At 68.8% G+C, this 43,728-nt stretch carries 36 protein-coding genes and 1 pseudogene; 25 read left to right on the top strand and 12 right to left on the bottom strand.

The features are described from left to right. The 11 genes from HMPREF2883_RS07260 to HMPREF2883_RS07210 all read left to right on the top strand — a co-directional run. Positions 1–498: LGFP repeat-containing protein (locus HMPREF2883_RS07260; protein ID WP_371080527.1), on the top strand; the 498-nt coding region annotated here is incomplete at its 5' end. A 123-nt stretch (positions 499–621) separates the two neighbouring features. Further along, positions 622–2,679, top strand: a complete 2,058-nt coding sequence (locus HMPREF2883_RS07255) for a rhamnan synthesis F family protein (protein WP_070660336.1) — start codon at positions 622–624, stop codon at positions 2,677–2,679. 99 nt (positions 2,680–2,778) lie between these two features. Beyond that, the gene (locus tag HMPREF2883_RS07250; RefSeq protein WP_256277378.1) at positions 2,779–3,834 is read left to right on the top strand and encodes a glycosyltransferase family 2 protein; all 1,056 of its coding nucleotides are present in this window, start codon (positions 2,779–2,781) and stop codon (positions 3,832–3,834) included. Further along, entirely contained in the window at positions 3,831–4,295 is a 465-nt protein-coding gene (locus HMPREF2883_RS07245; RefSeq protein WP_070660331.1) for a GtrA family protein, read from the top strand. The genes HMPREF2883_RS07250 and HMPREF2883_RS07245 overlap by 4 nt, the downstream gene beginning before the upstream one ends. Further along, positions 4,285–6,348, top strand: a complete 2,064-nt coding sequence (locus tag HMPREF2883_RS07240) for a glycosyltransferase family protein (RefSeq protein ID WP_070660328.1) — start codon at positions 4,285–4,287, stop codon at positions 6,346–6,348. Before HMPREF2883_RS07245 ends, HMPREF2883_RS07240 begins: the two co-directional genes overlap by 11 nt. Before the next feature lie 35 nt (positions 6,349–6,383). Then, positions 6,384–7,226, top strand: a complete 843-nt coding sequence (locus HMPREF2883_RS07235) for an NAD-dependent epimerase/dehydratase family protein (RefSeq protein ID WP_070660325.1) — start codon at positions 6,384–6,386, stop codon at positions 7,224–7,226. Between the two features lie 76 nt (positions 7,227–7,302). Then, the gene (locus tag HMPREF2883_RS07230; protein ID WP_070660322.1) at positions 7,303–9,183 is read left to right on the top strand and encodes a rhamnan synthesis F family protein; all 1,881 of its coding nucleotides are present in this window, start codon (positions 7,303–7,305) and stop codon (positions 9,181–9,183) included. Then, entirely contained in the window at positions 9,180–10,277 is a 1,098-nt protein-coding gene (locus HMPREF2883_RS07225; RefSeq protein WP_070660319.1) for an acyltransferase family protein, read from the top strand. Before HMPREF2883_RS07230 ends, HMPREF2883_RS07225 begins: the two co-directional genes overlap by 4 nt. A 165-nt stretch (positions 10,278–10,442) precedes the next feature. Next, complete coding sequence (locus HMPREF2883_RS07220; RefSeq protein ID WP_070660316.1) at positions 10,443–11,537, top strand: NAD-dependent epimerase/dehydratase family protein; 1,095 nt, start codon at positions 10,443–10,445, stop codon at positions 11,535–11,537. Between the two features lie 4 nt (positions 11,538–11,541). Beyond that, positions 11,542–12,408, top strand: coding sequence for an ABC transporter permease (locus HMPREF2883_RS07215; RefSeq protein WP_070660313.1), 867 nt, complete (start codon positions 11,542–11,544; stop codon positions 12,406–12,408). 4 nt (positions 12,409–12,412) lie between these two features. Then, the gene (locus HMPREF2883_RS07210; protein WP_081384517.1) at positions 12,413–13,711 is read left to right on the top strand and encodes an ABC transporter ATP-binding protein; all 1,299 of its coding nucleotides are present in this window, start codon (positions 12,413–12,415) and stop codon (positions 13,709–13,711) included. A gap of 28 nt (positions 13,712–13,739) precedes the next feature. On the opposite strand, the gene HMPREF2883_RS07205 is transcribed toward HMPREF2883_RS07210, so the two are convergent. From HMPREF2883_RS07205 to HMPREF2883_RS07195, 3 genes are all read right to left on the bottom strand, one after another. Continuing rightward, positions 13,740–14,852: a glycosyltransferase family 2 protein gene (locus HMPREF2883_RS07205; RefSeq protein WP_070660307.1), complete on the bottom strand. Its 1,113-nt coding sequence runs from the start codon at positions 14,850–14,852 to the stop codon at positions 13,740–13,742. Between the two features lie 134 nt (positions 14,853–14,986). Beyond that, on the bottom strand, positions 14,987–15,985 hold the full coding sequence (locus HMPREF2883_RS07200; protein ID WP_070660302.1) for a glycosyltransferase family 2 protein: 999 nt from the start codon (positions 15,983–15,985) through the stop codon (positions 14,987–14,989). Beyond that, positions 15,982–17,094: a glycosyltransferase family 4 protein gene (locus HMPREF2883_RS07195; RefSeq protein ID WP_070660405.1), complete on the bottom strand. Its 1,113-nt coding sequence runs from the start codon at positions 17,092–17,094 to the stop codon at positions 15,982–15,984. Before HMPREF2883_RS07195 ends, HMPREF2883_RS07200 begins: the two co-directional genes overlap by 4 nt. A 167-nt stretch (positions 17,095–17,261) precedes the next feature. Here HMPREF2883_RS07195 and HMPREF2883_RS07190 point away from each other — a divergent pair, with 167 nt between their 5' ends. From HMPREF2883_RS07190 to HMPREF2883_RS07180, 3 genes are all read left to right on the top strand, one after another. Beyond that, the gene (locus HMPREF2883_RS07190) at positions 17,262–18,383 is read left to right on the top strand and encodes a glycosyltransferase family 4 protein (RefSeq protein WP_070660299.1); all 1,122 of its coding nucleotides are present in this window, start codon (positions 17,262–17,264) and stop codon (positions 18,381–18,383) included. A 158-nt stretch (positions 18,384–18,541) separates the two neighbouring features. Further along, complete coding sequence (locus HMPREF2883_RS07185) at positions 18,542–19,459, top strand: SDR family oxidoreductase (RefSeq protein ID WP_371080520.1); 918 nt, start codon at positions 18,542–18,544, stop codon at positions 19,457–19,459. A gap of 100 nt (positions 19,460–19,559) precedes the next feature. Then, positions 19,560–21,089, top strand: coding sequence for a DUF2142 domain-containing protein (locus HMPREF2883_RS07180; RefSeq protein WP_256277376.1), 1,530 nt, complete (start codon positions 19,560–19,562; stop codon positions 21,087–21,089). Between the two features lie 82 nt (positions 21,090–21,171). Here HMPREF2883_RS07180 and rfbA read toward each other — a convergent pair whose 3' ends face one another. After that, the gene (rfbA, locus tag HMPREF2883_RS07175) at positions 21,172–22,044 is read right to left on the bottom strand and encodes a glucose-1-phosphate thymidylyltransferase RfbA (RefSeq protein ID WP_070660399.1); all 873 of its coding nucleotides are present in this window, start codon (positions 22,042–22,044) and stop codon (positions 21,172–21,174) included. A 204-nt stretch (positions 22,045–22,248) separates the two neighbouring features. Between rfbA and HMPREF2883_RS07170 the strand changes: the two genes are divergently transcribed. Further along, the gene (locus HMPREF2883_RS07170) at positions 22,249–22,830 is read left to right on the top strand and encodes a dTDP-4-dehydrorhamnose 3,5-epimerase family protein (RefSeq protein WP_070660293.1); all 582 of its coding nucleotides are present in this window, start codon (positions 22,249–22,251) and stop codon (positions 22,828–22,830) included. Positions 22,831–22,862: 32 nt separating this feature from the next. After that, entirely contained in the window at positions 22,863–24,053 is a 1,191-nt protein-coding gene (manA, locus tag HMPREF2883_RS07165; protein ID WP_070660290.1) for a mannose-6-phosphate isomerase, class I, read from the top strand. Positions 24,054–24,073: 20 nt separating this feature from the next. Here manA and HMPREF2883_RS07160 read toward each other — a convergent pair whose 3' ends face one another. Further along, the gene (locus tag HMPREF2883_RS07160) at positions 24,074–24,889 is read right to left on the bottom strand and encodes a TIGR03089 family protein (protein WP_070660287.1); all 816 of its coding nucleotides are present in this window, start codon (positions 24,887–24,889) and stop codon (positions 24,074–24,076) included. Between the two features lie 328 nt (positions 24,890–25,217). On the opposite strand from HMPREF2883_RS07160, the gene HMPREF2883_RS07155 reads away from it, so the two are divergent. The 3 genes from HMPREF2883_RS07155 to HMPREF2883_RS07145 are packed head-to-tail and all read left to right on the top strand — an operon-like array spanning position 25,218 to position 31,443. After that, positions 25,218–25,538, top strand: a complete 321-nt coding sequence (locus HMPREF2883_RS07155; RefSeq protein ID WP_003787027.1) for a WhiB family transcriptional regulator — start codon at positions 25,218–25,220, stop codon at positions 25,536–25,538. Continuing rightward, positions 25,535–29,566: a glycosyltransferase family 2 protein gene (locus HMPREF2883_RS07150; protein WP_070660284.1), complete on the top strand. Its 4,032-nt coding sequence runs from the start codon at positions 25,535–25,537 to the stop codon at positions 29,564–29,566. Before HMPREF2883_RS07155 ends, HMPREF2883_RS07150 begins: the two co-directional genes overlap by 4 nt. Next, complete coding sequence (locus HMPREF2883_RS07145; protein ID WP_070660281.1) at positions 29,563–31,443, top strand: DUF5719 family protein; 1,881 nt, start codon at positions 29,563–29,565, stop codon at positions 31,441–31,443. Before HMPREF2883_RS07150 ends, HMPREF2883_RS07145 begins: the two co-directional genes overlap by 4 nt. Positions 31,444–31,546: 103 nt before the next feature. On the opposite strand, the gene HMPREF2883_RS14760 is transcribed toward HMPREF2883_RS07145, so the two are convergent. After that, positions 31,547–32,023: a metallopeptidase family protein gene (locus HMPREF2883_RS14760; protein WP_075370834.1), complete on the bottom strand. Its 477-nt coding sequence runs from the start codon at positions 32,021–32,023 to the stop codon at positions 31,547–31,549. A gap of 60 nt (positions 32,024–32,083) precedes the next feature. On the opposite strand from HMPREF2883_RS14760, the gene HMPREF2883_RS07135 reads away from it, so the two are divergent. Together HMPREF2883_RS07135 and HMPREF2883_RS07130 are read left to right on the top strand one after the other, a co-directional pair. Further along, positions 32,084–32,518: a DUF3499 domain-containing protein gene (locus HMPREF2883_RS07135; protein WP_070660278.1), complete on the top strand. Its 435-nt coding sequence runs from the start codon at positions 32,084–32,086 to the stop codon at positions 32,516–32,518. Next, positions 32,515–32,757: a Trm112 family protein gene (locus HMPREF2883_RS07130; RefSeq protein WP_070660275.1), complete on the top strand. Its 243-nt coding sequence runs from the start codon at positions 32,515–32,517 to the stop codon at positions 32,755–32,757. Before HMPREF2883_RS07135 ends, HMPREF2883_RS07130 begins: the two co-directional genes overlap by 4 nt. A 58-nt stretch (positions 32,758–32,815) precedes the next feature. On the opposite strand, the gene HMPREF2883_RS07125 is transcribed toward HMPREF2883_RS07130, so the two are convergent. After that, positions 32,816–33,697, bottom strand: coding sequence for an RDD family protein (locus HMPREF2883_RS07125; protein ID WP_070660272.1), 882 nt, complete (start codon positions 33,695–33,697; stop codon positions 32,816–32,818). Between the two features lie 14 nt (positions 33,698–33,711). On the opposite strand from HMPREF2883_RS07125, the gene HMPREF2883_RS07120 reads away from it, so the two are divergent. Further along, entirely contained in the window at positions 33,712–34,707 is a 996-nt protein-coding gene (locus HMPREF2883_RS07120; RefSeq protein ID WP_070660269.1) for a stage II sporulation protein M, read from the top strand. 23 nt (positions 34,708–34,730) lie between these two features. On the opposite strand, the gene HMPREF2883_RS07115 is transcribed toward HMPREF2883_RS07120, so the two are convergent. The 5 genes from HMPREF2883_RS07115 to HMPREF2883_RS07095 all read right to left on the bottom strand — a co-directional run bounded on the left by HMPREF2883_RS07115 (position 34,731) and on the right by HMPREF2883_RS07095 (position 40,407). Then, the gene (locus tag HMPREF2883_RS07115; RefSeq protein WP_070660265.1) at positions 34,731–36,023 is read right to left on the bottom strand and encodes a DUF58 domain-containing protein; all 1,293 of its coding nucleotides are present in this window, start codon (positions 36,021–36,023) and stop codon (positions 34,731–34,733) included. 62 nt (positions 36,024–36,085) lie between these two features. After that, positions 36,086–37,189, bottom strand: coding sequence for an AAA family ATPase (locus HMPREF2883_RS07110; RefSeq protein ID WP_070660261.1), 1,104 nt, complete (start codon positions 37,187–37,189; stop codon positions 36,086–36,088). Beyond that, positions 37,186–38,397 (bottom strand): DUF4350 domain-containing protein, encoded by a 1,212-nt coding sequence (locus HMPREF2883_RS07105; RefSeq protein WP_070660254.1) that lies wholly within the window; start codon positions 38,395–38,397, stop codon positions 37,186–37,188. The genes HMPREF2883_RS07110 and HMPREF2883_RS07105 overlap by 4 nt, the downstream gene beginning before the upstream one ends. Continuing rightward, entirely contained in the window at positions 38,394–39,080 is a 687-nt protein-coding gene (locus HMPREF2883_RS07100; RefSeq protein ID WP_070660252.1) for a DUF4129 domain-containing protein, read from the bottom strand. The genes HMPREF2883_RS07105 and HMPREF2883_RS07100 overlap by 4 nt, the downstream gene beginning before the upstream one ends. Positions 39,081–39,087: 7 nt before the next feature. Continuing rightward, complete coding sequence (locus HMPREF2883_RS07095; RefSeq protein ID WP_070660249.1) at positions 39,088–40,407, bottom strand: DUF7847 domain-containing protein; 1,320 nt, start codon at positions 40,405–40,407, stop codon at positions 39,088–39,090. A gap of 268 nt (positions 40,408–40,675) precedes the next feature. On the opposite strand from HMPREF2883_RS07095, the gene mtrA reads away from it, so the two are divergent. The 3 genes and pseudogenes from mtrA to HMPREF2883_RS07080 all read left to right on the top strand — a co-directional run. Next, positions 40,676–41,356: an MtrAB system response regulator MtrA gene (mtrA, locus tag HMPREF2883_RS07090; protein ID WP_070660245.1), complete on the top strand. Its 681-nt coding sequence runs from the start codon at positions 40,676–40,678 to the stop codon at positions 41,354–41,356. A gap of 34 nt (positions 41,357–41,390) precedes the next feature. Then, a complete protein-coding gene (gene mtrB, locus HMPREF2883_RS07085; RefSeq protein WP_070660242.1) occupies positions 41,391–43,274 on the top strand; it encodes an MtrAB system histidine kinase MtrB in 1,884 nt (627 codons plus the stop codon). Continuing rightward, positions 43,271–43,728 (top strand): annotated as a pseudogene (locus tag HMPREF2883_RS07080) (spore gernimation protein); the annotation flags it as partial. The gene mtrB and the pseudogene HMPREF2883_RS07080, both read left to right, overlap by 4 nt.

The following is a 43,728-nucleotide window of genomic DNA, read 5'->3' as shown; positions in this document are numbered from 1 at the left end:
GGCCGGGTCAGCTTCATCCACGGCTCGATCCTCAGCGCCTGGGCGGCCTCGGGCTGGGAGCGCTCCTGGCTGGGGCTTCCCACCTCCAACGAGACCGCCTCCACCAAGGGTGGGGTGTTCCAGCGCTTCGAGCGCGGGGTGGGGTACTGGAGCCCGGCGACCGGTGCGCAGTTCGTGGGTGAGCCGGTGCTCAGTGCCTGGGGAGCCTACGGCTATCAGACCGGATCCATGGGCTACCCGCGCAGCGGTGGCGTGGTAGGGGTCGGTGGCAGCCGTCACCAGATCTTCGAAGGCGGCATCGCCTACTGGCGCCCCGGGGGCCGGGTCAGCTTCATCCACGGCTCGATCCTCAACGCCTGGGCGGCCTCGGGCTGGGAGCACTCGAAGGTGGGGCTGCCCACCGGGCGCGCAGTCCGCCAGGCCGACGGCACCATGACCCAGACCTTCGAGAGAGGCGGCATCTCCGTGGCGCCCAACGGGAAAGTGGCCATCCGCTGACATCCCGCACCGGGAGAGCGGCGAGGCGGCCAGGAGTGCATGACACAGCTCATGAGACACTGGCTGCCTCGCCGCTTCCTTACCAGCCGCCTTCATCGACCACCTGCCGGGAAGGACCTCCACATGAACCGAGGACTCGTCTACTTCCACTTCGATCCTCATCATCAGGTCCGCGACTACGTCCTGGCCGCGCTCAGCTCCCTGCGGCCCCACGCCGACCACGTCCTGCTGGTCTCCAACTCACCCATCGGCGACGCCGACCGCGCCCGACTGGAGACCTGCTGCGATGAGATCCTCCAGCGCCCCAATGAGGGGCTCGACGTCGGCGCCTACCGGGCCGGCCTGGAGCACCTGGGCTGGGAGCGGCTCGCCGACTTCGACGAGCTCATCCTGACCAACCACACCTACTACGCGCCGCTGCACCCCTGGGAGGAGGTCCTCACCCGCGCCGCAGGCTGGGAGGGCATCTCCTTCTGGGGCATGACCGAGCACGCCGCCATGCGCCCCCACCCCTTCCTGGCCAGGCGTGAGCTGCCCCGCCACCTCCAGTCCCACTGGATCGCGGTGCGCCGCGGGCTCCTGACGGCCCCGGACTTCCGTGAGTACTGGGAACGGATGCCGGCGGTCTCCTCCTACCGCGACTCCATCCAGTGGCACGAGTCGCGCTTTACCGGCCACTTCGCCGAGCTCGGCCACACCTGGCAGGTCGCCTTCCCCGTGGACCGCTACCGCTCGGCCAACCCGGCCATTGAGGAGGCCCCGGCGCTGCTGGTCGACGGCTGCCCCCTGCTCAAGCGCCGCGCCCTCTTCCACGACCCGCTCCACCAGGACCGCCAGGCCGTCGTCGGTGGGGAGCTGCTGGAGGCCGCCGTCGAGGCCGGCTACAGCGAGGACCTCATCCTGTCCGACGTCGTCCACACCGCGACCGCCCGCGACCTCATCGTCAACGCCGGCCTCACCGAGGTTGTGACCGGGTGCGTCCCCGGGGCCGTGGGAGCCGGTGTGCAGACGAGCTCGCCTGCGCAGCGGTCCTCGGGCTGCGTCGTCGTCCACATTCCAGCCGGGAGGGAGGCGGTGGAGCGCGCCGAGGCCGACGGGATTTCCCGCCGCCTGGCGAGCCTGCCGGCGCACTGGCGGGTCGTGGTCACCTCGCCCGAACCGCTGGATGCCGCCGACCTGGAGCGGGTCACCGGCCGCCGTCCCACACAGGAGGACACAGAGGAGGACTCGGCGCACGGGGAAGGGGACGTGTCTTTGCGCGTGGTGCGCGACCTCGACCCGCGGGGCACGATCGCTTTCCTCACCCAGTGCGACGACCTCTGGGATCCCGGCCGGGGCGCCGGTGGCGACGAGGGTGGTGATGACGGTGGCGACGGTGACGCCCTGGTCCTGCGGATCACCGTGGGGCCCGAGCCCGGCCCCAAGACGAGGGCCGACGACGTCGCCCACCGACAGGCGCTCGACTGCCTGCTGGACTCGCCGGGGTACACGGCCGGCCTCATCGACCTCTTCGCGCAGCACCCCGGCCTCGGCGTGGCCGTGCCCGCCGCCGGCCACATCGGGCAGGCCCACGCAGGACCGACATGGGACGGGCTGGCCGGTGCCGCCAAGGCGCTGTCCCGGCGGCTCGGCCTGACCGTGGAGCTTGATCCGCTCGCCCCCGTGGCTCCGCCCGGTGCGATGTTCATGGCCCGCCCCGCAGCGCTGCGCACCCTGAGTGAGGGAGCCAAGGAGCTTGTGCGGCTCACCGAGCAGGCCGCCGTCGGACCCGAGCAGTCGGCCGAGCGCCTCAAACGCGCCCGCGCCGCCGAGGTGCTCGAGCTGCTGACCGTCTACGCGGCCATGTCCAGCGGCTTCCACCCCCGCGAGGTACTCACCGCGGCCTGGGCCGGGCGCCTCTACGGGGCCCTGGCCTACAAGCATCGGGTCGTTACCGCCGACCTTCCGGACCACACCGATGAGCAGGTCAGGTTCCTCCAGGCCCGGTTCGGTCCCCGGGCCGGAGTCGGTGCCCGGGTGCGCACCTACGTCGACGTCCACCACCCCGACATGGGCAGTGCTCTCAAACCCGCCTACCGCTATCTGACCGGTGGGGCCTCAGACCTGGCGCGCGCTGCGACGAGTGCCGGCAGGCGTCTACGCGACGTCGGCCGTCCTCGGGGGGAAGACAAAGGGGATTGAGCGAGGTGTTAACATACCGTGAGGTGCTTCCCGCACCTCCTGCCGGCATGGTCGGGTATGCCCCTGTTGGAGCCCTTGCCGGAGCCCCAGCCTCGATCAATGAGTCACGTGAGGACCTTTGGCCTGTCCATGAAGAAGATCAGCGTCGTCATCCCCAGTTACAATGAGGAAAAAAGCGTCAGGTTGATGTATGACCGACTGAACTCGGTATTTCGCACGCATCTTCCCCAGTACGACTACGAGATCATCTTCGTCGATGACTACTCGACGGACGGCACCCGCGGCGCGATCCGTGCTCTGGCGGCTGAGGACAAGCGGGTGAAGGCCGTCTTCAACGCCCGTAACTTCGGTTTTCACCGGAATGTCTTCTCGGCGCTCACTTACGGCTCGGGGGACGCGACCTTCATGCTCTTCGGCGACCTCCAGGACCCTCCGGAGAACCTCCCGGAGTTCGTGGCCCGCTGGGAGGCGGGGGCCAAGGTCGTCATCGGGCAGAGGCGATCCTCTGACGAGGGCTTCATCATGACGGGATGCCGTCACCTCTACTACAAGCTCATTGATTGGTTCGCCGACACCCCTCAGATCGCGCGCTTCACCGGATACGGGCTCTATGACGTCGAGTTCATCGATGTTCTGCGGCAGATAGGCGATATTCAGCCCTATTTCAAGACGGTGGTCGCTGAGTACGGGATCGGGCTCGAGATCGTCCAGTACGATCAGGCCCAGTCCTCCCGGGGGAAGTCGAACTTCAACTTCCTGCGCAACTACGACTTCGCCATGCAGGGAATCACCAGCTCCACCAAGCTGCTGATGCGCATGGCCACCTTCGTGGCCACCTTCGTCGGCATCATCTGCCTGGGCCTGGCCATCTTCGTCCTGGTCAAGAAGCTCATCGACTGGAATGCCTATCCGGTGGGTGAGGCCTCCCGCACGGTGGGCCTGTTCTTCCTCGGCTCCATTCAGCTGTTCTTCATCGGAATCCTGGGCGAGTACATTCTCAGCATCAACGGGCGCATTGTCAGCAAGCCTCGCGTGGTCATCGGTGAGCGCCTCAACTTCGGACCCTCCGAGGGGCCGTCGGGCTTCGGGGGCGGCCCGTCGTCGTCGCAGGCGGATCCCTCCACGCAGGAACGTCCCGGCGGGAACGCCTCTTGAACGCCCTCCAGGAGAAGCTGCGCCCCATCCTCCTGCAGTTCGGGCGCTTCCTCGTCGTCGGCGGCATCTCCTTCAGTGTTGACTTTGGCCTGTTCACCGTGCTGTACGGGCTGGGCGTGCCCCACCTCATCGCCAGTGCGACGTCCTTCTCCACCTCGGTGGTGCTCAACTACATCCTCTCCAGGCGCTACGTCTTCGAGGCCCAGGAGAATGTCAGTGTCCTCAAGGAGTTCACGCTGTACGTTCTGCTCAACGTCGTCGCACTGGGCCTGAACACACTCATCCTCTATGTATGCGCCGACCTTGCCGGCATGAGCCCCTTCCTGGGGAAGATCCTCGCCACGGCAATCGTGCTCATCTACAACTTCATCTCCCGCAAAGCCCTCCTGGAGCGTCTTGGCACCTCCGGCGGGGCGGCTGTCCACCACCCCGATAAACAGGCAGGCTCTCGTGTCCGGTAAGTCCGCGAAGAACAGTACGGATCAGGTCAAGAACAACACCGCTGAGACAGTCGATCAGGACCTCGCGCAAGAGATCCGCGCCCAGGACGAGGACGGGCGGCCGACAGGCGCGTCAGAGGAGCCGGAGGCCGTCCCGGCCGCAGGCGTGGCCTCACGGATTCGCACGTTCATCGATGCCAGGAGCGATCAAGGACGCCGGGCGGTCGAGCGCGTGGTGGACAGCCGCCTCGGCTCCTGGTGGAGCAGTACCGAGGGGCCCGGCCTCGTGGACTGGGCACTGCTGGGCGTCATCCTGCTCGGCGCCTACGCCTTCTTCCTCTACGGGGACGTGCGAGCCACCTTCGAGCACTCCTTCAACTTCCTGGACTCGGTGCTCCAAGGGCGGGTGGGAGACTTTTACCAGATCGCGATCGAGCACACCTCGACCGGTCACCCCGCGGTCTACGACATTCCGCTCTACCTGCTCTTCGGGCTATGGAACCTGCCGACCTACATCATCTACCGGATCACCGGCTTCCACTACCTGCTGTCGACGCCGGCGCAGCTGTGGCTCAAGACCCTGATGGTGCTGGCCGCGCTCATCGCCGCCAAGGTACTGGTGGACATTGCGCGGGATCTGGGAGTCAGCCGGCAGCGCAGCAAGTGGGTCGCCTTCTTCTTCCTGTCCTCGATGACGCTGTTCGTCCCGGTCTTCGTCATCGTCCAGTACGACATCATCATGATCGTCTTCATCCTGCTGGGGCTGCGCGCCTACCTGCGCGGCCGGCTGGGCAGGTTCCTGCTGTGGTTCGCGATCGCCAATACCTTCAAGCTCTTCGCCATCTTCATCTTCGTGCCGCTGCTGCTGCTGCGGGAGAAGCGGCTGCGCGTGGTGGCCCTTCAGTTCGGCGCCGGCCTGCTCGGCCTGGTGGCCTGCCGGGCCATCTACCACGGCAACGTGGCCTACAAGGCGTCCACCGGTGGATTCATGAGCAGCATGCTCCAAAGGCTCACCGCCGTCGGGATACCGTGGATGGGCAGTACGATCCCGGTCTTCGTGGTGTTCATGGTCGGGATCGTCGTCTTCGCCTACCTGCGCCGCCCTCAGGGGACGAAGGCTCTGGCGGCCGACGCGGTCTACATCTGCATGGCCATCTACCTCGTCTTCGCCACGGTGGTCCCGCTCAACCCCTACTGGGCCGTCATGGTCTCGCCCTTCGCGGTGCTCATCATCTTCCTCAACCCGCGTCACGTGCTGCTCAACACCCTCCTCGAGACGGGTGTGGGAACCGCCTTGTTCCTCCTGTACGCCTTCAACGGCTACTCCATGTACAACCGGTCGATCTTCGATCAGCTGCTCCTGCCTCACCTGATCGCCCCGGTGGCGCAGCCCCGGTACGAGACTCCCGCGCAGTTCCTCGAGACCGTGGGAATCAGCCGGCAGGGCTCCTTCATCGTCGGCTTCATGATCGCCTGCGCCCTGGCGATCCTCATCATCAACTTTCCCCGTCAGAAGATGGTGGAGGACCTGGGCCAGGGGGAGCGCATTCCGCGCTCGGCGGCTTGGGTGCGTCTCCTCATGCCGGCAGGCTTCAGCGCGCTTGTCATGATTCCCTACTTCGTGCCCGCCATTCCGGTGGTGTACTCGGCATCCACTGACGCCCCTCAGGCGGGGAGCGTCAACATTCTCCAGGACGGGGCCAGGGTCGCCGAGACGATCACCCTGCCGTCGACCGTGGAGGTCAGATCCATCAATATCGCCTTCCTGGCCGAAGAGGTGCAGTGGCTCGACTCCTCGGTGGTCAACGTCGAGGTCACGGACGCCTCCGGCCACCAGGTCTTCAGGACCGAGGCCCCGGCGAACTCCCTTCACGCCGGCCTGCACGAGTTCCCGGTCAAGGGACTGGTCCTGCACGGTGGCGAGAAGTACACCGTGACGATCACCAGTAAGATGACCGAGGGCGGCAATGCCCGTGTCATGATCAACCCTGCAGTGGACCAGTTCCCGACCACGGAGAACGGAACGACCGTCCACGGTGACCTTCTCATGACCATCGCCGGCAGAACCAAGTGATTGCTCCGCAACCGCACCTGTTAGGATGCACAACCATGGCAAAGACAGTTCTCGTCACTGGAGCCGGCGGCTACATCGGTCGCCACGTCGTCACCGCGCTCCTGGAGCGCGGCCTGGACGTCAAGGCCCTCGACCTACGACTCGACGGTGTCGACGAGCGGGCGCAGAAGGTCTCCCTGGACCTCTTCTCCGGGGATGCCGACATCTACGACCAGATGGGACGCCCCGACGTCGTCCTGCACATGGCCTGGCGTGACGGATTCAAGCACGCCTCCTGGGCCCACATGGATGACCTGGCCAAGCACGCCCACCTCATCGAGAACCTCTACGCGGGAGGCCTCAAGCACCTCGCCGTCATGGGGACGATGCATGAGGTCGGCTACTGGGAGGGTGCTATCGACGAGACCTCTCCGTGCAACCCCGCCTCGCTCTACGGCATCGCCAAGAACGCGCTGCGGGAGACCACCTTCCTGTCGGCCAAGGCGCACGGTGCCGTCGCCCAGTGGATCCGCGCCTACTACATCGTGGGGGACGACAAGTTCGGCAACTCGATCTTCTCCAAGCTCCTGGCCGCCGCCGAGGAGGGTCGCACCACCTTCCCCTTCACCACGGGTAAGAACCGCTACGACTTCATCTCCGTGGACGAGCTGGCCAGGCAGATCGCAGCGATCGTGGACCAGACCGAGGTCACCGGCGTCATCAACGCCTGCACCGGCGAGCCCGTGAGCCTGGCCGAGCGCGTCGAGGCCTACATCCGCGACAACGGCCTGGACATCACCCTGGAGTACGGGGTCTTCCCGGATCGGCCCTACGACTCGCCGGGAGTGTGGGGCGATCCGACCAAGATCCGCCGTATCCTCGCTTCAAGCGCGAGCTGAGGCACCCTGAGCAGCCGCATCCCCACCCTTTTCCTGCCGCGGCAAGCGGCCCGAATCACTGCCCAGAAGGGACATCATGGCAACGCTTGGCGAGAACCCGAAGCGACTCGGAATCTTCTTCTTCTTCGATGCTCAAGGGGTTGTGGACTCCTACGTGGAGACCCTCCTCGCCGACATGGTCAAGAACCTCTCCGAGCTGGTCATTGTCGTCAACGGCGAGCTGACCGCCAAGAGCTACGCCAAGCTGACTGCCTTCACGGACAACATCATCCTGAGGGAGAACAAGGGTCTGGACGCCTGGGCCTACAAGACGGCCCTGGAGAGCTACGGCTGGGACAGACTCGTCGAGTTCGACGAGGTCGTCTTGTTCAACGCCACCATCATGGGGCCGGTGTACCCCTTCGAGGAGATGTTCTCCGAGATGGCCGGCCGGGACATCGACTTCTGGGGCATCACCTGGTTCCACAAGGTTCCCTATGACCCCTTCGGGCATGCCGCCGAGGGGTATCTTCCGCGCCACCTCCAGTCCCACTTCCACGCCTACCGGCGTTCCCTGGTCTCCTCCAAGGCCTTCCAGGACTACTGGGACAACCTTCCTCAGATGAACTCCTACGAGGACTCGGTGGGACTCCACGAGGCTCCTTTCACCCAGCGCTTCGAGCGGCTCGGCTTCACCTCCGACGTCTACGTCAACACCGAGGACCTGGAGGGGTACACCTTCTCCCCGGTGCTCTTCGCCCCCAAGCGACTCATTGAGGACAAGCGCTGCCCCATCTTCAAGCGCCGCTCCTTCTTTCACGACTACCAGGACCTGGTTCGCCAGTCCGTGGGCAACACCTCCCTCGACCTCTACGAGTACCTGCGCGACCACACCGACTTCGACACGAACCTCATCTGGGACAACGCCCTGCGCACGATGAACATGGAGGATCTGGTCAAGAACCTCCAGCTCACCTATGTCCTGCCTACGCAGGCGGTGATCCGCGAGCCCAAGCCGCAGAAGGTCGCCCTCATCGCGCACCTGTACTACATGGACCTCCTGGAGCCCACGCTGGCCTACGTCACGTCCATGCCCGAGGGGACGGACCTCATCCTCACCGTCGGATCCCAGGAGAAGGCGGAACTGGTGGAGGAGGCCTGCAAGGATCTTCCCTACAACGTAACCGTGCGTCTCATCGAGAACCGGGGTCGGGACGTCAGCGCGCTCCTGGTGGGCTGCAAGGACATCATTAACGACTACGACCTGGTCTGCTTCACCCATGACAAGAAGGTCACCCAGGTCAAGCCCTACTCGGTTGGGGACGGGTTCGCGATCAAGTGCTTCGAGAACCTGCTGGCCACGCGCGACTTCGTCACGAATGTCATCGCCACCTTCGATGCCGAGCCGCGTCTGGGGCTTCTCGCGCCCACCCCTCCCAATCACGGTGACTACTTCCCACTCTTCTCCATGGGGTGGGGTCCCAACTTCGAGCGCACCAAGACCCTCCTGGAGAAGGAGCTGAACCTGAACGTCCCGATCGATGAGAGCAAGTCGCCCATCGCCCCGTTGGGCACCATGTTCTGGTTCCGTCCGGCCGCCCTCAAACCTCTGTTCGACCACGACTGGACGTGGGAGGAATTCCCGCCTGAGCCGAACAATATTGACGGAACCATCCTCCACGCCATCGAGCGCGCCTACGGCTACGTCGCTCAGGCCTCCGGCTACTTCTGCGGCTGGCTCTTCTCGGACTCCTTCGCCCGCATTGAGATCACCAGCCTGTCGCACTACGTCCAGGACTTCACTCACGCAGTTGCCGAGAACGGCATTCTCGGCTACGAGGATGACATGGTGAGCAACCTCCGCAAGCGGGGCGCTGAACGCAAACGGATCAAGAAGCAGGTCGCGCGCTGGGTCCCGGCCCCCCTGCACAGGCCGCTTGTGAGAGCGTACCGGCGGGCCCGGAGGATCGGGAGGTGACAGTGGCGGATACGGCGATATCGAGCCGGCGGACGGCCGGGAGACCCAGGGTTTTCTACCTGGACCTCATCCGGGCGCTGGCCGCTGTGCTCATCGTCCTCACCCACTTCAACTATCACCTGCGTGAGCACGGAGGCGGCTACGTCCTGACCTTCCAGCCCTTCGGCGTGTACGTGGGTGCCCTGGGCGTCTCCCTGTTCCTCATCATCTCCGGTGCCGCCCTGACGTTCACCTACCGAAGGCCCATCAACCTCAAACGCTTCTACTGGAAGCGATTCCTCAACATCTACCCGATGTTCTGGACCGCCTGGTTGCTGGGGACTCTCTACTACTTCCTCATCTTCAACGGGCGGCCGCCCAACGCCGCTCCGGCGAAGTCCTTCATCTTCACACTTCTGGGAGTCGACGGCCTCGCCGCAGCCTTCGGCTGGCCCACGATGTATCTGCTGGGTGAGTGGTTCCTCGGTTTCATCCTCCTGTACTACCTCGTCTTCCCGCTGCTGCTGTGGGCCATCGACCGCTATCCGATCGTCACGGGCGCTGCCATCCTGGCGGCTTACGCCGCCACCGTGATCGTTATGCAGCGCTACTTCGCGGGCTACCCCTCGGCGATGATCCTCACGACCAGGCTCCCCGAGCTGGCCTTCGGCAGCTACTTCGTCCTCTACGTCCGTCGGGTCCACGGGGCCACCGTCATCCCGGCAGCAGCGGTCCTGGCTGTCTGCGCGATGCTCCCCAAGCAGATCCCCGAGGACGTGGGCACCACCATCGTGGGCATCTCGGTCTTCCTCATCCTCGCGGTCGCAGGCCGCTACGTGGCGATCCAGCCGGTTCGCGCCCTCGTCGGCCTGATCGCCAGGTACTCCTACCCGATCTTCCTCGTCCACCACGTGGTGATCCTGCTGGTCCTGCAGAAGGTTGACGTCTACGGCTTCTACCCCATCCAGCGCTACATACTCCTGGCGGCCGAGTTCGTCCTCATCTTCGCCCTGTCGGTGGCGTTGGAGAAGGTCACCGCTATTGTCGTCGACTTCGTCACCACAGCCTTCAAGGGCATGAGCTGGCGCCCCGAGGTGTCCGAGGTTGAGCACTGAAAGCCGTCGGCGGCCGCTGAGAGTGACGTGCAACCAGTCGGCGTGTCGAAGGCAACGGCATCTGCCGGCACGATCGGCTCTGCCAGCGCCGAGAATAGTGATGTGGTCGAGGAGCACCCTGCGCGTGCGCCGTCGGCCCGAATCGACTACCCAAGGGAGACCCTCGTGACCCGTACCTGCCTTGTCACAGGTGGTGCCGGATTCATCGGCTGCGCGATCTCGCGCGATCTGGCGGACGCCTTCGACCGCGTCGTGGCCCTGGACAACATGCACCCGCAGATCCACCCCTCCCAGGCTCGGCCCGCCGAGCTCGACGAGCGTGTGGAGCTGCGCCGGCTGGACGTGTCCCTCGCTGAAGACTGGGACGCGGTCCTGGCTGAGGCCGCACCGGATGTCATCGTCCACCTGGCCGCGGAGACCGGCACCGGCCAGTCGCTCACCGAGGCCTCCCGACACGCGAATGTCAACGTCGTCGGCACCACCCAGATGCTCGACGCCCTCGTGCGCCACGAGATCCGCCCCGACAAGATCGTCCTGGCCTCCTCCCGGGCCGTCTACGGAGAAGGGAAGTGGGTGGATGCGGAAGGGCACTTCTCCTACCCCGGGCAGCGCACCCACACGATGCTTGAGGGCGGTCAATGGGACTTCGCCGGACTGACCCCCTCGGTCCAGTCCTCCACCGAGGTCAAGGCCTCCCCGGCCAATGTTTACGCCGCGACCAAGTTCTGTCAGGAGAACCTTGTGACCTCCTGGTGCGGCTCCTTCGGTGTCACCCCGGTGCTCTACCGGCTTCAGAACGTCTACGGCCCCGGCCAGTCCCTCATCAACCCCTACACCGGCATCGTCTCCCTCTTCGCCCGCCTGGCCAAGCAGGGGCAGTCCATCCCGGTCTACGAGGACGGTCAGATCGTGCGGGACTTCGTCTTCATCGACGACGTCGCCTCCGCCATCGTGGCCGGCGTCCTGCACTCGCCGGCCGCCGTCAAGCCCTACGACATCGGCCTGGGGGAGCGGACCACCATCATGCAGGTCGCTCAGGTCATCGCCGAGCACTATGGAGCGCCCGCCCCGCACGTCACCGGCCAGTTCCGTGACGGCGACGTGCGCGCCGCCTGGGCCGACACCACGCGCGCCCGCCAGGCGCTGGACTGGGAGCCCCGGGTCGGTGTCACCGAGGGCATCAACCGGCTGTGCGACTGGATCGACGCCCAGGAGGAGGCGGGTCCATCTACGCCCACCGGCACGGCGACGGCGGTGTGAGCCTATGCAGCTGTCTCGACTGCTCCGCTCGGAGGACGCCCGCCAGACACTGGACCTCACCCTTCGGCTGACTCAGCGCTCGGTCTCCTCGGAGTTCAAGGGCACCACCCTGGGGCGACTGTGGTCCTTCATCAACCCCCTGGCCACCATCGCCATCTTCGCCCTCATCTTCGGTGTCGTCTTCCGTGGGGGAGTGCAGGAGGGCCGCAACTCCGGGATCGACTCCTTCGCCCTGTGGATCGGCATCGGGGTGCTCAGCTGGACCTTCTTCTCCAACGGCATCATGGCCTCCATGAACGCCCTCGTGAACAACTCGGGGCTCCTCACCAAGGTCTACTTCCCCCGCCAGGTCCTCATCTACTCCGCGGTGCTCTCTCTGGCCGTGGACTTCGCCTTCGAGCTGCTCGTGCTGATCATCATCGCCATGTTGATGGGCGGTCCCGGGGTCCTCCTCATGATTCCGGCGCTGTTCGTCGTCACCGTGCTGGCGGGCATGTTCGCCGTCGGACTGGGCCTCATGCTGTCCATCGCCACCGTCTATTTCCGGGACCTGGGCCACCTGTGGCAGATCTTCAACCAGATCTGGATGTACGCCTCCGGCGTCGTCTTCCCGCTGAACATGCTCGACAGCGTCCAGAACCGCCTGTTCGACGCCGGCTGGCAGATCAACGGCGCACCGATCCCCATCACGACGATCGCTCGACTCAACCCGGCCGAGACCTACCTCGAGGCCTTCCGATCCTGCCTGTACGATTTTGCCCTGCCGTCGCTACCGGTCTTCCTGGCCTGCCTGGGGTGGGCGGTCGTCATGCTCTCACTGGGCCTGGCCTTCTTCCGCCGGCACTCGGCGAGCATCGTTGAGGAGCTCTGATCAGATGGCTGCAACAACCGGATCGTCCGCATCATCAACGTCGTCGGCGCAGAGCTCCTCAGCAGCATCCTCGGCCGTGCCGGCCGTGCGCATCGAGGACGTCTCCAAGCGCTTCAGGATCTACCACCACCGCAACCAGTCCCTTAAAGGCGCTATTCTGCAGCGCAGCCGTGGCGTCTACGAGGACTTCTGGGCGCTCAAGGACATCACCTTCGACATCCCCGAGGGCAAGACCTTCGGGCTCATGGGGCACAACGGATCGGGCAAGTCCACCTTGCTCAAGTGCATCGCCAAGATCCTGTCTCCCGACTCGGGCTCCATCACCGCCCGGGGGCGCATGGCCGCCATGCTGGAGGTCGGCTCGGGCTTCCACCCCGAGCTCTCCGGGCGGGAGAACATCTTCCTCAACGGCGCCATCCTGGGGATGAGCCGAAAGGAGATCGAGGCCAAGTTCGATGACATCGTCGACTTCTCCGGGGTGGGTGAGTTCATCGATCAGCCGGTGAAGAACTACTCCTCGGGCATGTACGTGCGCCTGGGCTTCTCCGTGTCCATTCACGTCGAGCCGGAGATCCTCCTGGTCGACGAGGTCCTGGCCGTCGGTGACATGGAGTTCCAGGAACGGTGCATGGACAAGTTCGCCGAGTTCCGCGAAGACGGCCGCACCGTCGTCGTCGTCTCCCACGGCCTGGAGCAGATGCGCACCTTCTGCGACGAGGTCGCCTGGCTCGACCACGGTCGGCTCAAGGAGGTCGGCCCGGCCCCCGAGGTGATCGACAAGTACTCCGATGTCACCCACGGAGCCAAGAAGGTCAAGGAAGGACAAGGCGTCCGCTTCGGCAGTGGCGAGGCCCAGATCAGCCGCATCGAGCTGCTTGACCGCAGGGGCCGGCCAGTGGGTTCCATGCGTACCGGGGACGAGGCCACCATTCGCCTTCACTACCGCTGCGAGGAGACGATTGAGAAGCCCATCTTCGGCTGCTCCATCGACACCCGTGAGGGCATCTTCGCCTGGGGACTTCACGGCCTCGACGACGACTTCCAGCCCGAGAGGATCGAGCCGGGCGAGGGGACCGTGGACGTCTCCATTCCCGCGATGATGCTGCGGCCGGGTGCCTACCTCATCTCCGCCTCCATCTCCCCCTGGCAGCTCTCCAGCGTCATCGACGCCTACCAGAAGGCCACCTCCTTCGACATCGTCCCGGGGCCACGCATGGAGTCCGGGGGGCTGGTGGCTCTGGGGGCACACTTCGAGCGAATCACCCCGCCGCGCCCCATGGTGAAGCACACGAGGAACAGCTGAGGCTCGGCAGGGCGGGCAGGGCCTCAGCTCAGCCTCGCCGAATCCTCTTGATGTGCTGAGCCACGGTGCGGAAGAAGGGCTTGACCGAGGCCTCAACGCGATCGATCTTCGCACTGATGTCGTAGGTCTGATACAGGACCTGTTGCGTCGTGCTGCGCAACTCGTCGCGCAACTCGTCGCGCAGCTCGCCGCGCAGCTGGTCGATGCCCGAACCCAGGTTGTGCACGGCCCCCTTGAGGTGCTCGATCTCCTTGTCCTGATGCTCCAGTCTCTCCCAGAGACGGCGGTAGTACTCCGCGGAGACCAGCAGGAGACCCAGGTTCTCAGAGCCCGCCAGCACGCCCTGTCGAGCGGAGACCGTGGCCTCGGCGCCCTCCAGGGACAGGCGGGCATAGCGGTCCCGGATGGCGAGGTTGTCGGTGCGGTGATGGACGGCGTCGACGACGACGGAGTTGCCCATCGTCCCGTCGGTGGAGTCGCGATGGTGCCAGTGGGCCAGCGGCTCCCCGTTGATGAAGCCCACCGGGGAGGTTGCCAGCAGACGCAGGTTGAAGTCCCAGTCGGCCTGGGTCAGCAAAGACCCGTCCCAGTGACCGATACGGTCGGCCACCTCGCGGCGGATGAGCTGCGAGATCGGCGGGACGTAGTTGGACACCATCGTGTCGATGAGGGTCCAGCTCTCCTTGTCCTCCTCCAGCACCCATCGGCCTCGCTCGACCAGCCCTTCCTGTGTGACCGTCTCACTGATCACGTCGCAGCGCGCCGCCACGGCGCCGTGCTCGAGGTGCTCATCGAGGTGGGCCACGCAGGCGGCCAGGAAGTCGGGCTCCCAGGAGTCGTCGTCGTCATGGATCGCGAAGAACTCGCAGGAGGAGACGGCCAGGCCATCCTCCAGGGCGGCCTCGCGCCCATGAGAGGTCTCATTGGTGACCACCCGGGTGCGCTCCCTCAGCCACTGGGGGGCACTGGCCAGAGCGCTCTCCACGGGTTCGGTGCTTCCGGCGTCATTGACGATGACGAGCTCGAGGTCCTGGAAGGACTGCGCCCCGATCGAATGGAGTGCTCGGTTCAGCAGTATGGGACGGTTACGGGTCCGGGTCACCACGGTGACTCGTGGCGATTGTGTGGCGGGTCCAGCCATGTCAGGAGGTCCTCCTTGATCCGATGCGTGTGCAGCGTGCTTGACGGTACTGCCCGGTGACGCGGAGCGTCTGACGACGTCGGTTCGGTAACTGTAACGGTTAGGGGTACGAACGGCGTAGTCGCGTGCCGCAATCACTGGCGACTCGACGAGTCCCTCGCCCGCCGACGCAGCTCGCGCGGCAGACCGGCGACGGCCTGAACAAGTCCCGCCACCACCGGGCCGCGCTGCGGCCCCCGCAGGGAACGCACCAGCGTACGGGCCAGCGCCTGCACCACCACCGGGGCAGGGCTGTGGGCGGCGGCCGTCAGAATCCGGTTGCGGGCGTTGACCCGGATGAACATCGGTGAGTCGGTGCCTGAGGACGAGGCGTGCTCGTGGCGCGCCACCGCCTCACGCACGTAGACGACTCTCCAACCGCGCTCACGCAGGCGCCAGGACAGATCCGTGTCCTCGTAGTACATGAACAGGTCCTCGCGGAAGCCCCCCAGGGCCTGCCACGCCTCACGCCGGATCGCACAAGCGCCCCCGCACAGGCCGAAGACCTCGCTGGGGGAGTGCTCCCGCTCGGCGGGCACCAGCCAGTCCCGGTCATAGCCGTTGCCCGAGGCGTCCACCAGGTTGCCCGTGGAGTTGACCAGGACCTCCCCCTCGCCGCGGGCAGCGGCCTCGTCGTCGAGCCGGGTCCACCGCCCGGTGCGCGGGGAGACGAGTGCGTCCTGCTGCCCCGGGACGGCCGGCATCCAGCGGCCGGCCAGCAGAATCCGCGCCGTCGCCGCGGCCGGAGCCACTGCGGACGGCGGGTCGCTCAGAGGGGCCAGGAGCGCCTCGAGGAAGCCGGACTCGGCCACCGCGTCATTGTTGAGCAGGACGAGGACATCCTCAGCCATGCCCCGGGCGCCGAGGTTGACGCCGGCACCGAAGCCCCGGTTCTCGCTCGACTCGACCACCGTGAGCCCCTCCCGGCGCAGGCGCCCGGCCGAGCCGTCACCGGAGGCGTTGTCCACGACGACGAGCCCGTCCCCGTCTCCCAGCTGCTCACGGATGGAGCGGGCCGCCCGGATCGTCAGCTCGGTCTGGCGCCAGTTGACGATGACGACGCGAGCTGAGGGACGCCTGACGGGCTGGGTCACACCGCACCCCCGATGAGGGCGTGATAGACCTCCGTGTGCGCGGCGGCGCAGGCCTCCCAGGTGAAGGTTCGGGCGCGCTCGCGGCCGGCCTCGGCCAGCTCGTCGTGCTCTGCTCCAATGGCCCGGGCGAGCCGGCCGGCGATCTCACGCGGCGAAGCGGGGTCGGCCAGCAGGCCGGCCTGTCCGCACACCTCGGCCATGCAGGTCCCGGCGCTGGTGACCACCGGGGTTCCGTAGGCCATGGCCTCCAGGACCGGCAGGCCGAAGCCCTCCCAGATGGAGGGGAAGCAGAAGGCGCGGGCGCCGCTGTAGGCGGCCGCCAGCTCGTCGTCGTCGAGCCTGCCGGTGACGTGGACCCGATCACCCAGTCGGGTCAGCAGTTCGCGCTCGGCGGCGTCGTCGCCCCAACCGGCCGGACCGACGAGGACCAGGTCGAGGCCGCCGGCGTCGTCGTGCTCCTCGATGAGCAGTGCGAAGGCCCGCAGCAGTCCCAGCAGGTTCTTGCGGGGCTCGCGCGTACCCGTCCACAGGATGTAGTCGCGCGTGAGGCCCCGGGTGGCCCGGAAGCCCCGGATCTGCTCCTCGGTGACGGCACGGGTGCGCACTCCGTGCGGGATGACGTAGAGGCGGGCGGCGTCGATGCCCGCCGCGATGCAGTCGTCAGCGGTGGCCTGGGAGGGGACGACGATGGCGCTGGCCTCGGTAATGACTCGCTCCAGGCAGCGGCTGAAGTAGGCGTTGCCGCGCGCGGTGAAGTGCTCGGGTGAGCGCAGGAAGGCCAGGTCGTGCACGGTGACGACCAGCGGCAGCGAGGTGGGGGGCAGTGCCCAGGTCGTGGCGTGAATGAGCTGGGCGCCGGGCAGGATGGACTCGGCCCGAGGCAGCCCCAGACGGTTCCAGGACTCGTACAGTGCGGTGCGAGGCAGGTGGGAGGAGCGTATGGGCATCGGTGGTAGACCGACCTGGCGGGGTGAGGCAGCCCCCTGGTGATGGGCAGTGATCCCGGCCACGGGCACCCGCCGGGCGCGCAGGGCCTGGGCGAGCTCGACGATGTAGGTGCCCGAGCCCCCGGGGACGGGCTGCCACAGCTGCTCCACCACCATGCCCACCCGGGGGCCGCGGGGACGAGCCGGTGGGCGTGAGCCGTTGACGGTGGAGGACGTGGTGCGGGAGACGGGGGAGAGGGAAGGAGCCGGGGAGTGCGCCGGGCGGGAAGGATCTGCGCTCATGGGCTCAGAGTACGAGGTGAACGCGCGCGGCGCGGTAGCCTGCCGTCATGAAGGTTCTTCTTGATGCGACGGCGATCCCGGCTGATCTCGGAGGCGTGGGGCGCTATGTCGACGACCTTGTCCCCGAGCTCATCGCCTGCGGCGTCAAGCTGGCCATGGCCGTCCAGCAGCGGGACGTGGCGCACTTCTCCACCAAGGTGCCGCGCGCCCACCTCTTCCCGGTCTCGCAGTCCATGGAGTCGCGCGGCGCCCGGATGGCCTGGGAGCAGACGGGGCTACCGGCACTCATCCACCGGATCCGCCCCGATGTCCTGCACTCGCCCCACTACACCTTCCCGGCCCTGCACCAGGTGCCCGTGGTCGTCACCCTCCACGACGCCACGTTCTTCTCCCACCCGCAGGCGCACTCGCCCATCAAGCAGAAGTTCTTCACCAACGCCATCCGCCGGGCCGTGCGGCGGGCCGACGCGCTGGTCGTCCCCTCGCAGGCCACCCGCGACGAGACCATCAAGTACGTCGGTGGCGACTCCGAGCGCTTCCACATCGCCTACCACGGTGTGGACACCTCCGTGTTCCATCCGGTCGACGACGCTGAACGGGCCCGCGTGGCCGCCTCCCTCGGGCTGGAGGGCCGACGCTACATCGGCTTCCTGGGGACCCTGGAGCCCCGCAAGAACGTTCCCAACCTGGTGCGCGCCTGGGCCAGCGTCTTCCGCGACTGCGAGGACGCCCCGGCCCTGGTCCTGGCCGGCGGACCCGGGTGGGATGAGGACATCGAGCCCGCCCTGGCCCAGGTGCCCCGGCACCTGACCGTCCTGAGGCCCGGCTACCTGCCCCTGGAGGACCTGCCCGGGTTCCTGTCCGGATGCGAGATCCTGGCTTATCCCTCCATCGGTGAGGGCTTCGGTCTGCCGGTCCTGGAGGCCATGGCCTGCGGGGCCGCCGTCCTGACCACCCGCGAGCTGAGCCTTCCGGAGGTCGGGGGCGACGCCGTCGCCTACTGCGGATCGGACCCCCAGGCCATCGCCAGGGGCCTCGTGGTCCTGGACGCCCAGCCCCAGCGGCGCCAGGAGCTGGGGGTCGCCGCCCTGGAGCGGGCCGCCGAGTTCACCTGGAGGGCCTCCGCCCAGGCGCACGTCGAGGCCTACCACGCCGCCATGGGACGCTGATCTCCGTGCCGGTGGCGTGCAGCAGTCGTTGTCCTCAGTGATATCGGCCGAGACGGCCGGCGCACTCGTGTAATGTTCATCGACAGGTTGATGACTCTTATGAGACGTCAGCAGGACAACGCTCGGTGGGAAGGAAGAGACGGCCAGTGAACGAGATCATGCCTCTGCAGACTGAGGGGACCTCCCTCCCTCGTGCCGGGCGCGAAGAAGGGAAGACGCGCGGACGTGTTCTCGTCACCGGCGCCAACGGTCAGCTGGGGCGTGCGCTCATGGCCCTGCTGCCGCAGGCGGGCTTCGATCCCACCGGCGTCGACCTGCCCGAGGTGGACATCTCGGATGCGGCCGCCATGTCCGCCTGGGACTGGTCGGGGTACGACATCATCATCAACGCTGCGGCCTGGACCAACGTGGACGGGGCGGAGACCCCTGAGGGCCGTCGGCTGTCCTGGCGGGCCAACACGGTCGGCCCGGTCAACCTTGCCCGAGCGGCCGTCCAGCACGGCCTGACCCTGGTGCACCTGTCCACCGAGTACACCTTCGACGGCGTGACGGCTGTCCACACCGAGGAGGAGACCCCCTCACCGCTGGGCGTCTACGGCCAGTCCAAGGCGGCCGGGGACGCCGCCGTCAGTGTCTGCCCCCGGCACTACCTGGTGCGCACCTCCTGGGTGGTCGGCGATGGCAAGAACTTCGTCAAGACGATGCTCTCCCTGGCCGAGCGCGGTATCAGCCCACGGGTTGTGGCCGACCAGACCGGGCGCCTCACCTTCGCCTCCGATCTGGCAGCCGGCATCATCCACCTCATCACCTCGGGCGCCGAGTTCGGCACCTACAACCTCTCTGGTGACGGCCCGATCCTCTCCTGGGCCGATATCGCTAAGCGGGTCTATGAGAAGGCCGGCCACAGCCCCGACGAGGTCACTCCCGTCACCACTGAGGAGTACTACGCCGGTCAGGAGGGGATCGCGCCGCGGCCACTGAGCTCGGTCCTGGACCTGGCGAGGATCAAGGCCACAGGTTTCAGTCCGGCTGACTCCACGGAGCGTCTGAACGTTTATCTTCAGGGCCTGCTGTAGGTTGTCCCTCGTGGGATTGCATCCCTCTCATCCCTTCTTATCCCTGTTCCTGTCGGAGATCTGTATGAGACGTGAGCTCACCACATACTCACGACTGCCCATGAGTCGCATAAAGACCGGGGCAACGTTATCCCGGCGCCCGGCACTGGTCGGTGGGCTTCTCCTGGTTCTCATGCTGCTGACCGGACTCGGGTGGGCGGTGTCCTCGCCGGTGGAGTCGTCTCCCGATGAGGACTTCCACCTGGGGAGCATCTGGTGTCCCCGCCCAGCGGGGAAGTACTGCCAGACCAGTGTGATGAACGGTGATCCGGTGGTCCGGGTCCCGGTTGCCGTGTCGGACGACTCGATGAAGTGCTACAACTTCCAGCCGGATAGATCGGCGAGGTGTGCGCTCGGCTATCGCGACTCGGAGATGGCGTGGACCAAGCGCTTTGATGATAGCGGGGCGTACCCGATCGGTTACTACCACTTTCACCACCTCTTCGTCGGCAAGGACGTACAGACCTCGGTCCTGGTGATGCGCACCGTCAACGTGCTCATCGCCGTGGCGCTTCTGGGGGCGGTCGGCTTCTGTGCGCCACAGCGCCTGAGGCGACCATTCGTGGGTGCGATCGCCGCCTCCTGGGTGCCGATGGGTATCTACTTCATCGCCTCCAACAACCCCAGCTCCTGGTCCCTCTCAGGGCTGTTGGCCTACTCCGCGGCGACGTATATGGCCACCCAGCAGAAGGGGCGCCGGCGTACTGTGCTGGTGATCTGCGCAGTAATCGGTGCCGTCATGTGTCTGACGTCCCGATACGACTCCGCATTCTTCCTCCTCGTCGTCGGCCTCGCCCTGCTCTTCGTGGTGCCATGGAAACGCGGAGGATGGATAGGGCTGGGAGCCCTGAGCGGAGTGTCCCTCCTTGGGGTCGGCACCTTCATGGCCTCGTCCCAGGTGTCGAAGATCAGTTACTTCCTGAGCGCTTTTGAAACGTCAGATCCCGCAAAATCTGCCAGCAAGCAGTCGTTCTTCGAGAGGCTCATCATTGGGCTGGAGAGCGCCCCGAAGTATCTTGGTGGATTCTGGGGCCACACATGGACCCCGGGGTGGTACGACGTTCCTCTGGAAACTCGAACCCCCTACGTGCTCACCATTATGGCGGCCGGCGCTTTCGTGGCCATCGCCTTACGCCGTGGCGGGTGGCGGAAGTGGACCTCCATGGCGATCATCGTGGGGGCGATGGTCCTCCTTCCTGCCGTGTTCTACGCGAACGGGGCCATGAAACACATCGAGCTCTACCAGGCCCGGTACATCTTCCCGCTGCTGGCCCCCACCTTCTTCCTCATGCTGGCCGTTGACCAGGATGAAGACGCGTGGTTCACGGTTCCGCAGGCCGTCTGGGTCACCGTCTGCGCTTCGCTGTGTCAGGCAATCACCCTCCATACGCTGCTGCTGCGATTCGTCCAGGGAATCCACGAGCGGTGGGAGCTCAATCTCAACAAGCACATCGAGTGGTGGTGGAGCGTGCCGGTCTCGCCCATGATGGTCTGGTTCCTCACGACATGCTTCGCCACTGCGGCTCTAGGAGTCGCCATGGCGATGCTGACGCGTGCACCTCAGGGGCAAGAGGAGCCGCAGGATTCGTAAGCATTGTGGGTGGGTGGCGCCATGGCGCCACCCACCCACAATGCATGAGGAGAGGAGCGCGCTGGACGCTCCAGCGGGTACCTCAGGACTGCTGGTTCTCCAGCAGGCCCAGGAGGTAGGCGCCATACCCGGACTTCACCAGGGGCTCGGCGCGCTGGCGCAGGCCCTCGTCGTCGATGAAGCCCATGCGCCAGGCGACCTCCTCGGGGGCGCCGATGTTGAGGCCCTGACGGTGCTGGACGGTACGGATGAAGCCGGTGGCGTCGGCCAGGGAGTCGAAGGTGCCGGTGTCGAGCCAGGCGGTGCCGCGGGGCAGGACCTCCACGGTGAGCCTGCCGGCCTCCAGGTAGGTGCGGTTGACGTCGGTGATCTCGTACTCGCCGCGGGCGGAGGGCTTGAGGTTCTTCGCGATCTCGACGACGTCGTTGTCATAGAAGTACAGGCCGGGAACGGCGTAGTTGGAGCGGGGCTGGGCCGGCTTCTCCTCGATGGAGATCGCCTTGAAGTTCTCGTCGAACTCGACCACGCCGTAGGCCGTGGGGTCGGCGACCTGGTAGGCGTAGACGACACCGCCGTCGGGGCTGGTGTGGCGGCGCAGCTGGGTGCCCATGCCGGGGCCGTAGAAGATGTTGTCGCCCAGGACCAGGGCGGCGCTGTCATCGCCGATGAAGTCGGCGCCCAGCACGAAGGCCTGAGCCAGGCCGTTGGGCTCCTGCTGAACCGTGTAGGACAGGTTGACGCCGAGCTGGGAGCCATCGCCCAGGAGGCGGTGGAAGGAGGGGGCGTCGTGGGGGGTGGTGATGACCAGGACGTCCTGGATCCCGGCGAGCATGAGGGTGCTCAGCGGGTAGTAGACCATCGGCTTGTCGTAGACGGGGACCAGCTGCTTGGAGGTCCCCAGGGTGATCGGGTTGAGTCGCGTGCCGGAGCCTCCGGCCAGAATGATTCCTCGCATACCCCAAGCATGACCCATTCCGGCCTCGAATGGCGCCAGGATCGAGCGGATCGGGAGCTCTTCTCCGTGGTTCACGGCACGTTCCGTCCCTGGCGGCCCCGTCTGAGGGGTGTCGAGCAGGCCGCGCCGATAGACTCGCACGGCGGCGCCTCGCAGACACGGTGGCGCCGAGACCGAGACCAGTGCGCACAGAAGGGGCCATCAATGGGGCAGATCGAGCTGGGCAAGCCGCTCGCCATCGAGCAGACGCCGATTCCGGGATTCCTGCGGATCGACCTGACTGTTCACGGGGACAACCGCGGCTGGTTCAAGGAGAACTGGCAGAGGGAGAAGATGCTGGCCCTGGGGCTGCCGGACTTCGGGCCGGTTCAGAACAACATCTCCTTCAACAACGAGGTCGGGGTCACCCGCGGCATCCACGCCGAGCCCTGGGACAAGTTCGTCTCGGTGGCCACCGGCCGCGTCTTTGGCGCCTGGGTGGACCTGCGCGAGGGGCCCTCCTTCGGAGCCGTCTACACCTGCGAGATCGACCCGTCGGTGGCGGTGTTCGTGCCTCGGGGCGTGGGCAACGCCTATCAGACGCTGGAGCCGGGCACCGCCTACACCTACCTGGTCAACGACCACTGGTCGCCCGAGGCCCAGTACACCTTCCTCAACCTGGCCGATGAGACGGTGAACGTGCCCTGGCCGATCGCACTGAGTGAGGCCATCCTCTCCGACAAGGACAAGGCGCACCCCCGCCTGGCCGACGTCACCCCCTTCCCGGCTCCCGGGGCCCAGGCCTAGGACGTGCCCGCGTACCGGTACGGTGAGGCACTATGAGACGACTTGAGCCGGCGCGCCAGCGGTACGCCTGGGGGTCGACCTCGGCCATTCCTGCTCTCCTGGGCAGGGCCGAGGACGGCGCCCCCTGGGCCGAGGCCTGGTACGGATCCCACCCGGCCGGTCCCGCCCAGGTCGCCGAGGGCGGCGTGCTGTCCGAGCTCATCGACGCCGAGCCGGAGCGTCTCCTGGGTGAGGACATCATCTGGCGCTTCGGGCGCCGGCTGCCCTTCCTCCTCAAGCTCATCGCTCCCGAGCAGCCCCTGTCCCTCCAGGTCCACCCCAGTCAGGCCCAGGCCGCCGAGGGCTACGCCCTGGAGAACGAGGCGGGCATCGCGCTGGACCACCCCTGCCGCAACTACAAGGACACGAACCACAAGCCGGAGATGGTCCTGGCCCTCACCCGCTTCCAGGCCGTTGCCGGCTTCCGGGCCCCGCGCCGCGCCGTCGAGGTCCTCTCCGGGCTGGACAGCCCCCTGGCCCGCCGGATGCGACGCACCCTGCGTCTCAACCCCACCCGCTACGGCATCCGGCAGGTCTTCTCCGACGTCGTCTCGGCCGCCACCCGTCCAAGCCCCCAGGAGATCGACGCCCTCGTCGCTGAGATCGCCGCCAGGTTCGAGGCCGGTACCTCCCCGTCGCTGCGGGTGGACTCCAACGTCGTGAAGATGGCCGGCACCTTCCCCGGAGACCCCGGCATCGCCGCCGCGCTCCTGCTCAACCCCGTCACGCTGCAGCCCGGTGAGGCACTGTTCGTGCCCGCGGGAAGCGTGCACGCCTACATCTCCGGTCTGGGCGTGGAGGTCATGGCCTCCTCGGACAACGTGCTGCGCGCCGGACTGACCGCCAAGCACATCGACGTCCCCGAGATGCTGGCCTGCGTCGACTACGTGGCGGCGCCGCCGGTGCGTCCGGCCCCCGAGTACCTCTCTCGCGCCACCCGCGCCTACTACGCGCCGGTGGACGACTTCGAGCTCATGGTCACCACCGTGGTGGCCGCCGACGGGCGCCTGCCGGTCCCCGGACGGGGGCCGCGCATCCTCCTGGCCGTCGAGGGCGCCATGACCCTGGTGTCCCAGGCCGACTCCCAGACCCTCGCCCAGGGCGAGGCCGTGTTCGTTGGTGCCGACGAACGCAGCCTGTTCGTGGAGGGGGAGGGGACCCTCGTCCAGGCCGACGTCCCCTGACCCCGGTGCTCAACGGGGCGTCAGCGTGACTGGGACCCGCCGACCCACTCGGTGATGCCCTCCTGCCGGACGGCGGCCGCGGCGACGTCGTCACCCGCCTCGGGGGTGAGAACCACTGCCGTGCGCCCGGTGCGCCAGGCGACCAGGACCTCCTGGAGCATCTGGGCCGTGTCGGGGCTGCGCACCAGGACGGCACGCGAGGCGGAGGCCTTGTCGGCCCCCGTGGATGCGCCGGCCGCCTCGACCCGGGCCACCAGCTGGGCGCGCGTGAGGATGGTGGGCCCGTCGCCCGACGGGACGGTGCCCGCAGGAGCGCCCGGATCCGCAGGCACTGCCATCTCAGCGGTCAGGTCACTGAGGCACGTCAGGTCGCCAGCGGCGCTCACCGGAGTGAAGTGGTCGGGATAGTGCATGAGGTCGGCGGCGCCGTCGAGCACGAGAGCGGGCAGGTCGCCCGGCCAGCGCAGCGCCAGCGAGGCGGACGGGACCAGCACCTGCGCCTCGGCCTCCTCGCAGAGGCTCTCCGGGGTGAAGGCCACGCTCAGCTCGGGGACGAGGCCGGCGGCACGGATCTCCTCGCTGCTCCCCAGGAGCACACTGCGCCCCGCCAGCCACGTACCGCACGCCCAGGCGACGGTCCGCCAGTGAGGAGGGAGTGCCACATGGACTCCATCACCGGGTGCCGACTCCGATGTGACGAATCCCGCGGTCTTCGCCAGCCACATGGACAGGACGTGGCCGGTCAGCTCGACTCGTTCGTCGATTCCATAACAAATGAGCCACGGCCTGTCGGCATCCTGAGGACCGGGGAGCAGCGGCAGCAGGGGATCTGGCATGACCCCGATTGAAGCAGATCCACGGACTTTCAGGAACCTCCCTGGTAATGTCCAGTCGGTCGGGGCAATGTGTCACCATGCGTCAGGCGCCCTGAAATTCTCTGGAACACCGTGGGTATTTCTGCTGTCAGTCAGGTAGCGGGAGCCTCTCAGGAGATTTGTAGGAAGTCAACATATGGTGGCAACCAGATGGGGGTATTCCTTGATATATCAAGGAATGATGTCGACGGTCACGAGAGGGTGAAGTTTCCCTCCCCGGCTTGACTGGCCTTGTCTCACACGCATGTAATTCTTACTGGCAAGAAGCTCGGATCGAAGGGAGGCCGGCATGTGGAACATCCTCGGCGACGGCCCACTGAAGCACCCAGAGGAGCCTGACGCGGAGGTGCTGTCACTCCTCTTCGGTGGCGGTGACGACGTCGATGAAGGTCCTCTGGCGTGGCAGGAGCGCGCTCTGTGCGCTCAGACGGACCCTGAGGCCTTCTTCCCTGAGAAGGGCGGTTCCACACGCGAGGCCAAGCGAGTCTGTGCGACTTGCGAGGTTCGCGAGGAGTGCCTCGAGTACGCCCTCGCCAACGACGAGCGCTTCGGTATCTGGGGCGGCATGTCGGAGCGCGAGCGGCGCAAGCTCAAGCGTCGCGCAGTATGACCCCCGCCGGCTCCACACAGGGAGCCAGTCGGGTAGGAGCCCTGGCCGTCGTCGTGTCGGCCGGGGCGAGCCCGTTTCTGGCGCAGACACTGTCCGCGATCACCTCACAAACCTGCGCGCCCGACGTCGTCCTCGTCGTCGATGTCGCCTCGCGAGCCAACGGGCTGGGGGACGGGACCCCGATCGAGGAGCTCGTGGAGCGGTCGGGGCTGGATACCGTCACCGCGGTGCGCGTCGTCAGGGCCAAGGAGGCCAAGAACTTCGGAGACGCCGTCTCCCGGGGGCTGACCGCCTACGCCGGACTCGTGGCCGCCGGCAACCGCAAGCGCCGCAGCTCGGAGGGCGCCGACGGCGCAGAGGGTTCGGATGGCGAGGCCACCTCGAACGGGCCGCGCACCTCGGTGCGGGACCTGCTGCTGTCGGGCTCGGGTCCCATCACTGGCCCCACCGGGGCGCTGTCACCGATCACCGCCTACGAGCAGCGGCTCGTGGCTCCCACCGAGGCCGCCCCGGAGATGCCGGAGCACCAGGTGTGGTTCTGGCTGCTCCATGACGACTCCGCCCCAGCTGAGGACTGCCTCGAGCGGCTGCTCACTGCCGCGACCAATGCGCGCTCCGTGGGAGTCGTCGGGCCCAAGCAGGTGGGCTGGGACAACCCCGAGCTGCTTCTGGAGGTCGGGCTGCGCGCCACCGCCTCGGCCCGGCGCGCCAACGACATCGTCCCCGGCGAGGTCGACCAGGGCCAGCACGATGACCGCAGCGATGTCCTGGCCGTGGGAACCGCCGGCGCCCTCGTCGACCGGGCCGTGTGGGAGGAGATCGGCGGCATCGCCCCGTGGCTCGGCCCCTTCGGCGACGGTCTGGAGTTCTCGCGCGCCGCGCGCCTGGCCGGATACCGCGTCATCGTCGAACCCACGGCCGTCATCCGCCACCGACGGGCCTCCTACCAGGGGCTTCGCCGCCCCGCGTCCGTCTCGCACTCCTCCGGTGCGCAGCCCCGCACCGACGCCGAGGCCATCGAGGTCGCGCTGCCCGAGCCCGACCCGGAGAGGTCCTTCCGGGCCCGGCGCAGCGCCCAGCTCACCAACTGGGCGGCCTTCTCCGCCCGGCCCATCGGCCTGCTGCTGACCTGGTTCGTCATCCTCGGACTCATGCGCTTCGTGTGGCGCCTGGCCTCCAAGGCGCCGGCGCTGGCCCGCGACGAGCTCGGTGCGGCTCTGGCCGTGGCCGGACGCGGCCGACGGGTCAGGGCCGCCAGACGCCGGCTCGCTCAACACACCAAGGTGCCCGCATCCGCGCTGGGGCGCCTCTACGCCACGGCGGCCGAGATCCGCGGGGTGCGCCGCGACCGTACCCGCCAGGAGCGCGAGCGTCGCGCCCGTGCGGCAGCTCCCAGCGAGCTCGAGCTGCGCGAGCTCGCCGCACTGGCCCGCAGCCGGCGCCGCACCCTGAGCGCGGTCATGGTGCTGGTGCTGGTACTGAGCACCTACGGCCTGTCCCGGCTGCTGCTGACCCGCTCCATCACCGGTGGGGCCCTGCCCCTGTTCAGCGGTGACTGGCGTCAGATGTGGGACAGCGCCTGGAGCACCTGGATCGCCACCGCGGACGGATACCCGGGCGGCGTCACCCCGTTGCTGGCCATCCTGGCCCTACCGGCGGCCCTGGGAAGACTGGTGGGTCTGGAGACCAGCGCGCTCATCAGCGCCCTGGTTCTCCTGGCCCTGCCTCTGGCGGCGCTGGGGGCGTGGTTCGCCGCCGGCACGATGACCCGGAAGGTGGTGCTACGGGCCTGGGCGGCACTCGTGTGGGCCCTGTCCCCCAGCCTCCTGCTCGCCCTGGGCCAAGGGCGCCTCGGCGCTCTCCTGGTCCACCTCGTCCTGCCCTGGGCGCTGCTGGCCCTGGCCCGCGCGGTAGGCGCCGACCGACGGGACCTCGTTCTGTCCGGACTGGTGGGCGCCCACCTGCTCACCGACGAGGAGCGCGCCGAGCTCGACCGCTTCTCCACCGAGAAGGTCACCGACCTCGCCCACCTGGATGAGGAGGCGCAGGCCGAAGCGCAGGCCGACTCGAGGGCCGAGGGCACTGAGGATGCTGCGGACGCAGTGAATGCAGTGAATGCTGAGGACGATGCCGAGCCCGCCCAAAACGGGGAGGCTGACAGTAACCCCGCCCCGGATGACGCCTCGGACGATGAGGCTCATGACCGCGGTGAGGATGAGCAGGAGACCGGCCGAGCGGCCCGGGCCCAGGCCGCACGGGAGGCCGAGGTCGACCTGCCTCCCACCGAGAAGTACGGCTACGGGTCGGCGACGGCCGCCGCAGTCGCAGGACTGCTGCTGAGCGTCGTCGTCGCGGCCGTCCCGGCCACCGCCGCCGTGCTGGCCGTCATCATCCTGCTGCTGTCGGTGACCACCCGACGCGGGTTCAAGCTCGTCCTCACCCTGGTGCCCATGCTGGTCACCGCCGCCCCGGCCTGGTGGGGCGCCTGGCTCCTGGGCCGGAGCGCAGGGTGGGCCGAAGGGGTCCGGCTGCTGCTGACCGACATCGGCCTGCCCGTCTCCGCACCGGCGCCGAGCAGCCTCGACCTGCTGGTCGGCTCCCCGATGGACCTGGACGCCCTTGTGTCCTCCGGGGCCCTGGGCGCCCTGCTGCGGGTACTGCTCGCGCTGGTCCCGGCCCTGGGCGTCATCGGGCTCTTCGTCTCCCGGCGCGTCCGGGTGGCCCGCACCGGCATCCTCCTGGCCGTGGGCGGCCTCCTCCTGGCCGGGCTATGCCTGCGCACCCCGACCGGGCTGGGCCCGGACGTCGACGGAAGCGGCCTGGCTCCCGTCAACGGGTGGTCCGGGGCCGGTCTCTCCCTGGCGCTGAGCGGCTTCCTCGCAGCGGCCCTGACCGCCGGAGAGACCATCTGGGCCCTGCTCGGGCAGCGTTCCAGAGGCGACCGTCGCGCCCTGGAGCGCAGGAGCCGGAAGGATGCCGACGCGGCCTCCTGCCCGGCAGGTGGCCCCACGGCGAGGCGGAGGCGATCGCGCCGCCTCACAGCGGCCTTCACGACGGCCGCCTGCCTCGTCCTGCTCGCCCCGGTGGTGGTCGGCGGCGTCTGGTCCTACCAGGCCCACCGCGCCAGCAACCCGCGGGTCCTGGCGCTGCACTCCACGCCCCAGCAGATCCCGCTCATCGCCGAGCAGTTCCAGGGCTCGCAGGCGGCCGGAAGAGTCCTCAGACTCACCTCCACGCCGCAGGGGCTTCAGGCCACCATCTGGCGCGGGCCCGGCACCCAGGTCAGCGACGTCCTGCCCGGAGCGGTCAACGTCGAGGCGCGCACCCGTGCCGCAGCGGCGCTGGTCGACCCCGGACTCAGGCCCAGTAAGGACGGTCGGCGGACCAGGCCCACCAGCGCCTCCTCAGGTCAGGCTCTCGTCCTGGACGATCCCGCTGACGCCGAGCTCGCCCAGATCGTCACCCGCGCCACCGCCGGCCAGGACAAGGGGGCCGCCGACGCCCTGGCGGCCCACGGCATCGCCGTCGTCCTGCTCGATGACCAGGAGGGTGACGCCGTCACCGCCGAGGCCCGCGTGGGCCTGGCCTCGACGCCCGGACTGGAGCAGCTCGCCCAGACCGCCTCGGGCAACTCCTGGCGGGTCACGTCCTCGGCGCACCCCGACTCGGCCCGCCTGAGCCTCCTGGACTCCGGTGGCGAGGTCACCCCGGTCGCCTCCACCGGTGCCGGTTCGGGGACCCGCACCCGGATTCCCGCCGGAGCCGGCCCCCGCACCCTCGTCATGGTGGAGCGCTCCGACGCCGGCTGGAGCGCCACCCTCGACGGCCGCCGCCTTGAGGCCACCACGGTTCGCGCCCAGGACGGCAGCTGGAAGCAGGGCTTCGCGGTCGGCTCCGAGGGCGGGGAGCTGGTGGTCACCCACACCCGCAGGTCCACTGCCGCCGCGACCTACACGATCTGGGCCGTCTGGGCCCTGACGCTGGTGGCGGCACTGCCCCTGCGACGCGGAAAGGAGACGGCCTCATGACTCAATCCCGTCAGGACGACGCCGACAACCAGCAGGAGCCACCGGAGAAGTCCGAGCCCCAACCCCCGCAGCACGAGTCGACGAGCCCGGGCCCGCAGCAGGCCGACAACGAGACCGACGACGAGCGCGCGGACGAGCGCGCGGACGAGGGCGCTGACAGCCCCGCCGGCCAGGATCAGGACTCGGGCAGCGCCTCCACCGACGAGGCCGCTGACGACGCCTCCCGCACCGATGCCGTGGCGGTGGATGAGACTGATACCGCCGTCTCCCAGGCCGCCCGGCCCGCCGAGCCCGGCAACCCCTCCACGAAGCGTCGGAGAAGGTCGAACAGCACCAGACGGCGCCGCCGGTCACTGGGGCAGACGGTCGCCCGCGGCGTCGGTGTCCTGACCTCCCTCGCGCTCGCCGCAGCCGTCGGAGGCGTCACCTGGTGGGGGCACGCCGCGCCGACCACACCGACTCCCCAGCTGCAGGCCCTGAGCCTGGCCCAGCCCGGAGGCACCACCACCTACGTCTGCCCGCACGCGCCCACCAATACGTTGCGGGGAACCGACGTCGGCGCCATGGAGTCCGCCACTGCCATCGTCCCGGCCAAGGGAGCCGGTAGCGCCCAGTCGGCCACCTACGCGGGTCGGAGCATCCCCACCGACACCGCCACCTCCATGAGTACCGCCGAGGGCGGCATCCTCACCCTCGTCCCCGCGGACGGCCGGGTGGCCAACGCCGTCGGGGCGGTGACGACTCTGACCAAGAGCGGTGACCTGCGGGGGCTCACCGCCGCCCCCTGCACCCAGCCGGCCGCCATGTCCTGGATCGTGGGCGGCTCCATCGCGGCGGGCTCCTCGGCCGAGCTGCGACTGGTCAACCCCGGCGTCCCCCCCGCCACCGCAAAAGTCACCCTCTACGGTTCCATCGGCCGACTCAGCCTGCCCAGCAACGGGGAGATCACCGTGCCCGCGGGCGGCTCCTCCTCCCTGGCCCTGGAGACGAAGGGTAGCCAGGACCCGCGCATCGCCGTATCCGTCGAGGCCGACGGCGGCTCCGTGGTGCCCACCCTCGTCACCGAGTCCCTCGACGGGGAGCCCCCCGCCGGCACCGACGTCATCACCCCGGGATCCGCCCCGGCCACCGACCTCGTGATCCCCGGCGTGGAGATCGTCGAGCCCGCTGCACAGGGCGAGGTTCCCGATGCCAAGACCAGCGCCGACTCCTCCGATACCCCGGCCGTGCGCATCGTCAACCCCGCAGCGGCCCCGGCGACCGTGTCGGTGACCATGCTCGGCAAGGACGGGGCCCGCCCGCTGAGCGGGGCGCAGTCCGTGACCATCGACGCCGGCTCCGTCTTCGACATCCAGCTGGCGGGCGTGCCCGCGGGCACCTACGGCGTGCAGGTCACCTCGAGTACGCCGGTGGGAGCCGCTGCCCGCATGGTGCGCAGCGGCGGTGAGTACCCCGCGCGCTCCAAGGCCCTCGTCCATGACCAGGCGTGGGCGCAGGCCGCGCTGCCTGGGGCCGTGGACTCCGGCCTGCTGGCGGTGCCGCGCGCGGCCTCCCTGAGCTCAGCGGTCACCGTGGCCAACAGTGGTGAGACCACCTCGGTGACCCTGTCCTCCCTCGACGGCTCCTGGAAGCAGGACGTCAAGGTCGCCAAGGGCGCCTCCGTCGTCGTCGAGGTGCCGGCCGAGGTCTCCGCCGTCCGCCTGAACGCAGCCGGTCAAGAGGGCTCGTCGGGGACCTCGCGCACCTCCAGCGGCCTGGCCGCCGCGACCATCGTGACCGCGCAGGCCGACGGAGACGTGGCCGGCACGCTCATCTCCACCGTGCCGGCTCAGCCCGACGCCACCGTTCAGGCCCAGCGCCGCATCCTGCTGGACTGACGCACGCCTTTTTCTCGCCCAACCGGGCATTCTTCGCGTAGCCGGGCGGAAAAACGGTAGGGCTCCGCGAAATCTGCCCGGCTCGAAGAAACGCGCCGACGGTTCACGGAGCAGAGCCGGGATCGATCTCCTCGGGTCGGCGTCCCAGCATGAGGGCCACCTGCTCGACGACGACACGGTGCACCAGGTCGGCCAGCTCGGCCTCGTTCGTGGCTCGGGAGGCCACCGGTCGACGGTAGATGACCACGCGCGCCGGCAGCCCCGCGCGAGGCTCCGCGGTGAAGCCGCGTCCCAGGACCACCGAGCACTCCCAGGGCGCCGGATCCGAGGGCGGGACCTCCTCGACGGCGAACTGGATCTGATCCACCGGCGGCCAGCGCCTGGCCAGGTCCTGGGCAGCGTCCACGACCAGCTCGTCGAAGCGCTCGGCACGGGTGCGCCAGGCCGGCAGGTTCGGCGGCAGGAGCGGACCGCGCATCCCCCGGCCGTGACGGTCGCGACGACTACTCGGGCGCCGCCCCGGTGCCGCGGCGGATCGCGGGGGAGTCTGCCCGGGCGAGAAGGGGAACAGGTCTGTCACATCGGCCAGCCTAGGCGGCGTCTGGATGACCGGCGGGCAACGGCACGGTAACCTGCGAGCGTGAGAAGAGTCCGACACTGCCGCAAGCCCGGCTGCGAGCGCCCAGCCGTGGCCACCCTGACTTCCGTCTATGCGGACTCCACGATCGTGCTGGGGCCACTGGCCACCGAGGCCCAGCCCGAGGCCTATGACCTGTGCGATAAGCACGTCTCCTCCTTCACGGCCCCCCGCGGCTGGCAGATCATCCGCCTGGCCACCGATTTCGAGCCGGCGCCCCCCAGTGAGGACGACCTCCTGGCCCTGGCCGACGCCGTTCGTGAGGCCTCCCGCGCTCCGCGTCCGGTCGCCTCACCGGCCGAGCACCGGCCCCGCCCCGGCGGGATCATGCCGGCCTCCCTGACGGCGCCGCTGCCGCCCCCGCCGGAGATCGCCGAGGACGAGATCCTGCGGCGCGGGCACCTGCGGGTCCTACGCGGGCAGAAGGGTGACGCATGAACCGGCCGGACACCGCCCCCGTGCCTGAGCAGTGGGCCGTCCTCCCCTGCGGGCTGAGGTCCACTCTGCGCTGCCCGCTGAGCGGTGACGAGCTCGTTGACGGCCTCGACGAGGCCGGTCGCCCGACGCTGGTCTCCCGGAGTACGCACCTGGCCTACCCGGTGCGCGACGGCGTGCCGATCCTCCTCATCCACGAGGCATCACGTGTGACCGCGCCCGGCCCCGCCCCGCGGGGATAAGGCGGCTCGTCCCCGCCGTGGCCCGGACGGTCCGTCGGCGGGACGAGCCCGGGGTGCTTCAGCGCCGTCGGGTCTCCCGGCCCACCCCATAGGGCGGGCGGGCCATGTCTCGCAGCACGTCCTCCTCCAGCCGGCGGTTGCGGCTCTCCAGCACCAGCTCACGGTTGCGCCGCTCGGTGAGAACCGCGGCGAGGAACCGCTCAGGGTGCGTGCCCGCGGGAGGCGGGGGAGAGACGTATCCCTGGACCTGAGAGGCCAGCTCGAGCCCCAGCTGATGGCGCGAGGAGGGAACGAGGGAGGAGGCGCGCTGCAGGAAGGTGCGCGCCGTCAGGCTCAGTCCCCCGGGCAGGGCGCGCAGGTCCGTGCCCGCCGCCCACTGGACCAGCTCCGGGGGCATCAGCAGCGGCGGCGCCGTGTGGGAGCGGTGATGCTCTCGAACCACGTAGGTGCCGGCCAGCATGTCCCCGAACCTCTTCCCACGCTTGGAGACGATGCTGGCGCACAGGGCCGGCACGGCCCAGGTGCCCCAGATCTCGACGACGGCCAGCAGGGTTCGCACCAGGCAGTGGCGCAGCCTGACGGCGCCGCCGTCGTCGCGCACCACCCGGGCCCCGGTCACCATACGGCCCAGGCTCCGGCCCCCGCTGAGGAGCTCGACGAGCAGGGGGATGACGACCAGCCAGGCCAGGGCCACCAGGGACAGCAGCGCCTGAAGGAAGGCGAGGTTCTCAGCGAGGTCCGAGCCGTCGCCAATGACCAGTCCCATCACCACGAGCACTGACACTCCTGCCCCCAGGGCGTAGACGGTGTAGTCGATGAGCCCCGAGACCATGCGGTTGACGACCGTTGCCGGGGTGATGTCCAGGGCGACCGCCTCGCCGGTGATGAGCAGCTCAGGCTCGATCATTCGCTCGGAGGATGTGGGGGATGCGGCCATCATGACAGACTCCTTGCGTGGATCTTGATGCCTTCTCCGCGGCGCACCGCGATCAGTGGGAACGTCTCGATGTGCTCGTGGGGCGCGGCCACCTCAGCGGGGCTGAGACTGATGAGCTCGTGGTTCTCTACCGCACCTGCGCCCGCCATCTGTCGCGGGTGCGTTCGGCCGCGCCGGATCCGCAGCTCATCGCCGAGCTGTCCTCCCGAGTTGCCGCGGCCCGCGGCCGCCTGACCGGAACGCGGGAGGTGAGGAGCCACTCGGTGCGCCGCTTCGTTCTCCAGTCCGTGCCCGCGGCCCTCTACCGCATCCGGTGGTGGACCTGCGGAGTCATGGTCGCCGAGATCGCCCTGGCGCTGGTGGTGGGGGTGTGGACCCTGCGCAGTCCTGAGGCCATGGCCGCCCTGGGCAGCCCCGAGAAGCTGGACGCCTACGCCCATGAGGCCTTCGAGTCCTACTACTCCACGTACTCCGCCCCCGACTTCGCCGCTGCGGTGTGGACGAATAACGCCCGTATCGCAGCGATCTGCGTGGCCGGAGGGATCACGGGGTTCCTGCCGTTGTACATGCTGTACCAGAACGCCGTCGCCGTGGGACAGGCCGGGGCGATCATGGCCGACCACAACATGCTCGGCGTGTTCCTCTCGCTCATCTCGCCTCACGGCCTGCTGGAGCTGACCTGCATCTTCATCGCCGGCGCGGCCGGACTCAAGATCTTCTGGACGATGCTGGTCCCCGGCCGGCGCAGCCGCGCCGCCGCGCTGGCCGCCGAGGGACGCGCTCTTATCACGGTGGCCGTGGGCCTGACGGCCGCCCTGGCTGTTTCCGGAGTCATTGAGGCCTTCGTGACTCCGGCCCCCATTGCCTGGTCGGTCAAGATCACCATCGGGGCCGGTGCACTGGCACTGCTGTGGGCCTACACCCTCATCCTGGGCCGCTCCGCCGTTGCCGCAGGAGCCACGGGCGACCTCGAGGAGGACGAGGCCGGTTACGTCCAGCCCGAGGCCGGCTGAGCAGGCTGTTGTCGCGGTGCGCCTCATAGCCGCCCCGCCGCCTTGAGGTCCAGGTAGCAGTCGGCCAGTGCCGGAGCGAGCCCCTGGTCCGCAGCCTCCACGACCTCCACCCCACCGCGGCTCAGACGGCGGCGCACGGCGTGCATCTCCACCAGGTCCTTCTCCGCGGAGGCGGCCACGTACACGGAGTCGGTGTCGTCACGCGTCGATCTGAGCTCCTCCAGCTCGGGGTCCAGGGCCGAGCCGAGAACGACCGTGTGCTCCCGGGCCAGAGCCGCCAGTGTCCGAATCATCGTCGCGTCCCCGGCGCTGCCATCCAGGGCGGAGATGATCACCACCAGCGCACGCTGCGAGAGCGTGGTACGCACCAGGGAGGCCACGAGGGTCCAGTCGAGCTCGGTCAGGTGCGGCTCCACGTCGGTCAGGTGCTCGGCCAGCTCGGTCATGAGCACCGGTCCGGCGCTGCCCCGCACCTGTGCGCGCACGGCGTCGTCCATGGCCAGGACGTCGACCCGGTCGCCGGCGCGGGAGGCCAGGGCCGCCAGCAGCAGGGTGGCCTCGATCTGGGCGTCGAGCCTGGGGGCGTCTCCCAGCCGGGCGGCGGACAGGCGGCCCGAGTCGATGATGATGAGAACCCGGCGATCACGCTCCGGGCGCCAGGTGCGCACCAGCACCTCGCCCCGGCGGGCGGTGGAGCGCCAGTCGATGGAGCGCACGTCGTCTCCGACGACGTACTCGCGCAGGGAGTCGAACTCGGTCCCCTCCCCGCGCACCATGACGGCGCTGCGCCCGTCCATCTCCCGCAGCCGGGCCAGACGCGAGTGCAGGTGGCGACGTGAGCGGAAGGCCGGCAGGACCCGGACGGAGGCAGGAACATCCAATGACGCCTGCCGTCCCGCGATGCCCAGGGGACCCATCACCCTGACGGTCAACGGTCCCGCCTCGCGATCCCCTCGGCGTCGGGGCGTGAGCACCGTGGAATGACGACGGCGCTGGGCCGGTGGGAGCGTCATCGTCCCGCGCTCGTGGGTCGCTCCGGCGCTGGGGGACCAGGCATCGCGCAGCAGGAGGCGGACCGTGCGCCGACCGGTGTTGGTGAGCGTCAGTGTCGCGGTGATCGACTCGCCCAGCCGCACTCCGTGGCTCACGGAGCGCGAGGCTCGCAGCACCGTCGGCGAGGGCGCGCTCACCACATCGATCACGACGAGGACCATGACCACGCCGGCCCAGGCCAGTACGGTTGCCGGGCGCGGCGCGATGAGGACCAGGGCGATCCCCGCAAGCATCGCCCACACGGCGCGCATCGTCAGGAACATGCCACTCCTGTCGTGAGTCGGTCAGGTGATCGGTTCTGTGCTCGTGGTCGTCGGCCGACGCCTCAGCGGGGGACCGGAACGGTTCTCAGGACGGCCTCGATGACGGACTGAGGGGTGATGCCCTCCATCTCGGCCTCGGCGTGCAGCTTGATGCGATGGCGCAGAGCCGGCAGGGCCAGCGCCTTGATGTCATCGGGAGTGACGAAGGAGCGGCCGGCGAGCCAGGCCCAGGCCCGTGACGTGGCCAGGAGCGCCGTGGCCCCACGCGGTGAGACCCCCAGGGCCACCGAGGGCATGGAGCGGGTGGCGCGCACGAGATCCACCGCGTAGGCCAGCACCTCCGGCGTGACTCCGACGGTGCTCACCTGGGCGCGGGCCTGAGCCAGATCCTGGACCCCGGCGACAGCCCGTAGACCCGCCGAGGGCAGGTCTCGCGGATCGAATCCCGAGGCGTGGCGGGAGAGCACCTCGATCTCCTGGGCCCGCTCGGGCAGGGGCAGGACCAGCTTGAGCAGGAAACGGTCCAGCTGGGCCTCCGGCAGCGGGTAGGTCCCCTCGTACTCCACCGGGTTCTGGGTGGCGATCACCATGAACGGATCCGGCAGGGCCCGGGGCTCGCCGTCGATGGAGACCTGGCGCTCCTCCATGGCCTCCAGCAGTGCCGACTGCGTCTTGGGCGGGGTGCGGTTGATCTCGTCAGCCAGCAGGAGGTTGGTGAAGACGGGGCCGGCCCGGAAGGAGAACTGGGCGCTGCGGGAGTCGTAGATGAGCGAGCCGGTGACGTCTCCGGGCATGAGGTCGGGGGTGAACTGGATGCGTTTGGTCTCCACGTCCAGCGCGGTGGCCAGCGACCGCACCAGGAGGGTCTTGGCCACGCCGGGGACGCCCTCGAGCAGGACGTGCCCGCCGGCGAGCAGGGCGATGACCAGTCCGGTCACAGCCGCCTCCTGGCCGACGACGGCCTTGCCCACCTCGCTGCGCACGGCCACCAGGCGCCTGCGCGGGTCGGAGCCTGCCTCCCCGTGGGGGGAGGGCGAGGAGACCTGGGGGGCGCTGTGGGTCCCCGAGGCGCCGGGGCCCTCAGGGGCCTGGGGGCGGGGGGCGCCGGTATCCGCGTCGCCTGCGACGCCCGGGGCGCGGGTGGGGTCGGTGGTGTCCGTGCTCATGTGGAGTGAACCTCGCTCTCGAGTTGGTCGAGCTGAACTGCCAGGGTGGCCAGGGCACTGTCGCTGGAGGGCGGTGAACCGTAGAGAAGAGAGTCCACCGTGCCCGGGGCGATGCCCGAGGCCAGGGAGACGGCGGCGATGACGTCGCGGCGCGAGGTCCCGGGGGGCAGACCCAGAGTGGCGCCCAGACGCAGCGCGGTACCCGAGCGCAGGGCCTGAGCCGCCCGGGGCCGGTCCGAGCCCTGGCGGTAGAGACGCCCGCGTGCCACCGTGGTCTCGGTGGAGCGCACGACGACGGGCAGATCCTCGCTCACGATGCCGCCGAAGCGACGCCCCTGGACGATTGCCAGCGCTCCAGCGATGACGAGGAGCTGGAAGATGAGGACCGGTAGCCAGGGGGGTGTGGAGGGGGAGTTCCACACGGAGGGCGCCTCCCTGTGCTGTCCATCCAGCCACAGCAGGCGGCTGTGATGACCCAGCGCGCGTACTCCCAGGGCTGCGTGCCCCTCCTGGGCCAGGTGCGCGTTGGTCACCAGTGCGGGATCGGGCAGGACCCGCAGCGTGGCACCGCTGGGCAGGGAGTCCGTGGCATAGGCGTAACGGTCCTCGCCCACCGGGAAGCAGCCGACGGCGTCGCCATCGCCCTGCAGGGACACGGAGGCGCGCGTGCCGGCAAGGCTCCGGGCGGCCTGGGCGTCGGCGTCGTCGCACTGCGGCGCCAGGGTGGCCGAAGCCGTCGCCGCGGTGCCCTTGGCGGTCATGCCCGTCAGTCCCTTGAGGGCGTCGCTGCCGCCGTTGGCGCCGATGACGACGACGTCTCCGCCCGCCTGGGCCAGGTCCTGTCTGTCCTGGTCGCTGAGCTGGTCGGCGTTGACCACGGCGATGGTCGCGCCCTGGCGGCTGGCGTCCACGGCCTCGGTGAGGCTGCCCGCCTTGCTCACGGAGATCCCCTCGTGGCGCAGCAGCTCGGCGAGCGCCATGGTTCCCCAGTCCTTGGGGTTGTCAATGGCCAGGGGCGTCGTGGAGGTGACGGTCCGGGTCCACACGGTCACCAGGACGGGGATGAGCATGAGGGCCACCGCGATGACACCAGGGCGCCACCGGCGCCAGCGCCGGGACCAGGACGGTGCCGTCCCCCGGGCCTGGGAGACCTCGACCGGGGAGGGCGGGGGAGCGGAGGGCCGCGACGTCGTCGTGGAGGTGCTCATGCCTGCGTCCCCGGGTCCTGGGCCGAGGCGCCGACGAGGGCTCGTCCGACGGGGAAGGAGGCTGTGGCCATCTGATCGGCGAGCTCGCGCATCTGCTGGTCCTGGGCGCTGGTGGAGACGACCCGACCGTAGAGGACGGCGTCGAACAGGTGGGCGGCCTCGTACAGCGGGGACACGACCCGGTGCTCACCAAGGGCCCGGTGGGTGAGCGCGGCCGCCTCCAGGGCCGTCATGCCCGGGTACTCGTCGATGATCCCGCGTTCGTCGAGGGAACGGATGATGGCGCGGAAGCGTTCGACGACGGCGGTGGCGAAGTCGGCCCGTGCAGCCGCCGCGTCCGCGGCCCGGGTCAGGGTGTCGGCATCGCGGTCGTCGGTGAGCACCGACAGCGAGGGCGGCGTCGCAACCCGGCGCGCCGAGGAGAACCTGGTCAGCAGGAGGATCAGCAGCGCGAGGCCGGCGGCGGCGACGAGCACCACGATGAGTGTCGACACCCAGGGGGGAGCCCCGGGGACCAGGCCGTCGGCATTGAAGAGCCCCCGGAGCCAGCTCCAGAGCTGGTCCCACAGATCGCGATGATCGTGGTAGATCGGTCGGGAGAGCTCCCTGCCCGCGGCGCGCTGGGCCTCGTCGGCGTCGGGGGTCGCCGGGGCCTGCGCGCTGATCGTCCTGAGAGGTGTCACGGCCGGCTCATACCCCGGCGGCGTGACGCAGCTCGACGTCCAGGCCCTCGGAGCGCATCCGCAGGTCGGTGTACATGAGCGCGACCACGGCGGAGTCGAAGGGCAGGATCGCGGCCTGGATGAGGCTGTTGAGCAGCGTCGATACCACCAGGACCGCGATCGTGGTGTTCGGAGCGGCGTACACGATCCCCTGCGTGACGATGGACACGCCCTGGGACACTATCTGGGTGGCGACGAAGACGATGATGAAAGAAAGCAGGCGGATGCCGACGATCCGCCAGAAGTAGCCCCGGGTGAGGGTCCAGGAGCGGGAGATCCCCTCCAGGACGCCGATGTTCTCCAGGACCAGTGCCGCCGGTGCCAGGCACAGCTTGCACATCAGCGCGAAGCTCGCCAGCACGAGCACAGCGATCACCGCCAGGACCGCCAGGATGGCGAGGATGATGGTCCCGGCGGAGTCCTCATCGGCCCCGTTGGCGATGATGCTGCCCAGGAGAGCCCAGCCGATGCCGACGGCGATCGCGGCGAAGACGGCGGTGATGACGCCGAGGATGAGCTCGATGAGGAGCGTCTGGCCGATGAGCGCCCACATTCGCGGCCGGGTGCGCCGCCACACGTCGCTCAGGGACGCCTTACGGCCCAGAATGGTGCGTGAGACGGTCACGATGAGCAGGCCGATGATGATCGAGGTCGCCAGCATGCTCAGCACGCTGGTCACGCCGAGCTGGACGAACAGGCCCACCAACGATGACCCGAGCTGGTCCAGGCGGGCCCTGGTCTCGGCCTCGGAGAGCTCAATCTTCCCGGACGCCAGGTTCGGCAGGCCGAGCCGGGACATGAACAGGGCGAGGCTGCCGGCGGACATGAGCCCCACGATGCTCATCACCACCAGCGAGGGCACGAACATGGCCTTGGGGTTGGCGCGCAGGGACTCGAAGGCTCCCCCGAGGATCTCCCCGATCGACAGCGGACGCAGCGGAATGATCGAGGGCTTGGGGGCCAGGACCGACGTGTAGCCGCCGTAACCCGGATACCTGTACCCGGGGGCGCCCGGGGCACCGGGATAAGGGGGGTTACCGGGACCTGAGGCGCCTGCGTAGCCCGGCTGGCCCACCGGTGGCGTGTGGTATCCGCCGTAGCCGGGGTACTGGGTTCCCGGTGCTGTTCCCGGTGCCGGGTAGGAGGGGGCTCCTGTGAAGGCGCCGGCGTCGGGGGCCTGCCACCCGTCCTGGTCGCCTCCGACGAAGTCGCCGCCGGGGGCGCCGGGAGCCTCGCGGCCCGGAACTTCGCTCGGACCGCTGCCGTCAGGGGGGAAGTCGGTACTCATAAGTCCATGCTGTCATGCCCGGCCGTCGTCTGGCCCTCCCCCTGAAGGAGGAATTCGTGTCGCGGAGGCTCCGTGCGCGCCCTCGGACCGGGTTCGGGGGCGCTTCGAAGATCACGGTTCGGCCGCAATATTCCCGGCTTCTGGGTGCGCTGACGCCGGTTTTTCCCGCAACTGAGGGGATTCTCTTAATTTCCTGGGGAAACTGTGGGCGCCACCTCGGTGGCCCGGATGTCCCTCGGGTCCTGGGGCTCATGCCAAGATACGGGCTATGAGCACGCGCATTCTGGTCGTCGACGACGATGCATCCCTGGCCGAGATGATCGGCATCATGCTGGAGTCGGAGAGCTACACGCCCACACTTTGTCATGACGGAGCCAAGGCCCTGGACGCATTCCACGAGGTCACCCCCGATCTGGTCCTGCTCGACCTCATGCTTCCGGGGCTTGACGGCGTTGAGATCTGCCGGCTCATCCGCTCCGAGTCCGACGTGCCGATCATCATGCTGACCGCGCGCACCGACACCCAGGACGTCGTCGCCGGTCTTGAGGCCGGTGCGGACGACTACGTGACCAAGCCCTTCAAGTCCAAGGAGCTGCTGGCCCGCGTCTCCACCCGTCTGCGTCGCACCAACCCCGGTGCGGCCGAGCACGTGCGTGCCGGGGACCTCGACATCGACGTCGCCGGCCACCAGGTCAAGCGCGGCGAGTCGGTCATCTCCCTGACGCCGCTGGAGTTCGAGCTGCTGGTGACCCTGGCCCGCTCACCGTGGAAGGTCTTCACCCGCGAGGAGCTCCTCAGTCAGGTGTGGGGCTACCAGCACCCGGCCGACACCCGTCTGGTCAATGTTCACGTTCAGCGCCTGCGGGCCAAGATCGAGAAGGACCCCGAGCGCCCCTCGATCGTGGTGACGGTGCGCGGTGTCGGCTACAGGGTTGGCGAATCCGCGTGAGCGACGGCGCATCGGGCGCCATACAATGAACCCGATGCGTAATTCAGGGGGCACGTCGATGGGCTCATCGGTGGGCACCGCGGAGGAGCGGCTGGTTCGGCGTCTGCCTCTGCCGGGACTGCTGCGCCGCAGTCTCGAGGTGCGCATGGTGTGCACCGCCACCGTGATCGGTCTGCTCCTCATCGTACTGCTGCTGACCTTCGTGACCGACCGCATCCGCTCCGAGGTGTTCGCCGATCAGCGTGACGTCATCCTCGCCGACGCCGCGCTGCGCGCCAGCGTCGCCCAGGCCGAGTTCGACTCGACTACGGCAGTCACCGTTGACGAGGTCTCGGCCGCGGCGGAGCAGCAGGTCAACGGTGCCAAGAACTCGATCTCCTCCTCCGGAGGGGTGGGGGTCCTCATGCTGCGCAACGAGGAGGAGACTTCCACGACGGTCGTCAACGACCTGGAGACCGACACCCGCCTGCGCTCCCTCATCACCCCTGAGATGTCCCAGGCCCTCGACAAGGGCGGGGCGCGCGCCCAGTACTGGCAGTCGGTGGCGGTTCCCAACGATGAGGGGGGCACCGACCCGGGGCTCATCGTAGGGACCCGGGTGAGTCTGCCCCTGGCCGGGGAGTACGACCTCTACCTCGTCTACAGCCTGGCCAGCGAGCAGCGCATCGTCTCCCTGGCCTCGCGCAACATCACCATCGGGGGGCTGGGCTTCCTGGCCATCCTCATCGTCGTGGTGTGGGCCTTCACCAGATGGGTGCTCAGCCCCGTGCGGCACACTGCCCGGGCCGCGGAACGGCTGGCCTCCGGGCTGCTGGCCGAGCGGTTGAGCATCGAGGGGGAGGACGAGATATCCACCCTGGCCAGGTCCTTCAACCACATGGCGACCTCGCTGGAGGACCAGATCGAGCGCCTGGAGTCTCTGTCCAAGGTGCAGCGCCTCTTCGTCTCCGACGTCTCCCACGAGCTGCGCACCCCGCTGGCCTCGATCCGCCTGGCCACTGAACAGATCCAGGACGCGCGAGAGGAGATCTCCGATCCCTTCGCCCTGCGCAGCATCCAGGTCCTGTCCAACTCAGTGGACCGCTTCGAGACCATGCTCACCGACCTGCTGGACATCTCCCGCATCGACTCCGGCAACGTCAAGCTCCGGCTGGAGGAGGTCGACCTCGCCCAGGTGGTCGACACCGTCATTGAGACCACCCAGTTCCACTTCGACGCCACCGGCACCGAGCTGCGCCTCCACCTTCCCGAGGAGCCGGCCACCGCGGAGATCGATGTCACCAGGGTCGAGCGCATCATCCGCAACCTCGTGGTCAACGCGCTCGAGCACGGCGAGGGCAAGCCGCTGGACGTCACCGTCGCCGTGGACGCCGACGCGGTGGCGGTGCGGGTGCGCGATCACGGGATCGGCATGAGCCCCGACGTCGTCACCAAGGTCTTCGACCGTTTCTACCGCGCCGACCCCTCGCGCAAGCGCAGCCTGGGAGGGACCGGCCTGGGACTGTCCATCGCCATGGAGGACGCCCGTCTGCACGGCGGTCGCCTGTCGGCATGGGGGTGGCCGGCCGACGGCTCCTCCTTCCTGCTGGTCCTGCCCCGCACCCAGGGGGCCGACGGCGGTCCCGGCCGGCTCAGCGGCCCCGGGCCGCTCGAGCTCGTCCCGCAGGACGCGCCCGCGGTGGCCCGCGCCGGCATCCCCATCGACGAGGAGTCCTCCTTCTCCCCGGTCGGCCCCCTGGGGCCTGCGCCCGCAACCCGCCGGGCGCGCCAGAGCGTCGTCCTGGGCGACATCCCCCTGGCCGGGGAGAGCCATGACGCGGTCACCGAGGACGTCGGCCGGGTCGTCGTCGTCCTTCCCGGTCAGGAGCCCGCCACCCGCACACCCGAGGAGACCGACGAAGATGGGTGGCGCCGATGACGCAGCCAATGAACCGCAACGCGCCCACCCAGGGGCGCAGGTCCGTCGAGCCCGCCGAACTCACCGAGCCCACCGACTCCGTCGGCCCCTTCGGGATGCCCCCGTCCCGTCTGTCGCGACGTGGTGCGCTGGGACTGCTCTCGGCCGCGGCCGCCGGCGTGCTGACCGGCTGCACGGCGCTTCCGAGCTCCAGCGGTGTCACCCGCTCCGGGGTGGCCGCCTCCGACACCAACGCCCTCATCGAGACCGCGCCCGGACCGAATGAGGGGGACTCGGCCGAGGACATCGTCAACGGTTTCCTGCGCGCCACCATCGCGGGGTTCTCCGACGACTTCGCCACCGCCAAGCAGTTCCTCAGCGATCACGCCGTCGCGCAGTGGAAGCCCCTGGAGACGGTGAGCGCCTACAGCGGGTCGACCGAGCCGCAGGTCTCGGTGGCGGCCAACGGCTCCTT

The organism is Actinomyces sp. HMSC075C01 (genome assembly GCF_001812965.1).
GTDB classification, from domain to species: domain Bacteria; phylum Actinomycetota; class Actinomycetes; order Actinomycetales; family Actinomycetaceae; genus Actinomyces; species Actinomyces acetigenes.
The sequence above is the reverse complement of the archived record's forward strand: the minus strand, read 5'-3'. Positions and strand labels throughout refer to the sequence as shown.

Coding starts and splice junctions, on each gene's coding strand:
- mtrA (WP_070660245.1), top strand. CDS start 40,676: ATGAGCACGCGCATTCTGGTCGTCGACGACGATGCATCCCTGGCCGAG.
- HMPREF2883_RS07130 (WP_070660275.1), top strand. CDS start 32,515: ATGAACCGGCCGGACACCGCCCCCGTGCCTGAGCAGTGGGCCGTCCTC.
- HMPREF2883_RS07110 (WP_070660261.1), bottom strand. CDS start 37,189: ATGAGCACGGACACCACCGACCCCACCCGCGCCCCGGGCGTCGCAGGC.
- HMPREF2883_RS07235 (WP_070660325.1), top strand. CDS start 6,384: ATGGCAAAGACAGTTCTCGTCACTGGAGCCGGCGGCTACATCGGTCGC.
- HMPREF2883_RS07115 (WP_070660265.1), bottom strand. CDS start 36,023: ATGTTCCTGACGATGCGCGCCGTGTGGGCGATGCTTGCGGGGATCGCC.
- HMPREF2883_RS07160 (WP_070660287.1), bottom strand. CDS start 24,889: ATGCCAGATCCCCTGCTGCCGCTGCTCCCCGGTCCTCAGGATGCCGAC.
- HMPREF2883_RS07125 (WP_070660272.1), bottom strand. CDS start 33,697: ATGATGGCCGCATCCCCCACATCCTCCGAGCGAATGATCGAGCCTGAG.
- mtrB (WP_070660242.1), top strand. CDS start 41,391: ATGCGTAATTCAGGGGGCACGTCGATGGGCTCATCGGTGGGCACCGCG.
- HMPREF2883_RS07230 (WP_070660322.1), top strand. CDS start 7,303: ATGGCAACGCTTGGCGAGAACCCGAAGCGACTCGGAATCTTCTTCTTC.
- HMPREF2883_RS07145 (WP_070660281.1), top strand. CDS start 29,563: ATGACTCAATCCCGTCAGGACGACGCCGACAACCAGCAGGAGCCACCG.
- HMPREF2883_RS07105 (WP_070660254.1), bottom strand. CDS start 38,397: ATGAGCACCTCCACGACGACGTCGCGGCCCTCCGCTCCCCCGCCCTCC.
- HMPREF2883_RS07185 (WP_371080520.1), top strand. CDS start 18,542: ATGCCTCTGCAGACTGAGGGGACCTCCCTCCCTCGTGCCGGGCGCGAA.
- HMPREF2883_RS07215 (WP_070660313.1), top strand. CDS start 11,542: ATGCAGCTGTCTCGACTGCTCCGCTCGGAGGACGCCCGCCAGACACTG.
- rfbA (WP_070660399.1), bottom strand. CDS start 22,044: ATGCGAGGAATCATTCTGGCCGGAGGCTCCGGCACGCGACTCAACCCG.
- HMPREF2883_RS07155 (WP_003787027.1), top strand. CDS start 25,218: ATGTGGAACATCCTCGGCGACGGCCCACTGAAGCACCCAGAGGAGCCT.
- HMPREF2883_RS07170 (WP_070660293.1), top strand. CDS start 22,249: ATGGGGCAGATCGAGCTGGGCAAGCCGCTCGCCATCGAGCAGACGCCG.
- HMPREF2883_RS07210 (WP_081384517.1), top strand. CDS start 12,413: ATGGCTGCAACAACCGGATCGTCCGCATCATCAACGTCGTCGGCGCAG.
- HMPREF2883_RS07255 (WP_070660336.1), top strand. CDS start 622: ATGAACCGAGGACTCGTCTACTTCCACTTCGATCCTCATCATCAGGTC.
- HMPREF2883_RS07095 (WP_070660249.1), bottom strand. CDS start 40,407: ATGAGTACCGACTTCCCCCCTGACGGCAGCGGTCCGAGCGAAGTTCCG.
- HMPREF2883_RS07190 (WP_070660299.1), top strand. CDS start 17,262: ATGAAGGTTCTTCTTGATGCGACGGCGATCCCGGCTGATCTCGGAGGC.
- HMPREF2883_RS07180 (WP_256277376.1), top strand. CDS start 19,560: ATGAGTCGCATAAAGACCGGGGCAACGTTATCCCGGCGCCCGGCACTG.
- HMPREF2883_RS07250 (WP_256277378.1), top strand. CDS start 2,779: ATGAGTCACGTGAGGACCTTTGGCCTGTCCATGAAGAAGATCAGCGTC.
- manA (WP_070660290.1), top strand. CDS start 22,863: ATGAGACGACTTGAGCCGGCGCGCCAGCGGTACGCCTGGGGGTCGACC.
- HMPREF2883_RS07205 (WP_070660307.1), bottom strand. CDS start 14,852: ATGGCTGGACCCGCCACACAATCGCCACGAGTCACCGTGGTGACCCGG.
- HMPREF2883_RS07150 (WP_070660284.1), top strand. CDS start 25,535: ATGACCCCCGCCGGCTCCACACAGGGAGCCAGTCGGGTAGGAGCCCTG.